General features: G+C 52.4%; 22 protein-coding genes (1 of these 22 cut by a window edge). 19 read left to right on the forward strand and 3 right to left on the reverse strand.

The genetic code is table 11. The features are described from left to right. The first annotated feature begins 354 nt into the window (after positions 1–354). The 6 genes from fabD (at position 355) to ectB (ending at position 39,301) form a co-directional block, all read left to right on the forward strand. Positions 355–1,578, forward strand: a complete 1,224-nt coding sequence (gene fabD, locus GNP95_RS14995; protein WP_155611675.1) for an ACP S-malonyltransferase — start codon at positions 355–357, stop codon at positions 1,576–1,578. Between the two features lie 31 nt (positions 1,579–1,609). After that, on the forward strand, positions 1,610–17,641 hold the full coding sequence (locus GNP95_RS15000; protein ID WP_155611676.1) for a non-ribosomal peptide synthetase: 16,032 nt from the start codon (positions 1,610–1,612) through the stop codon (positions 17,639–17,641). A 73-nt stretch (positions 17,642–17,714) separates the two neighbouring features. Next, a complete protein-coding gene (locus GNP95_RS15005; protein WP_155611677.1) occupies positions 17,715–25,493 on the forward strand; it encodes a non-ribosomal peptide synthetase in 7,779 nt (2,592 codons plus the stop codon). A gap of 26 nt (positions 25,494–25,519) precedes the next feature. Beyond that, the gene (locus tag GNP95_RS15010) at positions 25,520–36,721 is read left to right on the forward strand and encodes a non-ribosomal peptide synthetase (protein WP_196427192.1); all 11,202 of its coding nucleotides are present in this window, start codon (positions 25,520–25,522) and stop codon (positions 36,719–36,721) included. Further along, positions 36,718–37,995 (forward strand): MFS transporter, encoded by a 1,278-nt coding sequence (locus tag GNP95_RS15015; protein ID WP_155611679.1) that lies wholly within the window; start codon positions 36,718–36,720, stop codon positions 37,993–37,995. Before GNP95_RS15010 ends, GNP95_RS15015 begins: the two co-directional genes overlap by 4 nt. A 46-nt stretch (positions 37,996–38,041) precedes the next feature. After that, positions 38,042–39,301, forward strand: a complete 1,260-nt coding sequence (ectB, locus tag GNP95_RS15020) for a diaminobutyrate--2-oxoglutarate transaminase (protein ID WP_155611680.1) — start codon at positions 38,042–38,044, stop codon at positions 39,299–39,301. A gap of 177 nt (positions 39,302–39,478) precedes the next feature. Here ectB and GNP95_RS15025 read toward each other — a convergent pair whose 3' ends face one another. The 3 genes from GNP95_RS15025 to GNP95_RS15035 form a co-directional block, all read right to left on the reverse strand. Further along, complete coding sequence (locus tag GNP95_RS15025) at positions 39,479–40,345, reverse strand: sugar phosphate isomerase/epimerase family protein (RefSeq protein ID WP_155611681.1); 867 nt, start codon at positions 40,343–40,345, stop codon at positions 39,479–39,481. A gap of 54 nt (positions 40,346–40,399) precedes the next feature. Further along, complete coding sequence (locus GNP95_RS15030; RefSeq protein ID WP_155611682.1) at positions 40,400–41,089, reverse strand: sugar phosphate isomerase/epimerase family protein; 690 nt, start codon at positions 41,087–41,089, stop codon at positions 40,400–40,402. 180 nt (positions 41,090–41,269) lie between these two features. Beyond that, positions 41,270–42,328 (reverse strand): Gfo/Idh/MocA family protein, encoded by a 1,059-nt coding sequence (locus tag GNP95_RS15035; protein ID WP_155611683.1) that lies wholly within the window; start codon positions 42,326–42,328, stop codon positions 41,270–41,272. A 142-nt stretch (positions 42,329–42,470) separates the two neighbouring features. On the opposite strand from GNP95_RS15035, the gene GNP95_RS15040 reads away from it, so the two are divergent. The 13 genes from GNP95_RS15040 to GNP95_RS15100 all read left to right on the forward strand — a co-directional run. Further along, positions 42,471–43,331 (forward strand): helix-turn-helix domain-containing protein, encoded by an 861-nt coding sequence (locus GNP95_RS15040; protein WP_155611684.1) that lies wholly within the window; start codon positions 42,471–42,473, stop codon positions 43,329–43,331. Positions 43,332–44,245: 914 nt separating this feature from the next. Then, positions 44,246–44,578 carry a thioredoxin family protein gene (locus GNP95_RS15045; protein WP_230873849.1) on the forward strand — a complete coding sequence of 111 codons (333 nt, stop codon included), beginning with the start codon at positions 44,246–44,248 and terminating at the stop codon, positions 44,576–44,578. 314 nt (positions 44,579–44,892) lie between these two features. Continuing rightward, the gene (locus GNP95_RS15050) at positions 44,893–46,038 is read left to right on the forward strand and encodes a hypothetical protein (RefSeq protein WP_155611686.1); all 1,146 of its coding nucleotides are present in this window, start codon (positions 44,893–44,895) and stop codon (positions 46,036–46,038) included. A 174-nt stretch (positions 46,039–46,212) separates the two neighbouring features. Further along, entirely contained in the window at positions 46,213–48,309 is a 2,097-nt protein-coding gene (locus tag GNP95_RS15055) for a BglG family transcription antiterminator (protein WP_196427193.1), read from the forward strand. Then, positions 48,306–48,599: a PTS sugar transporter subunit IIB gene (locus GNP95_RS15060; protein ID WP_196427194.1), complete on the forward strand. Its 294-nt coding sequence runs from the start codon at positions 48,306–48,308 to the stop codon at positions 48,597–48,599. The genes GNP95_RS15055 and GNP95_RS15060 overlap by 4 nt, the downstream gene beginning before the upstream one ends. Positions 48,600–48,671: 72 nt before the next feature. Beyond that, positions 48,672–49,937 carry a PTS ascorbate transporter subunit IIC gene (locus GNP95_RS15065; RefSeq protein WP_155611689.1) on the forward strand — a complete coding sequence of 422 codons (1,266 nt, stop codon included), beginning with the start codon at positions 48,672–48,674 and terminating at the stop codon, positions 49,935–49,937. A gap of 173 nt (positions 49,938–50,110) precedes the next feature. Continuing rightward, positions 50,111–51,184 carry an ABC transporter substrate-binding protein gene (locus GNP95_RS15070; RefSeq protein ID WP_155611690.1) on the forward strand — a complete coding sequence of 358 codons (1,074 nt, stop codon included), beginning with the start codon at positions 50,111–50,113 and terminating at the stop codon, positions 51,182–51,184. Positions 51,185–51,219: 35 nt separating this feature from the next. Next, positions 51,220–52,875 carry an ABC transporter permease gene (locus GNP95_RS15075; RefSeq protein ID WP_155611691.1) on the forward strand — a complete coding sequence of 552 codons (1,656 nt, stop codon included), beginning with the start codon at positions 51,220–51,222 and terminating at the stop codon, positions 52,873–52,875. A 105-nt stretch (positions 52,876–52,980) separates the two neighbouring features. Beyond that, positions 52,981–54,042 (forward strand): ABC transporter ATP-binding protein, encoded by a 1,062-nt coding sequence (locus GNP95_RS15080; RefSeq protein ID WP_155611692.1) that lies wholly within the window; start codon positions 52,981–52,983, stop codon positions 54,040–54,042. Between the two features lie 54 nt (positions 54,043–54,096). Beyond that, positions 54,097–55,125 carry an ABC transporter substrate-binding protein gene (locus tag GNP95_RS15085; protein ID WP_155611693.1) on the forward strand — a complete coding sequence of 343 codons (1,029 nt, stop codon included), beginning with the start codon at positions 54,097–54,099 and terminating at the stop codon, positions 55,123–55,125. A 410-nt stretch (positions 55,126–55,535) separates the two neighbouring features. After that, positions 55,536–56,441: a polysaccharide biosynthesis protein gene (locus GNP95_RS15090; RefSeq protein WP_155611694.1), complete on the forward strand. Its 906-nt coding sequence runs from the start codon at positions 55,536–55,538 to the stop codon at positions 56,439–56,441. Positions 56,442–56,938: 497 nt separating this feature from the next. After that, complete coding sequence (locus tag GNP95_RS15095; RefSeq protein ID WP_155611695.1) at positions 56,939–57,619, forward strand: hypothetical protein; 681 nt, start codon at positions 56,939–56,941, stop codon at positions 57,617–57,619. After that, positions 57,561–57,671, forward strand: the 5' end (the start) of a protein-coding gene (locus tag GNP95_RS15100) for a class I SAM-dependent methyltransferase (protein WP_155611696.1). Its footprint extends 645 nt past the window's final position; the window shows 111 of its 756 coding nt (coding positions 1–111); the start codon lies at positions 57,561–57,563; its stop codon lies off the right edge, out of view. The genes GNP95_RS15095 and GNP95_RS15100 overlap by 59 nt, the downstream gene beginning before the upstream one ends.

Below are 57,671 nucleotides of genomic sequence, written 5' to 3' on the forward strand. Positions count from 1 at the left end.
GCCTGTCCAGCGGCCTTTTTGCTGTTTCTGAAAAAATACATAATACAACATGTTTAACATGAAACTTACACAACTCTTACATTATTTGGATTGACTTTGAAAAAGAACATAGGTAATGTTATTTTATGGGAAGCAAACTTGATTATCTATTTATGTAATTTCCAAGATTAAATGACATTAAAAGCCTCATCTTTAGAGCTCTTTTTTTCTAAACCCACTTTGAAACATCCACGACTCAACATTAATCGCTATAACATCCTACTCGAAATGCAAGTAACTCTCTACTCACAATTCAACTTTACTCACAAAATTTGGAAAAATGTCAAAAAAACAATACTGAATTGAGGTCTGCTTATGACAAAAACGGCCTTTTTGTTTCCGGGGCAAGGTTCCCAATATGTCGGAATGGGAAAAAAATTGCGGGATCAATTCGCCAGGGCAAGACATCTGTTCGAGGAAGCAAATGATACATTGGGCTTCGATCTTGCCAAGCTGTGTTTCGAAGGAAGTTCTTCTGAACTCATGCAGACGATGAACACGCAGCCGGCTATTATGGCCGTAAGCGTCGCTGCCTTTGAAATCGGCAAGGAAGAACTGGGCTGGGAGCCCTATTTGCTGGCCGGACATAGTCTGGGAGAATATTCAGCCTTAGTGTGCAGCGGCCTCTTGTCGTTTTCGGACGGGCTCCGCATCGTCAGGAAGCGGGGAATGCTGATGCAGGCGGCAGTTGCCTCCAGCCTTGGAGCAATGGCAGCCGTGATTCATGTGCCCAGGGAACCATTGGAAATGTGGTGCCGTCAGGCTTCTACGGCCACGAAACAGGTAGTTGTTGCCTGCTGCAATTCACGGAGCCAGCATGTAATTGCTGGGCACCAGGAGGCAGTCCATACCGTCGTTGAAAGGCTGGAAGCCGTGCCAGGAGCGGTCGTGAAGTATTTGAATGTCAGCGCTCCGTTCCATAGCCCGCTAATGCAATCCGCAGCCGATCAGCTCATCGTTGAACTGAAGCAGTATGAAACCCAGGATGGGCAATGGCCCATTATTTCCAACGTTACTGCCCGGCCTTACCAGCGGCATGAGCTGAATGAGCTTCTTTACCGCCAGATGACACATCCGGTTCGCTGGCTGGAGACAATGGAGTATATGTACCGCAATGGAGTCGACCGGACGGTGGAAATCGGGCCGCGGCAGGTTCTGACTCAGCTTATGAACGACACCTATCCCACCATAGAAACCTACCATTTTGACAATCCACTAGAATTAGAGCACTTACGCTCCGCATTTAACGCAGAGTATAACCGCGCAGCATCTATCGCCAATATTCGGGAAGCTTTTACAGCAGCTGTAATTGCCCGAAGCCGCAATGAGAATAATGGCCAGCATATGTCAGGCGTTATTTTGCCAATCCAGCAAATAAGACAACTCATAGAACAGATTGAACGCGACCGCGGCTTGAATATGGATCAGGCGGTGCACGAGATCAGGGAGCAGCTGCAATTCATCCTAACCACCAAGCAGCTATCACCGGATGAGCAGTCGAGAATCATTAGAAAAATACCGTCTGGGGCCGTAAATTAATCGCTAATACTTTTTTTCTGGGGGGAAGAATGTGTTTACGAAGCAATTTACAACACTTATCGATGTAATTCAGGAGCGGGGCAAATCTGAAAGCAGTGGCATTACCTTTATTGAGGGAGATGAGCAGGAGGTTCGATTGACCTATAGGGAGCTGTATGAGGAAGCTTGCGGCTTTTTAGGTTATCTCCAAGCGCAGGGCGTAGGACAGGGACAGGAAGTTGTGTTTCAAATTGAGGACAACCGGCATTTCGTCATTGCTTTCTGGGCCTGTATTCTTGGGGGGATGATCCCGGTACCCGTCAGTACGGGGAACAATGACGAGCACAAAATTAAGGTGTTCCGAATCTGGGAGGTGCTGCACCGCCCTTACCTCATAACGGAATCAAAAATATTGCTAGATTTAGAGAAATATACAGCAAAAAGCGGGCAAGCCCATTTGTATGACTTGATTCGCAGCAACGTTACACTCGTTGACAATAGCGAGGTATTTATGCGGCAGCATCATCCGCAAATACATAGTGCCAAGGCTGAGGATATTGCGTTTATTCAGTTCTCCTCCGGCTCCACGGGCGATCCGAAAGGAGTCATGCTGACGCACAAAAACCTGGTTTATAACACTAGCGGCATTATCAACGGTTCGAAACTCACCGCAGAGGACTCCTATTTGCAATGGATGCCTTTGACGCACGATATGGGGCTGATCTGCAATCATATGGCTCCGCTGGTGGCTGGGCTGGAGCAGTATATTATGCCTACGTCCTTATTTATTCGCCAGCCTGTCTTGTGGATCAAAAAGGCTAGCGAGCATCGCGTCAGTGTCATTTCGTCGCCGAACTTTGGCTATAAATATTTCCTGCAGTTTTTCAAAACGGAGAAGGCCAGCGGCTGGGATTTATCGCGAATTCGCATTATTTATAACGGGGCAGAGCCGATTTCGACCGACTTATGCCACGCCTTCTTGGATACACTCGCGCCGTATGGATTGAAGCGAACTGCAATGTGCACGGTTTATGGGCTGGCTGAAGCCTCTGTGGGGGTGGCTATTCCTCAGGTAGAAGACGAATTTGTCACCCTTTACGTGGATCGCGAGCAGCTAAGAATCGGCAGTAAGATCGTTGAAGTGGACAAGGACTTTGCTGGAGGGGTGTCCTTCGTCGTGGTTGGCTATCCCCTTGATTACTGCCAGTTCCGGATTTGCGATGAGGCAGATCAGGAACTAGGCGATGGTATCGTTGGCCATATACATATTCATGGGCACAACGTGACCCAGGGGTATTACAACAACCCTGAGGCGACGCGGAATATATTGACGGATGATGGCTGGGTGCGGACAGGAGACCTAGGGTTTCTGAGAAATGGCCAATTGGTCATCACAGGGCGGGCGAAGGACATTATTTTCGTGAACGGGCAGAATGTATATCCCCATGACGTGGAGCGGATCGCTGAGGAAGTAGAGGGGGTAGAGCTCGGCAGGGTGGCTGCATGCGGGGTCTACAATGCGGAGCTGAAGAAAGAAGAGATCGTTCTATTTGTCGTATCCAAGAAAAAAGTAGAGAAGTTCTACCCGATTATGCTGGAGCTAAAGCGGTTGTTGAATCAGCGGGGCGGTTGGGAAATCGCCGACATCGTCCCTATTAAGCGGATGCCCAAAACAACCAGCGGCAAGGTGCAGCGTTACAAGCTGGCCCAGCAATATAGAGACGGCGAATACGCCGAGGTAAGGCAGGAATTAAGGGAAGCAGCCCGCACTATTGAAGCGGCAAAACTGGAGATGGCAGAAAAGACGGAAAAGCTGGAGAAAAAAAAGGGAACGGAAAACCCGGGGAATCCGGAGAATCTGAACAAGCAGGATGAGCCGCGGCCGGCGTCTCAAGCTGCGCCTGATAATATGCCGTTTACGCAAAGCGAGATCGAGCGACAAATTCAGCAGATTTGCCGGGAAGTGATGGAGAAGGACGGAATCAGCATTCGGGACAGTTATTTCGATATGGGAGCCAGCTCTCTTCATTTAGTGCAAATTGCCGACCGGATCGAGAAGCAGTTTTCAATTCAGCTGGAGGTTGCCGACTTATTCGCATATCCCTCGATTGTTGAACTCGCCAGGTTTATTAAAGCGGAAGTGAATGTGCAGCGCATTAGAGATGAGGAAGAAGGCGAAGCGGCGCAACGCGGGGAAGACATTGCCGTTAGCGGGAAAGACATTGCCATTATCGGAATGTCTGTGCATCTGCCGGGGGCTGCGACCCTTGAGGACTATTGGAGCAATTTGGCTGCGGGTCGAGATCATATCGGAGAGTACCAGGCGAATAGACAGGAGGATGCTAAGGATTATTTGTCGGTGATCGGCTGGAATAAGAGCGAATCTGATTTTCGGGTCGGCGGCTATTTGGAGGAGATTGACAAGTTTGACTATGCCTTCTTTAAGCTGACTCCGAATGAGGCCAAGCTCATGGATCCAAACCAGCGGCTATTTACACAGCAGGCGTGGCATACGCTGGAGGATGCGGGGTACGCGGGGAATAAGCTGCGCGGCCGCAGAGTAGGGGTGTATGCCGGGTTTTCCAAGGTAGGCTATGATTATGAGCGTTTGATTTCCAAGCATGAACCGGAGCGAATTTCGAATTATGTCGTTGGGAATTTGCCGTCAGTTCTAGCGAGCCGGATCGCATACTTTCTTGATTTGAAAGGGCCGGCAGTCACGGTCGATACAGCCTGCTCCTCCTCCTTGGTCGCCGTACATATGGCATGCCAAGCCATACGAAGCGGCGAATGCGAAATGGCACTCGCCGGTGGTATTAGAACATCGCTGCTGCCGTTGTCACTTGGGCTCGATATGGAATCCGCGGATGGATATACCCGCGCCTTTGACGCGGCTTCCGATGGAACAGGAGTCAGCGAAGGTGTAGCTTCGGTGCTGTTAAAGCCGCTGAACCAGGCGATTCAGGACGGAGATCATGTCTACGCAGTTATCAAGGGCAGTGCGGTGAATCAGGATGGCACGACGGTAGGCATTACCGCTCCAAACCCGGTCTCGCAGACGGAGGTCATTCAAGCTGCCTGGAAGGATGCCGGACTCGATCCTAATACGCTCGCTTTTATTGAAGCGCATGGAACAGGGACGAAGCTTGGCGATCCTGTCGAATTTTCCGCTTTGGAGAAAGCGTTCGCCAGCTATACGGATAAGAAGCAATATTGTGCGCTCGGATCGGTAAAGGCGAACATCGGACATACCTTTGAGGCGTCCGGTATTGCCAGCCTGATTAAATCGGCCTTGATGCTGAAGCATCGGCAAAACCCGCCACTGGTTCACTTTCGTCAGCCGAACAACAACATTAAATTGGAGCAATCCCCTTTTTATATCAATACGGAGCTTGCAGCTTTTGATGATACCCAGCGGCCGCTGCGCTGCGGCGTTAGCTCTTTCGGCTTCAGTGGTACGAATTGTCACGTTGTCATGGAAGAGTATGTGGATCCGCTGCCGCAGACAACGGCTCGCGATAATGAGCAATCTTACATTTTTGCGGTGTCAGCCAAGAATGAAGCCTCGCTTCAGGAGCTGGTTGACAGGTATGTTAACCACTTAGCCATGGCACCGCATCAGAACATCGCGGATATTTGCTATACGGCCGCAGTAGGGCGGGCTCATTTGGAGCATCGCATTGCCTTTGTATGCGCAACGCGGGAAGAACTGTCCCGCAAGCTGGAGAATATCGCCGCAGACGGCATGCAGAGCGGAATATTCAGGGGCGTATACCGTATCGTTCCGGAGGCGGGCCAGCAGCGCGTACTGGGTGAGATCACGGAGGACGAACTGAGTGCGATCAGCGAGGAAGCGGCTGAGAAGGTGCAGGCTGCTGCTGCCGGACTCGCAGACCAGGAAGGCTTGGAGCGCATTTGTGAGCTGTATGTTCAGGGTGCCCATGTGAATTGGGACGAGCTGTACCAGCAGCAATCCGTCCGCAGAGTACCTTTGCCGCTATATCCTTTTGAACGGAAACGCTGCTGGATAGAAATTGAACGTATCCATAATCAAGAACTGGAGGGGAATTCGATGTCTAATCCAGGCGAAATGCTGGTGAGGGCTGTTGAAGCCTCTGATCTGTCGGCCGAGGTACAGCATACGGTTACGCAAATGGTAAGCGAGGCTTCGGGTTTGGACGCAGCTGAAATTGACGAGCATGCCCACTTCCTAGAGATGGGGCTGGATTCAATCATGCTTGTGCGAATCCGTAAGGAGATCGAAGAAATTTATGGCCTTGATATTGTGATAGAGCGCTTTTTTGACTCGATTACGAATGTGCATAGCTTGACTCAATATATTCTTGCAAATGCCGATGTCCGCCAGCCGGCAGCTGTAATGGGAGCAGCTGAGGCCAAGAGCCGTGAGGAGGCGCCGCAGCAGCATTCAGCGCTGCAAGGGACCGAGGAGCAGCACCAGCAAGCAGCGGCAACGGCAGCTGTAGATATGGAGAAGATGGGATCTCCTGAGGTGGGGGAATTCATATCTCCGCTTGCCGGCAGCTCGGCGATGGAACGGATTATGGCCCGCCAGATCGAGCTGATGAGCCTTCAGCAGCAAAGCGTATCCGATATTCTTGGCCGGCAGCTTGATTTGCTAAGCGGCCGAGCCGCGCAGAACAGCCTGATTCAGCAAGGTTTGCAGGAACCATACCCGGAGCAGGGATTCAGAAACGGGCCGACTTATGGAAGCCATGCGGCTGGAATATCTACCGCGTATGGGACGCAGGATGCTGGCGAGAGTGTTCATGCTACAGCAGGCGTTCAAGCAGCGGCAAGCGTACAAGCTGCCGTGCAGCCCGCTCCAGGAATGCAAACCTCCCAGGCGGCCCAAGCGGTTAAAGTGAATAAGACTTCCCAGGACGAGCCGAAGCCGTTCATTCCATATCAGCCGATGATCATCGGCGAAGACGGTAATTTTACCGCGCAGCAGCAGGCATATTTAGACCGTTTTTTTACCGAGTACATGAGCCGTACCCAGGGCTCCAAAGCTTATACCCAGCAGACTCGTTATGTACATGCCAATAATCGCAACGTTTCGGGGTTCCGCTCATACTGGAAGGAAGCGATTTATCCGATTGTAGCAGAGCGATCCTCCGGGTCGAAGATGTGGGATGTGGACGGCAATGAATATATCGACTTGACGATGGGATTCGGTGTTAATCTATTGGGCCATAACCCCGATTTCATCGTAGAGGAAATGAAAGCCCAGTCGTCCTCATCGCTGCCGCCTTTAGGCCCGATGTCCGATCTGGCCGGCGAAGTGGCAGAACGCATTAGCCGGATCACGGGGGTTGAACGGGTAGCCTTCTATAATTCGGGTACGGAAGCCGTTATGGTAGCCTTGCGTACGGCGAGGGCAGCTACGGGGCGTTCGAAGGTCGTGATTTTCTCCGGTTCATATCACGGCACTTTTGATGGAGTATTAGGAGTAGCTAACCCAGAGTCTGATGAGGCATCCGCGCTTCCCATGGCGCCTGGCATTCAAGAGAATTACGTTCGCGACGCCTTAATGCTGAATTACAATAAGCCAGAATCCTTGGAGATTATCCGCAAGCATGCCCATGAACTAGCCGCGGTAATCGTAGAGCCAGTGCAGAGCCGCAGGCCGGATTTGCAGCCGCGCAAGTTTTTGCAGCAGCTCAGGGGAATTACCTCTCAATCAGGCACCGCGCTTATTTTTGACGAAGTAATCACTGGTTTTCGTATCGGTCTAGGCGGAGCTCAGGCTTGGTTTGGCGTACAGGCGGATCTGGTCGTTTACGGCAAGGTGGTGGGAGGCGGCCTGCCGATCGGCATCGTTGCAGGCAAAGAGCAGTTTATGGATCCGATTGACGGCGGGAAGTGGAATTTCGGCGATGCGTCCTATCCGACGAAGGCTGCACACAAGACGTTTGTTGGCGGCACCTTCTGCACGCATCCGCTGACGATGCGGGTAGCTCTGAAGACGATTGATTATCTGGAATCACAAGGTCCAGCACTATACGAGGAGCTGAATCGCAATACGGATTATTTGATACGGGAGCTGAACTCCTTTTTCAAAGAAAGAAGCATTCCAATCTATATGGTCAATTACGGCTCGCTGTTCCGTTTCGTATCCTTTGGCGACATCGAATTGTTCTTCTATCATTTGAACCACAAAGGGCTGTATGTCTGGGAAGGCCGCAATTGTTTCCTGTCTACAGCACATACCCTGGAGGACATAGACACGATCATTCGTATTGTCAAAGAGAGCGTCGGCGATTTGCAGCGCGGCGGGTTCCTGCCGGGCACGCCGCAGCCACCGGACGATAACGGCGGGAAGAGGACGGCAAGCTTGTCCAACGAGCAGAAGCAGCTGTGGATTTCCTCCGTCTCTGGCGGACCGGCTTCTGCATCATTAAACGAATCCGTTCTGCTCAAAATGGAAGGGGCGCTGGACGTACAGGCATTGCGGCAAGCGGTAAGCCTATTGATGCGGCGGCATGAGGCTTTACGGACAGTTATTGATCCCAGCGGCGAGTTTCAAACGATTTTGCCGGAGCTTCCCGCTCCGGTCGCCGTGGAGGATCTTCGCTCTCACACGCAGGGTGAGAGCGAGGCTAAGCTGGATGCCTGGCTGGCCATGGATGCTTCCAGAGCATTTGATCTGCGTGAAGAGCAGCCATTGTTTCGTATAACGGTGCTCCATATGGCCGATGATGCGTATATTCTGGCGCTTGCCTTCCATCATATCGTCGTGGACGGCTGGTCGATCGCAGTATTTGTAGGGGAGCTGGAGGAAGTGTACTCGGCGATTTGCGGGAAGCGCACCCCCGAGCTGCCGCAGCCGGTTCCGTTTCGTCAATATTTGCAATGGCAGGAGCGGCTGCAGCATGAGCCCGAGGCTGATGAGGCCGCGGCATTCTGGTCGGAGCGCTTCTCCGAGCCTATCGCGGCCCTGCAGCTGCCTTCGCCGGATGGGCATATGGCGAGAAAGACGTTCGGCGGGGGCAGGCAGACATTGAAACTGGATCGTGCGCTCACGAAGGAATTGCGAGCCTTAAGCATAAGGAGCAAGAACAGCCTGTTCATTACAATGCTCGCTGCCTATGGCCTGTTCCTGCATCGGCTTGCCGGACAGCGGCAAATTGTCGTTGGCATTCCTACGGCCGGGCAGTCCCATATGGGCGAGACCCATCTCATCGGAAATTGCGTGAACATGCTTCCGGTATATACAGAAATTCATGGCAGCGCCTCGGTGGAGGATTATCTTTCTGCTGTGAAAACGGCGATGCAGCAATTGGACCGGTACCAGAGCTATTCCCTGGCGAGCCTGGCCGAGCAGATGCCCGGAGCGGTTGTGCCGACTATGAACATTCTGTTCAATATGGATCGGCCTGTCCGGAAGTTGAATTTCAGCGGGTTGGATACGGAGCTTATTCCGTACCCTGTTCGGCATCTGCATTATGATTTATTCCTGAACATCACGGAGGTCCATCAGGAGCTGTGGCTTGATTTTGATTACAGCACGGATTTGATCGACCCGGAGGTTATACAGCTCTGGGCGGAAGGATATCGCCAATTATTGCTCTCCATCGTTCAGGACTCCTCGGTGAAGGTATCCCGGCTTTCGCTCCTTACAGATGAGCAGGCTCGTTTCTTGGCAAAGCTCGAAAATAGCCACGGAGGGAAATGTATTCTGGATAGTTACGGGGAGCCAGCCCCCCTTGGCGTAACAGGTGAACTGCACATACTGGACTTCGAGACGGGCGGCATGACCCCTACGGGACAGCTGGCGATGTTCGTGCCGTTCGGGGAATTGAAAATTTGCGGGGAGGCAGCTCGCATTGCCGAAAATCGGGGATACCGCATTAATCTAGTGCAGCTGGAGGAAGCGCTGCTGGAGCTGCCGAGCCTAAGGCATGCCCAAGCCGTTGTCCGGATGGTTGCCGGGCATCATGCCCCGGAGCTCGCAGCTTATATTGCTGCGCCAGCCAAGACGATCGATGAGCCGCTGGTCCGAGCTGAGATGGCAGAACGCCTGCCGGATTATGCGCTGCCAACTCATGTTATTGTACTGGAGTCGTTTACGCTGCTGGAGGACGGATCGATCGACGAGAGCTCCCTCCCGGCACCGGACATGACGCGGCAGGGGCAGGAGCCTTTAAATGAAACGGAGGCTGGGCTTGTTCGTCTCTGGCGCGAACTGCTGGGAGCAGCGAATATCGGCGTGCATGACCACTTCACCTCTCTAGGAGGCAACTCGCTGAAAGCGACGGTGATGCTGTCGCGAATCTACAAGGAATTCGGCATTCAAATTCCAATCGGGCAGTGGTTTCAATACCCGACGATCCGCAAGCTAGCCGGACTTATTGATGGCGGGGCGGCAGAATCATTCCAGCCGATTCCGGTGCAAGAGCCGCGGGATACTTACGAAATCTCGGCGGCGCAGAAGCGCATTTATATTCTGGAGCAGTTGGACTCAGGTACGCTGGTCCACAATATCCCTGGACAAATTACGCTTCGGGGCATGCTTGATGCCGAGCGGCTGGTCGCAGCTCTTAGACATATCGTCAGCAGACATCAGGTGTTCAGAACGACATTTGAAATCGATGGGCATGAAATCGTGCAGCGCATAGGCGAAGCCGCCGTGTTGAACGTACCGTACATCGGGCTGTCTCGTCCGGAGGAAGCGGAACAGAGGTTCCAGCACTTTGTGCAGCCGTTCGATCTGACCCAAGCGCCGCTATTCCGGGCTGAGCTTGTGAAGCTGTCTGCAGCTGAGCACATTCTGTTTATCGATATGCATCATCTGATTTCCGACGGATATTCCATGGCTGTGTTTATGAGGGAGCTTGTGGAGTTGTACGAGGGGCATGTGCTGCCCGAGTTGAAAATACAGTATACCGACTTTTCCGTCTGGCAGAATCAGACGGTGAATGATCTCACAATAAGTGAGCAGGAAACATACTGGCTGCACCAATTTGAAGGAGATTTGCCTGTTCTGAATTTACCGGCCGATTATCCGAGACCCGGCCAGCTAAGCATGGAAGGACAGCGGCTGACTGCCCGCCTGGACAAGCAGTTGACAAAGCGGCTCCGCCGGTTGGCAAGCGAGACCGATGCGACCTTATTCATGGTTATGCTGTCCGCCTATAAAATTTTGCTTCATAAATATACCGGGCAGGACGATCTGGTGGTCGGTACGCCGGTATCGGGACGCAGTCATCCCGATATTGAGCCGCTGATTGGCGTGTTTATCAATACGGTCGCTATTCGCAGCTATCCTGCCAAGGATAAGGCGTACCGTGAGTATTTGGAGGAAGTACGGCGCAGCAGCATCGCAGCATTCGACCATCAGGATTACCCGTTCGAGATGCTTGTCGACCGGCTGAATATTCAGCGGGATCTCAGCCGCAATCCGTTGTTCGATACGATGTTTATTTTGCAGAACATGGATATGGAGACGGCATCCGGAGCTGGCGTTACTTTCAGCCCGGAGGAGCGTAATCCCGGAGTGTCGCCGTATGATTTGACTTTGAGCGCAGAAGACTGGAGCGAGGAATCCATTGCGGTCAATCTCGATTACAGCACGAAGCTGTTTAAACGGGACAAAGCCGAGCGGATGCTGGACCACTATATAAATATTTTGAATATCATCGCAGAGAACACAGATGTCCGTTTGTCCCAGATTGATCTGTTAGCTGCAGAGGAACGGCAGCGGCTGATCGTTGAATTCAATGCAACAGATTTGCGCTATGACAAGCAACTGACGATTGACGAGCTGTTCCAGCGTCAGGCCGAGCGTACCCCGGAGGACATTGCCGCGATATGGGATAACAGATCCTACACCTATAAAGAACTCGACGTGAAATCCGGCCGGCTCGCAGCCGCTCTCCGCAAGAAGGGGGTATTGCCAGGGACGATTGCCGGCGTGATGGTCACTCGTTCGATTGATATGATCATCGCTTTGTTAGGGGTATTGAAGGCGGGAGCGGCCTACCTGCCGATTGATCCCGATTATCCGGCGAAGCGCATTGAATATATGCTGACAGACAGCGGCGCGCAAATTTTGCTGACCGAGGCGAATTTGGCGAACCACGTCAACTCTGATGCGGCGACAATTTTCATCCATGATGAGAATCTCTACCTGGAGGAGAATGACGAGCGGGAACTTCGCAGCCATACAGCCGCTCATAATGCCTATGTCATTTACACATCCGGCTCTACCGGCAATCCCAAGGGCGTCATGATTACGCATCAAGCCGTCCACAATTTCATTGAAGCGATGGCTCAAGCCATAGATTTTACCCCTGGAAAAAGCATACTGGGTCTAACGACGATTTCCTTTGATATTTTTGTTCTGGAAACATGGGTGCCTTTAACGAAAGGGCTAACGATTGTCATTGCGAACGAAAACGAGCAGCTTGACCCTAAAGCTCTGCACGAGCTTATTACGGCCCACAACGTACAAATGCTGCAAATTACTCCGTCCCGTTTGAAAATGCTGATGTCCGGCGATCCGGAAATGACCTTTTTGGAAAAAGTGACCGACATCATGCTCGGCGGGGAGCCCTTGCCGATTCATCTATTGCATCAGCTGCAAGGTTTTGCCCATTTACGGATCTACAATATGTACGGCCCGACGGAGACGACGGTCTGGTCCTGTGTAAGCGATCTGACGCGCCGCCACAACGTGGACATCGGCCGGCCCATTGCCAACACACAGGTTTATATCGTGGATGCGGATGACATGCTTGTCCCGATCGGAGTGCCTGGGGAGTTGTGCATTGCGGGGGACGGCTTGGCCGCGGGCTATTGGCAGCGGGAGGATTTGACGGAACAGAAATTCATCGGCAATCCGCATGTTCCAGGCCACAAAATGTACCGCACGGGCGATTTGGCGAAATGGAGAGAGGACGGCTGTCTTGAATATATCGGCAGAACCGATTTCCAGGTCAAAATTCGCGGATACCGGATTGAACTCGAGGAAATCGAGAAGACGATGATTTCACAATTGCCGGTGGCGGAAGCCGTTGTCGTAGCCAAGGAGGATGAAGGCGGAAACTATTATTTATGCGCTTATTTCGTGCCGCAGGATAGCGGGCCAGAGCTTGGAGCTATTCGGGAGAAGTTGCTTAACACGCTGCCCGAATATATGGTGCCGTCCTATTTTATTGCACTGGAGCAAATGCCCCTAACGCCCAATGGCAAAATTGATAAGAAAGCCCTGCCTAATCCGGAAACCAGCCATTCTGCAATGGCTTCCTATGTACCGCCGAGCAGCGAGGCAGAAGAACGACTGGTTCATATATGGGAAGAGGAACTCGGCCTGGAGCAAATCGGCGTCTATGACAACTTTTTTGAACGGGGAGGCCATTCCTTAAAGGCGACGATTTTAATTTCGAGGATAAATAAAGAATTCGGCGTGGACATCCCTGTACGGGGCATTTTTCAATACCCTACGATTCAGGGCTTAGCGGGGCTTATTCAGGAATCGGCTCATAAGTCATTCTATGAGATTCCTGTCATAGAGCCGGAGAACTGTTATGCCGTATCGGCAGCACAGAGACGCTTGTTTATTCTGGATCAGATGAACGGGCCGAATACGTCGTATAACATGACAGCTGCCTTTGAAATTGAAGGGGAACTGGACATGGAGAAACTGGAGGCTGCTTTCCAAGCTATGATACTGCGGCACGAGGCTTTCCGTACTTCCTTTGAAATCGCAGCGGGGGAGCCGGTACAGGTCATCCATCCGGAAGCCGAGTTCAAGCTTGAACAGTACGGGAAGGTAAGTGATGCCGAATTGGAGCTGCTGGCCGCGCAATTTGTCCTCCCCTTTGATTTAAGCAGGGCTCCTTTATTCCGGGCAGGCCTCGCTCAAAGGGATGAGAGCAGTCATGTACTGATGATCGACATGCATCACATTATTTCCGACGGCACGTCTGTCGGCGTATTTATGGAAGAATTTAATGCGTTATACAGCGGAGCAGAACTTCCGAAGCTGCGCATTCAGTATAAGGATTATGCCGCCTGGCATAACGGTCAGCTGGCGAAGGGGGCGTACGACAGCCATCAGCAATATTGGCTCGAACAGTTTGCGGGAGAGCTGCCGGTGCTGGACCTGCCAACCGATTTTCCGCGGCCGCAGCAGCACAGCTATGAGGGAGCCAAGCTGGAGCATGCCATCGGCCGGGAACTGACGGCCCAATTACAGCAATTGGCCATGGAGACAGGAACGACACTGTACATGATACTGCTGGCGGGCTACAGTATTCTGCTGTCGAAATATGCGGGACAGGAGGATGTCATTGTTGGCTCTGCAATAGCAGGCCGGGATCATGCTGATGTACAGCAGGTGATGGGAATCTTCGTCAATACGCTGGCTATGCGGAGCAAGCCGGAGGGGCAGAAGAGCTTCCGGTCCTACCTGGAGGAAGTGAAGGACATCTGCCTGAACGCGTATGAGCACCAGCAGTATCCATTTGAGAGCCTGGTGGAGGCGTTGGCGATTCCGCGGGATTTAAGCCGCAGCCCGCTGTTTGACGTCATGCTGACGATGCAGAATGCAAGCGAGGATGATTTTCAAATGGAGGGCTTGACGGTCAGGCCGTATCTGCTCGAGCATCATTCGACCAAATTTGATATTTCGCTGCTTGCGGCAGCGACAGACGATGAAATCATTCTGGAGTTCGTTTACTGCACAGCGCTGTTTACGGATGACACGATGCAGCGTTTTGCCCGGCACCTTGTTCATATTCTGCAAACGGGCGTGGAGCAGCCGGAGCTGGAACTGGCGAAGCTATCTCTTCTAACCGCTGATGAGAAGCTGGAGCAGTTGATTAGCCGAGGAAGTGCAAATGCCGAGGAGCAGCCTGAATTCCGCACCATTGTTGAATGGTTCGAAGCTCAGGCGGAGCGCACGCCGGATCAAACCGCTCTCGTCTTCGGTAGTGAAAGATGGAGCTACTCCGACCTGAATGCCAGAGCTAACCGGTTGGCGAGAATGATGCTGGAGAGCGGCTTTGCGGCTAGCGGCGGCATTGCTGGAATTGTCATGGAGAATCGGCCGGAGACCATTGCAGCCCTGATGGCCGTGCTAAAGGCGGGAGGAGCTTATCTGCCGATCGATCCCGAATTCCCGGCTGGCCGGGTGGATTATATGTTAACCAACAGCGGCGCTCAGTATTTGCTAACTTATGCCGGCCACTTGCATGGAACGGAGAGCGTGACCGAGGTGTTTTTACTGGATCATCTTAAAACGTACGAAGGACAGGGGCATAACTTAAATATCCAAGTAAGCGGGCACGACCTGGCTTATGTCATTTATACCTCTGGCACGACCGGAAGGCCCAAAGGCGTAATGCTTGAACATCGTAATCTTGCGAACTATGTGCACTGGTTTACGACATCTCAGCGGATTGAGGGAAGCGACAGGACGATGCTGCTCTCCTCGGCCAGCTTTGACCTGTGCTATACCGCGCTATATCCAGCGCTGGTCAGCGGCTGCGAGCTGCATTTGCTCGACCGCCATGATTATGCCGATCCTGAATATGTGCTGGACTATATTGCGGCGAACGGCATCACCTTCATCAAGGCAACGCCGTCCTTATTCCATATCATGGTCAGCCATGAACGTTTCAAGACGAGAGCGCTGCTCAGTTCATTGAAGCTGATCGTGCTTGGCGGAGAAAAAATGAAGGTGCAGGACATCGAGCGATACTATGAGCGGTATCCGGATGTCAGGTTCGTGAATCATTATGGTCCTACGGAAGCGACCATCGGTTGTATCGCCCACCCTATGAAGCTTGCTGACTTCCAGGCATTCTGCAAGCAGCCGGTCATCGGGAGGCCGATCTTTAACGCCGAGGCTTATATTATCGATGCGTATGGCAATTTGCTGCCAGACGGGGTTCCGGGAGAGCTTGCTATTGCGGGCAGCGGCCTGGGGCGCGGCTATTTGAATGACCCGGAGCTGACAGCGCAGAAGTTCGTTCCTCATCCGCTAGATGATGAACAGAGGCTGTATAAGACAGGAGACCGGGCCAGAAGATTGCCAGACGGTGATATTGAGTTCATCGGCAGAATGGATCATCAGCTCAAGATCAGAGGCTATCGGGTGGAGCTGGCTGAGATTGAAGCACAGCTCATGGAGCATTCCGAGGTGCAGGAAGTGGCGCTTACCGTGAAGGAGAGCGTTGAGGATACGAAATATTTATGCGCCTATATTGTGACGCAGCAAGGGTTGACCGCATCCGATATGCGAGGTCATTTGGCTCATCGGCTGCCTTCTTATATGCTCCCTGCAGTCTATGTATTCCTTGATCAAATGCCTTTGAATGAGAACGGCAAGCTGGACTATAAAGCGCTGCCTGAGCCGCTTATCGATATTGAGCCGGCAGAAGCGTATTCGGCTCCGGCGAATGAGACCGAGGCAGCAATGGTACGGGTGTGGGAGGAAATTCTGGGTGTCAAAGGCATTGGGACGGATCATCATTTCTTTGAATGCGGCGGAGATTCGATTAAGGCGCTTCAGGTATCATCCCGGCTCATGACGCAGGGCCTGAAGATGGAAATGAGGGATCTGTTCAAATATCCGACGATTCGCGAGCTGAGCAGGTATGTACAAACTTCCGCCCGCAAAATCAGCCAAGAGCCGGTTATAGGGGAAGTGGGGCTTACTCCGATTCAGAGCCGTCTGTTCGAACAGAAATGGGAGCACGTCCACCATTACAACCACTCAGTCATGCTGTACAGGCGGGAAGGGTTTGAGGCGGAGCTGGTTGCAGAGGCCTTCGATCGCATGGCAGAGCATCATGATGCGCTCCGCATGAGCTTCAGCTTGGGAGATCGCGGAGTCGTCCAGTTCAATCAAGGCATTGAAGGGCAAGCCTTCCATCGATTAAATGTCTTCGATGTGACGGCAAGCAGCGATCCTCGTGCGGAGATCGAGCGGCAATCGGCCAAGCTGCAGGCAGAGCTGGATATTGAGACGGGGCCGCTGATTCAACTGGCCGTCTATCATACCGCACTGGGCGATTATTTGCTGATCATTATTCACCATCTGGTCGTTGACGGTGTATCCTGGCGTTTTATTCTGGAGGATTTCGCAACCGTATATGGACAATTGCTGAATCAGTCAGCGGTTATGCTCCCAGAGAAGACTCACTCCTTCCAGGAGTGGTCACAGGGTCTGTCGCAATATGCCTTCAGCAAAGGACTGTTGAAGGAAGCGAAATATTGGGAAATCGTCGAACAGGCTTCAACGGTTGAACTGCCTGTCGATCATAAGATCAACTTCAATCAGGCTGGGGATCATGCCACGGTGAAGCTGGCGCTAGATGCCGAGCTAACCCGAAGCCTGTTAACGGATGTCCACCATGCTTACAGCACGGAAATCAATGATATTCTGCTAGCGGCCTTAAGCTGTACGCTCCAAGAATGGGCAGGCGCTGCCTCTGTGCTGATTCAGCTGGAGGGACATGGCCGGGAAGCCATTGTGAAAGGGCTGGATATATCCAGAACCGTGGGGTGGTTTACATCGATTTTCCCATTCGTGCTTGGCGCGGAAGGAACGAGTGATCTGGACGAGGTCATTAAACAAACCAAGGATGCTTTACGGCGGGTTCCAGGCAAAGGGCTCGGCTACGAAATACTTAAATATTTAACGGCGAGCAATCCGGACATGGAGCTCCCGCTGCATTTTCAGCTTAAGCCGGAAATTGTGTTCAACTATTTAGGGCAATTTGGCGCTGCCGGGGCTCAGACCGAGCTGTTTGAGCTAAGCGATATCTCTGCAGGGCCCGAAGTGGGGGCGAATATCGTGAGAGATCATAAGCTTGAACTGAATGGAATGGTGGTCGGAGATCAATTCACTATGGATATTCACTACAACAAATACCAGTACCGTCCGGAAACGATACAAGGGCTGGCCAATCGTTATCAAGAGCACCTGGCCCAGATCATCCGGCATTGCTGCACCAAGCAAGTCAAGGAAATCACGCCTACGGACTACCAATACAACAAGCTGTCGCAAAAACAATTGGATGCGATATCCCAGCGGCTGAAGAAGAAGCTATAGTACGGCCGACAGTGGAAGCGACCGAATCGGCAGCAAGGTTCGGTCGCCAAAGTAGAGGGGGAGTGAATCAAATTTGAGCAGCCATGAAATTGAAAAAATATACCCGCTGACGCCAACACAGGAGGGAATTTTATTCCATTCGCTGGTTGATCCTGATTCTGAAGCGTATTTTGAACATGTGTCCTTCACGATCAGAGGGAAGCTGTGTTCCCGAACGATGGAACAGAGCTTTGCAAAATTGGTCGAACGTTACGACGTTTTAAGAACGGTATTTATCTATACAGAGACTGAACAGCCGCTGCAAATCGTGCTCAGCCAACGCGAGCCGCGCATGGATTATAAGGATTTATCTGCTTATTCCACCGCTGAACAGAAGCGTTGGATCGAAGAGTATAAAGCCCGGGATCAGCAGCAGAAATTCGACCTGGAGGCAGGGCCATTGATTCGGATGGCCATCTTCAGAATCGATGAACGCACCCATCAAATCATTTGGAGATTTCATCATATTATTATGGACGGCTGGTGCCTTGGCATCCTTGCCCAGGATTTATTCCATATTTATGAGGCTCTCGCTGCCAATGCTCCAATTCAACTGTCCCCGCCGTATCCTTATAGTGATTATATCCAGTGGCTGGGCGAGCAGGATCAGGACGAGGCTCTACAGTACTGGAGAGACTATTTGGATGGTTATGAACTGCAGGCCGCGATCCCTTCCTCCAGGGCGGCTGGAGAGAAGGGGGGCTTCGACCACCGCAAATACCCATTTAAATGGGATGCCGAGACGACACGCAGATTGCACAAGCTTGCAGTCGACAATCAGGTTACGCTCAGTACGGTGTTCCATGCGTTATGGGGAATTTTGCTGCAGCAATACAACCATAGCGAGGATGTCGTATTCGGTTCCGTCGTATCGGGAAGGCCCCCGGAGCTGCCCGGGATCGAGAGCATGGTTGGCCTGTTCATTAATACGGTTCCTTTGCGGGTCAAAAGCGATGAACATACCTCCTTCCAGGAGCTGCTGCGCAAGGTGCATGATTCGATCCTGGAGGCCAATCGGTATAACTATGTTTCGCTTGCAGATATTCAGTCGGGAACGGTGCTGAAGCAGCATCTTATCAACCATATCATTGTATTCGAGAATTATCCGCTGGAGACGGCAGCCGACGGCGACGGGGAACAGCATCTTGCTATTACCGACAGTGAAATGCTGGAGCATACGAATTATGATCTGGACGTTACGGTGTTTCCCGAGGACGAGCTGGAAGTACTGCTTACCTATAACGGAACCGTGTACGACGAGGAGTTTCTGCGAAGACTGGAAGGTCATTTGAAGCAAATTACGGCGGCGGTATTAGGTAATGAGCAAATCCTTGTCCGGGATATCGAAATGATTACGGCAGGGGAGAAGCAAAAGCTATTATTCGAGTTTAACCGGACAGATAAGGATTATCGGTTCGACAAGCCTGCGCATCAGCTGTTTGAAGAACGGGCGCGCCTTCACCCCTCTAAAATTGCGCTTCTCTATCAAGGGGAGCAAATCACCTACGGGCAGTTAAACTGTAATGCGAACCGGCTCGCCCGGGTATTTCAGGAACGAGGGCTGGGACATGGTGATTTTGCGGCGGTCATGCTGGATCGCTCGCCGCTCATGGTTGAAAGCATACTGGCTATATGGAAATTGGGAGCAGCTTACATACCGGTAGATGCCCATTATCCCGAGGACAGAAAGGCAGGGATCATCGCCGACTCGGACGCCCGAATCGTCGTCACGTTATCGGAGTACGTGGAAGACGGGCTGCGTGCCGATTACTCGGGCCGATTTGTGGAGATGGACAAACTTGTCGTTCCGGCGGAGGAAGCGGACAGCCATGATCTTAATCTCCCGGTGGCGATTACCGACCTGGCTTATACGCTGTTTACCTCGGGATCGACGGGCAAGCCGAAGGGAGTCATGATCGAGCATCTGGGGATGCTGAACCATATTTGGGCGGAAGCGGACGATCTTCGCTTGTCCGAGCACATCGTATTTGCCCAAACGGCGAATCATTGCTTCGATATTTCGGTATGGCAGTTCTTCGGCGCTCTGGTGCTTGGGGGAACGACGGCGATATACCCAGATGAGCTGATTCTTGCGCCCGGGCAGTTCATCAATCAGGTGATTCGCGATCAAGTGACACTACTCGAGGTTGTGCCTTCATATTTGGCGGTTTTACTGGATTTGGTGGAGGAGCATTCGCTTCGCTTTGAACACTTGCAGCATTTGCTGATTACCGGGGAAGCAGCCACTCCGGCATTGGTTGCACGCTGGTTTGCGCTATGTCCCGGGATCAAGATGGTGAATGCATACGGACCGGCAGAAGCCTCCGACGACATTTGTCAATATGTGATGGAGCATACACCGGAGAACAGGGAATATATTCCGGTGGGCAAGCCGCTGTCCAACATCCGGATCTATATCGTGAACCGGCAAATGCATTTATGTCCCGTAGGGATCATCGGTGAAATCTGCGTGGCCGGCATTGCGGTCGGGAGAGGATATCTCAACGATCCGCTGCGGACCGGGGAGGCATTTACGGAGGATCCGTTTGCGCCGCAGCCGGGCGTCAGATTGTATAAAACGGGCGATTTGGGCAGATGGCTTCCAGACGGCAACATCGAATTTGTCGGCCGTAAGGATCATCAGGTCAAAATAAGAGGATTCCGCATTGAGCTCGGGGAAATCGAGCATCGGCTGGCCGAGCATGAACAGGTTCGGGAGGCTGCGGTGCTCGTGAAGGGAAGCGGAGAAGCGGAGAAATATTTATGCGCTTATTTCACCGCGAACATCGATCTCGGCATATCTGAAATAAAGGAGTATTTAAGCAGTTGTGTGCCGGAATATATGATTCCCTCCGTTTTTATGCAGCTTGAGGAAATGCCGCATAATGCCAACGGGAAGATTAACCGCAGCCAGCTTCCGGACCCCGTCCATCATCGTCTGGATGCCCCGTTTGTACCTGCCCGCAACGCTGTGGAAGAGGCGCTGGTGTCGATTTGGGCGGAGGTTCTGGACGTAAGGCGGGTAAGCGTTGAGGATGATTTCTTCGCCTTGGGCGGCCATTCACTGAAAGCAACGGTCATCGTCTCCAGAATCCATGGGGAGCTTGGCGCGGATGTGAAGGTGAAGGATATTTTCCAATATCCAACCGTAGCGCAGCTGGCCGAGCATATTCAGGAGCTCGGCGACAGACCGGGCGCCGCGTCAGCCATCACGCCAGCCCCGGTTCAAGACTACTACCCGGTGAGTCCGGCGCAAAGAAGGATGTATGTGCTGCATACGCTGGAAGAATCGGGCTCGACGGCGTACAACATGCCGTTTGCTTATCGTATTCAAGGACGTCTGGACACCGCTCAATTCCAGCAGGTGGTAACCCGGCTGACCGAACGTCACGAGTGTTTTAGAACGTCCTTCCACGTGGTGGATGGGGAGCTTGTGCAGGTCGTGCATCCCGAGGCGGAATGCAGGCTGGAAATAGTGGAGCTAAGGGGAGCTGACACGGGGGAAGTTAATCAGCGGATCTCATCGTTTATCCAGCCCTTCGATTTAGAAGCGGCACCGCTAATGCGGATGGAGCTGCTTCAGCTTGCTCAGGAGGAGCATGTCCTGCTTATTGATATGCATCATATTATTTCAGACGGCTTGTCTGGCGGCATCATGCTGCGTGAGCTGGAGCAGTTGTATCGCGGTGACACGCTGCCGCCGCTAGAGATTCAGTATAAGGATTATGCGATCTGGCTGAACGAACGGCTGGCCGGCGAAGAAATGAAGGAGCATGAAGCTTACTGGCTGGAGCATTATCGCGGCGAGCTGCCTGTGCTGAACATGCCTCTGGATTATAGAAGACCGCCAATGCAGACCTTTAACGGCTGTACACTGCAATTTGCGCTTCCGCATGAGCTGTCCGGGGCGCTGCGGGCGCTGGCCCATGACACGGGCTCCACATTATATGCGGTGCTGCTGGCCGCCTATAATATTCTGCTGTCGAAATATTCGGGACAGGAGGACATTGTCGTCGGCTCGCCAGTAGCCGGACGGACGCATCAGGATGTGCAGCAAATGCTGGGCATGTTCATCAATACGGTCGCGCTTCGCAGCTACCCGGAGCGGCATAAGACATTCCGCCAGTTTGTTCAAGAGGTGAAGGATCATACCTTATCGGCAATTGACCATCAGGATTTACCGTTCGAACGATTAGTGGAGCTTCTGGATGTGGAGCGGGATACGAGCCGCAACCCTCTCTTTGACACGATGTTCAACTTGACGGATCGGGAGCGGCAGGAAATTCATATCGGCGAAATGCTGCTCACTCCTTACGCGCTGCAGAGCGATATTTCCAAATTCGATCTTATGCTGGACGTATACACGGATGCTTCTGAGATTCATTTCGACTTGCAATACAATACGGATTTATTTACGGTCTTTACCGCAGAGCAGCTTGGTCAGCATTATATGGAGCTCCTGCATAATATCACCGCTGATCCGGATGTGCCTCTAATGAAGCTGGGTATGCTTGCGGCGGAGGAACGTAAGCAGATTCTGGCGATGGGTCAAGGCAAGGCCGCCGATTATGATTTTGCCCGTACCGTGCCATTGCGATTTGAACAGTTCGCCTTGGAGCAGCCGGAGGAGCCGGCAGTGCGTTGCACCGGAGAGGTGTTAACCTATGCGGAGCTGAATGCCCGGGCGAACCGGCTGGGGCGTTACTTGCAAAGACGATTAGGCGAGATTCCGGCAGACACGGTAGCGGCGGTGATGCTGGAGCGATCGCCCGATTTCATTCAAAGTGTGCTTGCCATTTGGAAGGCCGGCGGGGCTTACGTTCCGATCGACATAGAATACGGCGTTGAGCGCAAAGCGGGCATATTGGAGGATTCCGCCGCGCGGGTGCTCATTACCCGATCCGAATATTTGCAGGACGGTCTGGAGGATAGATATACAGGCGTAATTGTGTGCCTTGACCGAATCGCGGCGGATGTCATGGAAGAAAGCCCGGAGAATATCGGCATTGTGCCGGCAGCCGACAGCTTGGCTTATATTTTGTTTACCTCCGGATCAACGGGCAAGCCCAAAGGCGTGATGATCGAGCACAAAGGCCTGCTGAATCACATTCTAGCGGAGGCCGATGAACTGGGCTTGGATCAACGTCTCGTATTTGCTCAGAACGCTAATATCTGTTTTGATATCTCGGTTTGGCAATGTTTTGGCGCGCTGGCCCTGGGAGGGACAACGGCGATTTATTCGCAGGAGCTTGTACTGGAGGTGGAGCGGTTCCTTGAGGCGGTCATCGAGGACGGGGTAACGCTCCTGGAGGTTGTTCCATCGTACTTGGCTGTGATGCTGGATGTTCTGGTACAGACTAGGGCACAGCTGCCTTCGCTCCGTCAATTGTTAATTACGGGCGAAACGATTAAGCCGGATTTGGCCCGGAGATGGCTGGAGCTGTACCCGGGAATTCAAATCGTCAACGCCTATGGTCCCGCGGAGGCTGCTGATGATATTAGCCAATACGTAACCGGGCAGCTGCCGGAAGGGATGGAGATGGTCCCGATCGGCAAACCGCTGGCGAATTTTAACCTCTATGTAGTGGACGAACAGCTGGAATTATGTCCAGTTGGTGTGTATGGAGAGATTTGCGTGTCCGGCATCGGGGTAGGCCGGGGATATATTCATGATCCGGAACGAACGGGCCAGGCTTTCATGCAGGATCCCTTCATGCAGAAGCCAGACGCCAGCTTGCGACTATACCGAACCGGGGATTTAGGGCGCTGGCTTCCTGACGGAAACCTGGAATTCCTCGGGCGCAAGGACTTTCAGGTGAAAATCAGAGGCTTCCGCATTGAGCTGGAGGAGATCGAGGTTCGTATTTTGCAGGCTCCGCATATCAAGCAGGCGGTTGTGATGGCTAGAGAGGATGAGAACGGAAGTAAATACTTATGCGCCTATCTGGTGCTGGACGTACTTGCGCCGAATCAGCAAGAGGCCTGCCTCCGCGAGCTTAAGGATCGTCTGGAAAAGGCGCTGCCGAACTATATGATCCCCGCTTATTTCGTCACGCTGGAGCAGATGCCGCTGCTGGTCAGCGGCAAAATTGACCGGGCGGCACTGCCGGCTCCGGATCGAAGCGCAGCGATGGCGGGAGATTATGCCGCGCCGCGCAATGATCTGGAACAAGTGCTGGCAGCGATTTGGGAAGAGGTGCTTGGCGTCCAGCAGATCGGGATTGACCATAATTTCTTTGAGCTTGGCGGAGATTCCATCCGGGCCATCCAAATTTCCTCCAAACTAAGCAGCTGCGGCTACACGCTGAAGATGAAGGATTTGTTCCAGAACCCCGAGATCCGCAAGCTGTCCAAGTACGTCCAGAAGGATCAGCGTGAAATTGACCAGGGCCCTGTAGAGGGAGAGGTTGAGCTTACGCCGATTCAGAAGTGGTTCTTCGAATGCGGATTCTCACCGGCCAATCATTGGAACCAGGCGGTCGTCCTGTATAAACGGGACGGGTTCCAGATTGACCTGTTGTCCCAAGTCCTCACTGAGCTGACCCGTCATCATGACGCGTTAAGGATGGTATTCAAGCGGGAGGATGGAGCATGGATGCAGTATAACGAGGGGCTGGATGGGCAGGCAGAACGCGCCTGGTTTGATCTAGCTACGATGACCGTACCTGATGGGGATGAGGGCAGGCTGGAGATATCCCGCCAGATCGACCTGCTGCACGGGAGTATCGACCTGGAACGGGGGCCATTAGTTAAGGCCGGCCTATTCAAGACGAGCACCGGTGATCATCTGGCGATCATTATTCACCATCTGGTGATTGACGGCATTTCCTGGCGCATTTTATTTGAAGATTTAACACTGGCCTACGAGCAGGCTGCAAGCGGCAAGCCGATCCAGCTTCCCGCCAAAACGGATTCCTTCCAGACATGGGCGAAACAACTGAAGGAGCATGCTGCAAGCAAAGCCATGCGGAAGGAGCTAGACTACTGGCAGCAAATCGAATCTGCGGAGGTCAGAGCATTACCTAAATCGGGCCGCCGGGTAGGGCCGTTGAAGGTGCTCGATAATATGACGCATTCCTTCCAGTTGACCAAGCCTGAGACGGAGCAATTGCTCGGCAAGGTACACGGAGCGTACAACACGGAAATTAACGATATACTTCTCACCGCTTTGGGCCGGGCTGTCCGGCAGTGGACAGGCGAGGAGAAGGTGCTGATTTGCCTGGAAGGACACGGCCGCGAAGAAATTCTAAAAAATGTGAACGTCAGCCGAACCGTCGGCTGGTTTACATCGGTATATCCGGTGGTGCTGGACGTACCCGGTACGGCGGAGCTGTCCTATCAGATCAAGTCGGTCAAGGAGAGCATCCGGCGCATTCCGAATAAAGGAATTGGCTACGGGCTGCTCAAATATCTTGCTGCTGAACAAGGGAATGACAGTATCCGATTCCGGCTGGAGCCCGAAATCAAGTTCAACTATTTAGGACAATTTGATAATGACGTGAACACGGGCGTGTTCCAGGTTTCCGATCTTCCTTACGGTCAAACCGTCAGTCCGGAGGCCGAGAGGGAAATTGCCCTGAATATCGGCGGGCTTGTGGAGGACGGGCAGCTGACGATGTCTATCGAGTATAACCTGCAGGAATATGCGGAGGCAGACATTCGGGTCTTCGGAAATCATTTCAAATCGCAGCTGACCGAGATTATTAAGCACTGCGCGGACAAAGAGACGCAGGAGCTGACGCCTTCCGATGTGGCTGGGGACGATCTATCGATCGAAGAGCTGGAAGCTATTATGAATTTTTACAATAGTTAACAAATAGATTTAGAGGAGGGATGGTCATGAACGAAAAGCTGTCAATCGCCGGGGTATGCAACCTGACGCCGATGCAAGAGGGAATGCTCTTTCATTCCTATTTGAATCCGGAGTCCACGGCTTATTTCGAACAGTTTGCCTGTACCGTCACAGGGCAGCTGGACGTCGGGCTGCTGGAGAGAAGTTTTAACGCTCTGATCGACAAGTACGATGTGCTAAGGCTGAACTTCCTTCACGAAAATATGAAAAATCCGAAGCAGATTATTTTCAAGAAGCGCAGCATGTCCGTTCATTACGAAGATATATCCCAAATGGACAAGGCAGAGCAGGAGCTATATATACAACGCTTCATCGAGGCCGATCAGAAGAAGGGCTTCGACCTGGCGAAGGATATGCTGCTGCGGGCGGCTGTGCTGCAAACGGATCAGCAAATAGATCAGCAAGCGGGGCGTCGTTATAAGCTGATTTGGAGCTATCATCATATCATTATGGATGGCTGGTGCTTGAAAACGATCGTACAGGAACTGTTCGATGTATATAAAGCGCTGAGCCAGGGCGCAGCTCTGGAGCTGGATGAGGCGCCTCCCTTCGCTAGCTACATCCAGTGGCTGGATCGCCAGGATCGCGAGGAGGCCCGCCGTTATTGGGCCGATTATGTGCAAGGCTATGATTCGGCGATTAAACTGCCTTCTTTCGGGATTCGACGCCAGGACGGCAAGGGGCATCACGACCAAGGCATGATGCGCCAGAAGGCGAACGAGCAAATCGATCGCAGCTATCAAATCAGCGAGGAGACGGCTCAGCGGCTGGAGCAGGTGGCCAAAGCCCATCAAGTGACGCTAAATACGGTGCTCCAGTCCGCTTGGGCGCTGCTGTTAGGCCGTTACAACGGAACCGAGGATGTAGTCTTCGGTTCCGTCACCTCCGGCCGGCCGGCGGAAGTGGACGGGGTTGAGCAGATGATCGGGCTGTTCATCAACACCGTTCCCATCAGGATTACCTTCCATGGCGACCAAACCTTCTCTTCTCTCATTCAACAAGTGCAACTTACCTCCTTAGAAACGCAAAACTACGATTTTTATCCACTTGCAGAAATTCAGTCCCTATCAACCAAGAAACAGCACCTAATCGATCATATTTACGCCTTTCAGAACTATCCGGTGAGTGCGGATCCGCTGGACGAAGCAGAGGCGAAAGAGCCATTCGCTATTAGCGAGCTGGAGGATTTTGAACAGACGCATTATGATTTCAATCTTATTTTGATGCCGAATGAAGGCCTTGAGGTCAAATTCAAATATAATGCGGCCCGCTATGAACAGGCGGCGATGGATCGCTTGTTCCAGCATTATGAGCAAGTGCTGAATACGGTCAGCCAAAATGCGAATGTGCTTCTGCGGGATATTTCAGTAATTACGGCCGAGGAACGAGAGTTAATCTTACACAGGTTTAACGACACGGCAGGCGAGTATCCGCGGGACCAAACCATCGTGCAATTGTTCGAGCGTCAGGCCGAGCGAGTTCCCGGAAATCTTGCCATCGTTCATCACGGTGAAAATCTGACATATAAAGCATTGAACGATAAAGCCAATCAACTTGCAGCCAGGCTCATCAGCAGAGGAGTCGGCCCCGATCAGATCGTCGGCCTGGTCGGGGAGCGTTCCGCGGACACGGTGATCGGCATGCTGGGGATTTTGAAGGCAGGGGGCGCTTATTTGCCCATCGATCCGGAATACCCTGCCGACCGCATTGAATATATGCTTCTCGACAGCCAGGCGAAATGGGTTGTTACTCCGCGATGCTACGCGGAACGCCTGGCGAGTGAAGCTGAGGTGATCATTCTTGATGAGAACGAGCCGGAAAGGGAGCCTGCCTCCAATCTGGACCAGCAGCTTGATGAGCCGCCGCTCCAGGTGAGGCAGAACCCTGTGAAGCCTGCAAATTTAGCCTACGTCATGTACACGTCAGGTTCAACGGGGCGGCCCAAAGGGGTTATGATCGAGCACCAGAATGTAGTTCGTCTTGTCCAGAATACGAACTACATTCCGTTTCGGCCGGGGGATCGCATCCTGCAAACGGGGGCTCCTGTGTTTGATGCCTGCACGTTTGAAATATGGGGCGCGCTGCTAAACGGGCTGGAGCTGTATATTATCGATAAAACATCGATCCTGGATCCAGAGAAGCTGGGCCAAGCGCTTCGCGAATACAGCATTACGACGATGTGGCTCACCTCCCCGCTGTTTAATCAGCTGGCCCAGCAGCAGCCGGAGTTGTTCCAGCCGCTTCGCTATCTGATTGTCGGCGGAGATGCCCTCTCGCCCAAGCATATTCAACAGGTGGCGGAGCAGTGCAAGGGCACGACGCTGATCAATGGGTATGGACCGACCGAGAATACGACCTTCTCCTGCTGCTATACGATTACTTCACAGGAGGAGAAGAGCATTCCGATTGGCGGGCCGATTGCTCATTCTACGGCTTATGTCGTCGATTTATACGGGCACTTATGCCCCGTCGGTGTGCCGGGCGAGCTATGGGTCGGGGGCGACGGTGTGGCTCGGGGCTACATCAATAACGAGGCGCTGACCTCGGAGAAATTCATGGCCAGTCCGTTTACGGAAGGTGAGCGTGTTTACCGCACGGGAGATGCAGCAAGCTGGCTCCCGGACGGTACGATCGAGTTCATCGGCCGGCTGGATCATCAGGTGAAAATCAGGGGATTCCGCATTGAAATCGGGGAGATTGAAAGCCGGATCCAGCTGCACAAGGCCGTGAAGGAAGCGATCGTCACGGTATGGGACAAAGGCGAAGGCAGCAAGGCCCTATGTGCTTATCTCGTCTGCGAGGGTGAACTGGGTGCAGCGGAAATCAGGCAATATTTGGCGGGCTATCTTCCTGATTACATGATTCCTTCCCATTGGGTATTCATGGATCAGCTGCCGCTGACCCCGAACGGCAAGGTTCACCGCCAAGCTCTGCCCGTGCCGGAGGAGAGCGCAGCATATGAAGGTATCTATGTTGCCCCGCGCAATGAGGCGGAGCAGAAGCTCGCCGACATATGGAGCGATGTGCTAGGCGTGCCTGCTGTCGGCGTGAATGATCATTTCTTTGAGCTGGGCGGCCACTCCTTGACGGCCCTGAAGCTGGTTTCGGAAGTGAAGAAGCAATTTCAGGTTCAGCTGCCGCTGGCGGATGTGTTCCAGACCCCTGTACTTGCAGACATGGCGGCCCGCATTGGCGGGAATCAGGAAGCGGGTTCTGATCCCGCACTAGCTATCGAGCCTGCCCCGGCGGCTGAATACTATCCCGCGTCCTCGGCGCAAAAACGGCTGTTTATTCTAAATGGAATGACAGGCATGGATACCGCATACAACATGCCGTTTGTGATGCAAATCGAGGGCAGGCTTGATGTGAAGCGGCTGGAAGAGGCGTTTCAAGCGTTGATTGCGCGTCATGAGCCCTTGCGGACTTCCTTTACCCTCCTTCAGGGCGAGCCTGTTCAGCGAATTCATGACCGCGTTGATTTTACGATGGAGCAGCTGGACGTTCATCCTGATCAGAATATGGAGGATATCGTCGATCAACTGGTCACGCCGTTCGATCTTGGCCAGGCTCCATTGCTGCGGGCCGCTCTCGCCAAACGCCAGGAGGAGCGATATGTGCTCGTCATTGATATCCATCATATTGTCGCTGACGGCTCTTCCATCAGCGTCATCGTGAAGGAATTCAGCGAGCTGTACAACGGTCAAGGCTTGGAGCGTTTAGGTGTTCAGCGCATTCAATATAAAGATTTTGCCGTCTGGCAAAATAAGCAGCTCGGCTCCGGGGGCTTGCAGCGGCATGAGCGCTACTGGCTGGAACAGTTCGCCGAGGAGCCTCCGGTACTGAATATGCTGACCGATTACCCGCGTCCGCAAATTCAAAGCTACGAGGGAGCGGTTGCCTCCGTGGAAATCGACCAGGAACTGTCGTCCCGGCTGAAGCAGCTTGCTAATGAAACGGGAGCTACCTTGTATATGGTTTTGCTTGCCGCTTACAGTGTGCTGCTGTCTAAGTATTCGGCTCAGGAGGATATCGTGATCGGCTCTCCGACGGCGGGCAGAACCCATGCAGACGTGCTTCATACGGTCGGTATGTTCGTCAATACGCTGGCATTGCGCCTGAAGCCGGGAGCGCAGAAGACATTCGGGGATTTCCTGAATGAGGTGAAGCTAACGGCCTTGCAGGCTTTCGAGCATCAGGACTACCAATACGAAGATCTCATCGAGCAGCTCGGCTTACGGCGGGATATGAGCCGCAATCCGCTGTTCGATACGGTGTTCACCTTGCAGAACATCGATATTCAAGAGGCTGATTTAACTGGACTGGCCGTGCAATCCTGCTCTTGGGATGGCCGAATGTCCAAGTTCGATTTGACCTTGACGGTGGTCGAGCGGGAGCAAGGCATGTTCATCGACGCAGAGTATGCTGTCAAATTGTTTAAGGCTGCTACGATTGAACGGCTGCTGAAGCATTTTGTCCAGGTGCTGCGAGTCATTGCCGCGGGTAAAGAGATGAAGCTCGCAGATATCGAATTGCTGTCGCCAGAGGAGCGGCAGCAAATGATGGTTGATTTCAATGGTTCCCGCGCCGGCTACCCGCGCAACCGGACGGTATATGAACTGTTTGCGGAACAGGCCGGGCGGACGCCGGAGCATATCGCCCTTGTATTTAAGGAGGAGCGGTTAACTTATCGGCAATTGGACGAGATGGCGGGCAGGTTTGCTCAAATGCTGCGGGAGCTTGGCGTCAAGCGTGGCGAAGTTACGGCCATTATGGCTGAGCATTCGATCGAAATGATCGTTGCCGTGCTCGCCGTGCTCAAGGCAGGAGGAGCTTATCTGCCGATCGACCATGAATATCCGGCCGACCGCATCGCTTATATTTTGGAGGATAGCAATGCTGGCCTGCTCTTGACTAAGAGCCGGCTGCTGCAAGCGAAAGATATGCTTGCTCCAGATATGAAGGTTCATATGGCCGGAAGGCATATTCAAGCGATTGATCTGGAGGATGCGCTTGTTACGTCCAGGGAAGCGGGGCCGCAGCCTTCGTCAACATCGTCAGCGCCAATACCAACGACGTCCTCATCGCCATCTACATCAACGCCACCGCTGGCATCTGCGGAGGCCTCGCCAACCGACCTGGCCTATGTCATTTACACCTCCGGTTCGACGGGCAAGCCAAAGGGCGTGATGATCGAGCATCGTTCCTTGCTGAATATGACCGGCTGGTACCAGACGTACTACCAACTGACAGACGCGGACAAATGTACGAAATATGCCGGATTCGGCTTCGATGCTTCGGTGTGGGAGATTTTCCCGGCCCTCTTGTCAGGCAGCGAGCTGCACATCATTCCGGAGGAAATTCGATACGATGTACGGTTATTAGCGGAATATTACAACAACAGCCGTATTTCCATCAGCTTCTTGCCGACGGCGGTCTGCGAGCAGTTCATCCAGCTCGACAACGACTCGCTGCGCATGCTGATTACGGGGGGAGATAAACTCAGAGTATATCGTCCGACGCCTTATGAGCTGGTCAATAACTATGGGCCGACGGAGAACACCATCGTGACGTCGGCATTCAAGGTCAAGGGAGAGTACGACAATATTCCGATCGGCAAGCCGATCGACAATGTGCGGGTCTATATCCTGGATGCCAATGACAAGCTGCTCCCGGTTGGGGTGCCTGGCGAACTCTGCGTTGCCGGGGACAGCTTGGCCCGGGGTTATATGAACCGGCCTGACTTGACGGCGGAGAAGTTTACGAGCGACCCGTTCTATCCCGGCGAAAGAATGTACCGGACCGGAGATTTGGCCAGATGGCTGCCGGAAGGCGACCTCGAGTATTTAGGCCGGATGGATGAACAGGTTAAAATCCGCGGTTACCGCATCGAGCTGGGCGAGGTAGAGAATGTTCTGCTGAAGCAGGCGGGGATCAAGGAGGCTGTTGTCCTGGCGATAGAGAACCTGCGGCAAGAACCGGAGTTATGCGCCTATATTGCCGCTTCCCGGGAATGGCCGGTACGGGAGCTGAGAGAGCACCTGGCCCGGGAATTGCCGGAATACATGCTTCCAGTCCATTATGTGTTCCTGGATGAACTGCCATTAACCGCGAACGGCAAAGTGAACCGCCGTGCGCTGCCGCAGCCCGACTTCCATTCCGCGGCAACGGATAACCATGTTCCGCCGCGCAGTAAAACGGAGCAGAGACTGGCTGAGATTTGGTCTGATGTGCTCGGGGTGGAGCAGGTCGGGGCGCATAGCCATTTCTTCGAGCTTGGCGGGCATTCATTGAAGGCGGCGGCGCTGACCTCCGGCATTAAGGAAGCTTTTCAAGTTGACCTGCCGCTAAGCGGCGTCTTTCGCCATCCTATTCTGGAGCAGATGGCTGCGGGGATTGATGCGCTGGAGCGGCAGGGATACACGGAAATTGAACGCATCCCCGATCAGGAGGATTACCCGGTATCCTCAGCGCAAAAGCGTCTGCTGATTTTGAACGAGCTGGAGGGTGCCGGAACGACGTACAATATGCCTTTTGTCCTGCAGTTGTCTGGAAGTCTGGATCGCTCCAGGCTGGAGCAGGCATTCGATGCCTTGATTCGCAGGCATGAAGCCTTCCGAACTTCGTTCCAGCTTAGGGGAGGCGGACTGGTGCAAATTGTGCATCCAGAGGTCGTATTTCAGATCCGGGAAATGGTCATTATGGATGAGCCTGCGCGAATCAAGGAGGCCATCCGGCAATTTGTTCAGCCTTTCGATCTGCAGCAGGCACCGTTAATTCGCGTGGGGCTGGCAAGCCTTCATGCGGACAAGCATATTCTGATGATCGACATGCATCATATCATCTCAGACGGAGAGTCTGTGCGCCTGCTGGTTGAGGAGCTAAGCCAGCTGTACAGCGGCCAAGAGCAGAGCAGTACTGCAACGCGGGTGGAATATAAGGATTATGCGGTCTGGCAAAATAAAATGCTTCAATCGGAAGCCTATCGACAGCAGGAGCAATACTGGCTGGAGCGCTTCGCGGGAGAATTGCCGGTGCTCACGCTACCTACCGATTATGCGCGTCCGCAAATGCAGAGCTTCGAGGGGGATAGCTTGACGGTTAGGCTGGATAGCGATTTAAGCTCTCGCATACTTGAAGCGGCTGCGCGGACAGGAACTACCTTGTATATGTTCCTGCTTGCCGCATACAACATTCTCTTATCCAAATATGCGAACCAGGAGGATATTATCGTCGGTACGCCGACCGCAGGCAGGGCGCGGAAGGAACTGGAGGGCATCATAGGGATGTTTGTTAACACCCTTGCCATCCGTACTCAGCCTGAAGGGCATAAGCACTTCGGGGATTTCCTGGAGGAAGTGAAGGAGCATTCACTGCAGGCGTTCGAGAATCAACTGATCCAGTACGAGGATCTGCTGGAGAAGCTGGAGGTCGCGCGGGACGTAAGCCGCAATCCGCTATTTGACACGATGTTTGCCGTGGATAATGTCGGGGTCGAGGAGATTCAGCTGGATGGCCTGCGTATGGAGCCATACCCGTTCGACAACGGCACGTCCAAATTCGATTTGATGGTTACGGCGGCAGAAGATGGAGCGGAGATCCGTTTGGATATCGAATATGCCGTCAAGCTATTCCGCAAAGATACGATTGAGCGCTTGATTGCGCACTATGTTCAAATCTTGCGGGCCGTTACGGCAGATATGGATATTAAATTGTACGACATCGGTCTGCTGCTGGAGGAGGAGCGGCGGCAAATTATCGCAGACTTCAATGATACGGCAGCTTACTATCCGCACCAAACGATCCATGAGCTGTTCGAAGAGCAGGCGGAACAGCAGGCAGACCGCATCGCAGTTGTCTATGGCGATACGGAGCTGACTTACCGCGAGCTTAACGCCAAGGCGAACCAGCTCGCCGCAATATTGCGGGACAAGGGAGTTGCCCCTGATCGGATTGTGGCGATTATCGGGGATCGCACGCTGGAAATGATCATCGGCATGCTGGCGATTCTGAAGGCAGGGGGCGCTTATCTTCCGATTGATCCGGATTATCCGATGGACCGGGTCGAATATTTCCTTAAGAATAGCGAGGCCAAAGTGCTGCTTGCCCGCAGTTGTTACGCAGACAGAGCGATAGATGGCGTAGAAGCTGTCGTATTGGATCACAAGCAGCTGGACAATCTTGATGCGCCTAATCTCCCCCATGAGACGAACCCCGGTCATCTCGCTTATGTGATGTATACTTCGGGATCTACGGGACTGCCTAAAGGGGTTATGGTCGAGCATCTCGGCGTCGCCCGGCTGGTCAGGAATACGAATTATGTGCGCTTCACGCGAGAGGATCGCGTGCTGCAGACAGCGGCTCCGGTATTCGACGTCAGTGTATTTGATATTTGGGGAGCATTGCTGAATGGCGCGCGCCTGTACCTGGTCGATAAATTTACACTGCTGGATCCGATCCGGGTCGAATCCGTGCTTCAGCAGCATCGCATCACGATGTTATGGCTGACATCGCCGCTATTTACCCAGTTCGCCCAGCAGAAGCCGGATATGTTCCGTACGGTTAGCTACTTGATCGTCGGCGGAGATATTCTCTCCCCGAAGCATATCCAGCTTGTGAGGGAGCATTGCGGGCAGTTGACCGTGGTAAATGGGTACGGTCCTACGGAGAACACCTCGTTCTCCTGCTGCTTCATCATCGAAGAAGCGTATGAGAAAAGCGTGCCGATTGGGCCGCCGATCAGCAATTCAACGGCATATATCGTCGATAAATACGGAAACCTGAATCCGGTCGGCGTGCCTGGCGAGCTCTGGGTCGGAGGGGACGGTGTTGCCCGCGGATACATGAACAATGAAGAGCTGACCAGGCAGAAGTTCATTCCCAATCCTTTTGTTCCAGGGGATCGGGTATATCGGACGGGGGATGCGGCAAGATGGCTTCCTGACGGCTCCATCGAGTTCATTGGCAGAATGGACAATCAGGTTAAGATCAGAGGGTTTCGAGTCGAAATTGGCGAGATCGAAAGTGTTCTGCTTAACCACCCGGCGGTCAAGGAAGTCGTCATTCTCGTTAAGGAATATGAAGAAACGAACAAGTTCCTCTGTGCTTACGTAGTAGCCGACGGAGAGTTGACCGTTCCAGCCGTTAAGGAATATATGGCCCAGCAGCTGCCCGACTATATGATTCCTTCCGCATTCGTATTCATGGAGGTGCTGCCGCTGAACGTCAACGGCAAGGTCGATCGCAAAGCGCTCCCTGAACCGGAATACCACGGAGGCGATGTGGAGTACACCGCTCCAAGAAATGAGCACGAGGAGCTGGCCGTTCAGGTCTGGTCGGAAATTCTGGGCATAGAGCGGATCAGCGTCCATGATAATTTCTTTGCCATTGGGGGCCATTCGTTAAAGGCGATGCAGATGGTATCGAAGCTGGCCGAGCGTGGTTGGACCATCAGCATCAACCAGGTTTTTGCCCATCAGACTCCTGCCGAGTTGTCGGCTTATGCGCAGCGTCTGGCTCCTGACGAGAAGCAGCGGATTACGGATGTCCGGCAGGCGGAGCAGTGGCTCAGCGGCCGTCTCCAGCGATCCTGCGAGTGGAAGACCTACTTCGTTGAGGACGAGGAATATTCCATCGTTCATATAGTTGGTCTGGATGATGCGCTGAAGCAGGAAGCGGAGACGTTGATCGCCGAGCATTTGGATGAGCGTCTGCACCCGCATTATTTGCTCGATGCCAGGGAACTGAATGAGGATACAAGGCATCCAAGCATGAGCCGGGAGGAGCTGAATGCACGGCTGCAATTGCAGCAGACAGAAGCTGCGGCCTGGGTCGATGGCATGCTTGAGCAGATTTGGCACATGCAGGAGCTCTATGCGCAGGGAGTTACGGGCGGACAGGTCGTGAAGGAATACGGAATTTCACCTTCACAAATGTATCATTTCAAGCATAAAGACGTGTCGGGAACGATGGTGAAATGGAATCAGGCGCTTCAGCCGGATCTGCTGCGCCAGGCGCTTCAGCAAATTGTATCCGCTGAAGAGGTGATGCGCAGTGTGCTGGTTCAAAGTGATGGAGATGAGGAAGGATACTGGCAGCTGCATGAGCGCCCGCAACAGCTTGAATTGCCCATGATCGATATTTCCCCATTCGAGCAAGGTACGCAGACGGATATTTTGAAGTCGCTCATGAACAGGTTCTTTATTAAGCCATACTCGGACAAGGATCCACTCATGTACCGTGTGCTGCTGGTTAAGCAGAGTGTGAAGGAATATTTGCTGCTGCTTCCGTTCTCCCACACCATTTTCGATTATATGAGCAATGAAGTCCTCCGCAGCCAAGTGATCGAAGGCTATGAGCTTCTCCGCCAAGGGAAGGCAGTCAAGCCGAAACAGGGCGCGACATTTACGGACTTCATAGCGCAAATTAGCCGAGGCCCGGAAGGAATATCGGCCAAGGAGCTTTATGAGCTCTATGACCTTCGCAATTTCGGGACGGTGGCAAGGCAGATCGCCGCGGCCATGCAAACGCGAAGCGGGGACGGCCGGGCGCAGATAACGGTCATCAACCACAGCATCAATCTGAAGCAGCTAGCGGAAGGGCATAAGGATGCAGAGAGCAGGTGGAAGCTGGCGATGGGCATCTTTGTTGAATTCTTTAGCGCATATCTGGGCGTGGAGCAGATTCCGATGTGGATGACCCACTTCGGAAGACAGTACGGGGAGGCCGCATATTTTGACATCGTCGGCGAATGTATTGATTACATTCCCCTGCTGCTGGACCTTAAGCAGGATATGGATATGCAGAGCAAGCTGGTCAGCAAGAAGCTGCAAACCGCCTCGGACTACAACATTCATTTTGCGAATCTGCTATATAACGAATCGATAGATCCGGATTTTGCGGAAGCGAGAAATGCTTTGCTCGCCGCCTTTGAGGAGACGCCTGTCAATTTCAATTATCTGGGTGAGCTGAGTGGAGAAGCAGATTTAGAATACTTGGATGCAGAAGGCGTGAATTGCGACGATCCAAACCGGATTCTCTATATGACCTGGCATCAGGGCAACCATATTCATATTACGCTGGCGCTTCCAGTGGAAGAGAGCTGCGAATCCATCCGGAGCATGCTGGATAAGGCGGCCCGGGAACAGGTTAAAGGGTATGCCTCTGCACAACTGAAAGGTGTAAATCTATGAGAGACACAAGAAATATTGCGATCTTCAGTTTAAGCCGCTTAATTACGGAGTTGGGAACGTCCATTTTCCGCTTTGCGCTCAGTCTGTATATTCTCGATCTCACCGGTTCAGCCAGCATGTTCGCCCTTGTATTGAGTTTTACTTATATTCCGGGCATCTTCGTCAATATTTTCGCCGGGGTGTTCGTGGATCGCAGCAATAAAAAACGGATTATGGTTACGACCGACTTCCTTAGCGGCACATCGATTTTACTGTTAATGCTGCTGTTTCAATTTTACCACGACAGCATCCTGCTCTTTATTGTGTATGCGATGATAATGAGCACGCTCCAGGCGTTCTTTACACTGACGATCAATTCGTCTGTGCCCAACATCGTTGCTCCCGAACGGGTAGCTACGGTGAATTCCAGCAACCAGAGCATAGGGGCCCTGATCAGTATTTTGGGGCCCGTGCTCGGGGCTGTCGCCTATAGTAAGTTCGGCCTGGAGAAAATTTTCTTGATCGAAGGGGTTGCGTTCATCCTTTCCGGATTTCTCAACATGGCGCTGAAGTTCTCATCCCGCAAGGAGCATATGGGGGAGATCAAGCCTTATGTGGAAAGCTTGAAGGAGGTGTATCAATACATCAGGCAGCGTGCTGCGATCAAGTACTTGTTATCGATATTCGTCGTGGTTAACTTTGTCATCGCGCCGGCGGTTTCGTTAATCCTGCCCTTTATTGTCTATCAAGCGCTGGATATGACGCCCCAACAGCTGTCGTTCATTGAAGCCGCATTAGCGGTAGGCGTGATTATCGGAGCCATCATTGTTTCGGTGCCCAAGATTAATCGTTTTATTACCAATAAAATTTTCATTCTGATTCAGCTGCAAGGCTTCGTCATCGCCATGTGGATGTTTCCGAAATGGCCGATCTTCGATATGAGCGCAAAGATTACGCTGATGGCCGGCTATATGATTGTCTTGGCGCTGACGGGTGCGCTGAATACGATGGGCAATATTCCTATGCTCTCCTATGTGCAAATTTATATTCCCGAGCGGATCAGAGCCAGTATTCTTGGGGTGGTCAATACGGTGACTACTATTGCCGTGCCTGTTGGCATGTGGGTATACGGTGCTGCTCTGGAAGGTATGGATTGGTCTTATATCGCTGTAATTTCTGGTGCAGGTCTATTCGTTGTTGGTTTTATAGCCTATCGCAACCGCGAGCTAAGAGAGTTCTTCACCCAGGATGCCGAGCCGGAGCCGGTGAGAGCGGTGGAAGTGCATGAAGCCTGACATGGATGATGAGAAAACGATAATCGATGAGGAGGATGAATGAAAGATGAAGACGTTCGAATTGCTGGAATCCAATGTTAGGTCGTATTGCAGAAGTTTCCCGGTTGTATTCGATAAAGCGAAGGGCGACCAGTTATATGCCGACACCGGAGAAGCCTACATCGACTTCTTTGCTGGCGCCGGGGCGCTCAACTACGGGCATAACAATGAGTTTATGAAGTCGAAAATCATGGAATATGTGTCCCAGGACCGGATTATGCATGGGCTTGATATGTATACGAAGGCGAAGGAAGACTTCATCGTTTCGTTCTCCGAGCATATTCTGAAGCCTCAGTCTCTGGACTATAAGCTGCAATTTTGCGGACCGACGGGAACGAATGCGGTGGAGGCCGCATTGAAGCTGGCCCGGAAGGTCAAGGGCAGAACGGGCGTCTTTGCTTTTATGGGCGGATTTCATGGAATGTCCTTGGGGAGCCTGTCGATTACGAGCAGCAATTCGATGCGCGAAAGCGCGGGAATGCCGCTGAATAACGTGACTTTCATTCCTTATGGGCAATCGTTTGAGGGGCTGGATACGATCCGTTACATGGAGCATATTCTGTCCGATACGCATTCCGGGGTCGGCAAGCCGGCTGCGATGATATTGGAGACCGTGCAAGCGGAGGGCGGAATTCATGTAGCCGAGATCGAGTGGCTGCATAGCCTGCGTCAGCTGTGCGATGAGCACGATATTCTGCTGATCATCGATGATATCCAGGTAGGCTGCGGCAGAACGGGGCCGTTCTTCTCATTCGAACGCGCGGGGATTGTGCCGGACATCGTCATTTTATCCAAATCGATCAGCGGATACGGCCTGCCGATGTCCTTGCTCTTGATCAGACCTGAACTTGACATCTGGAGTCCAGGGGAGCATAACGGAACGTTCCGGGGGAATCAGCTTGCCTTCGTTACCGCCAAGGCGGCATTGGAATTCAGGACGGCGGAGAGGCTGGGCGAGCAGGTACGGGAAAAGGAAGCATTTATCAAGCATTATTTGCAAAATGAGATCGCGCCTTTAGATGCGGATCTGAAGTTCCGGGGCATCGGCATGATTTGGGGCATCGATGTCTCTCATCTAGGGGAAGAAGCCGCGAGAGAAATTACGGCAAATTGCTTTAAGAACGGCCTGATTCTAGAGCGGGCCGGCCGGAATGATACGGTGATCAAGATCATGCCTCCGCTGACAATCAGCATAGAGAACCTGAAGCGGGGCTGCGAAATTATTGCCGAGAGCTTCAGCCGGGTTTGCCATACTTTTAGTCATTAATCATTTATGCTCTGAAGTAAAAAACACCGGCCAAGTCCATTGGAGGAATTTCCTGTCTAGCTACGAATAAAAGCCACTATAACAGCAGCGGATACATGTCTGTAATCAGTTTAGATGCGGTTACAGATATGTTGTCCCGCTGCTGTTTACGTGGCGTGGATGTGGAAGTTAATTACATTAAGTATGAATCTCGTTCCAGATGCGTGTTACGTTGTCGAAGGCGATTCTGGTACCTTGCCGGCAATCCTCCATGCCTTCATATTCGATAGACATATAGCCATCGTATCCGGAAGCTTTGATCAGGCGCAGAATCTCGTATAGGTCGAGGTCGCCGTGTCCGGCAATGGCGCCGCGCAGGTAATCGCCGCTGGCGCTGGTGAACCAGCCTTCGCCCGGATTGCGGTAGGATGGACGGATGTAGAAGTCCTTGATATGAATCATGGAGGCGTAGGGCAGGTTGTTTTTTACGGCGGCAACCGGATTTTCGTCCACGCAGACGAAGTTGCCGACATCCAGCGTTGTCTTGAAGTTCGGGCGGTCCACGGCATGGATGAGCGCCTGCACCCGATCGCTGGCCTGGACATAGTAGCCGTGATTCTCCACGCTCGTTGTGATATCGTACTGCTTGGCATAGTCGGCAATGCGCTGGCAGGCCGCGGCTATTCTGTCCAAGTCTTCCTGAAAGCGGGCGATGGAGGTATCCGGTCGGGATGCCACGTCATGACGCATCAGCTTCGCGCCCAGCCGATGGACCCGGTCCACCTCGCTCATGACGCGGGCGATTTCCGCTTCGTACTGCTCCTCGGTCTCCGTGAGGAAGTTGGCTCCAATCGCATAGTTCGATATACCGATGCCCACAGCCGCGGCTTTCTCCCTGATTTGCTCCTCCAATTCCGGATTGGCCGCAAAATCAAAGCCGAGTCCCGGCACGATTTCGATATGGCTGGCACCGATGCCGGCGACCCATTCGATCACCTCCCCAATGGTCATGCTGCCGTCGCGCATCGCTTGATACAAGCTGTAAGAGCTAATTCCCAATTTCATAAGGATGACTCCTTTTCGCTAGGTTAGGTAGTTAAGATTTCTTGAGTATGCTCATTAGTCCCGATAAGCGCGGATGAATTCTACGGCCTTGCGGATGTCTTCCGCAGGATTGTCGCCGACTTCACGCTCGATCGTCAAAACTTTAACGTGAGTATGCACGAGGTAGTCCTTGAGCAGCTTCACGCCTTCCACAGGATCATCGCCCGTCACCATGACCATGTTCGCCGGGTCAAAATTGACGGAGACGCCGTTGGTGCTGAGCGTATCCAGGAAGCTTTTTAAATGCGCTGCCGGCTCCGGTCCGGTCTCAATGGCGAAATAAGCGTTCATGCTCTTCGCGTATATGCCCAGCTCCTCACATGCCTCCTGCATCGCGTGGTAAATCCGCCCGTTTCTGTCATCCGGAACGATGCCGATATGCGTCGTTACGACGGAGGTTCCCAGCTCCACGGCCAGGTCGAGGATCCGCTTCGACTTCTCGATTTTCGCGGGATTGGCCTCTGCATCCTGGAAGCCGTGTCCGGCCAAATCGCCGCACAGGGCGGAGATTTCGAGCCCCAGTCCATCGATGTAGCTGCGCAGCTCCTTGCGTTTGGCCGGTGTCAGCGCGGCAGGATCCATCTCGCCGGATACGGCGTAAATTTGCACGCCCTCCGCGCCGACCTCCTTTGCTTTCTTCAGCCCTTCCATTACGCCCACGCCAAAGCTGTCCACAATGACGCCAATTTTATTGGTCAATTTCATCTTTGGTTGCCTCCTTTATATTGCTTGTAAGTCGACTTTTTAGCACCGAGAAGGTTGTGAGAACCCGAAGAAGGAGGAGCGGAGTGTAGGAGAAGCCTACATGAGCACCGGACTTCGAGGGTGAACGCAAGATTCGATGTCGGACTGCCTCTTCGGGCTGCTTCGTGATAAAATGTCGACCTAGAAATGGATTTCGCGGCCTTCTGCGGCGGACTGATAAATCGCGTTCAAAATTTTCATCATTTCCACGCCGTCCTCGACCGGGCTGTTCGTTTCGGTCAATCCAAGGCAGCTGTCCACAAAATGATTGATTTCACGGTCGAAGGCGGCCTGGAAATCAAAACCCGGCGCGCTGATTTGCGGATCGATGTTAATGATTGTGTCATGGCGCTCCGTTACGATCGATAATACGGGTTCGATCTCCGCGCCGCCCTTGTCGCCGTAAATGTTGATCAGCGCCGAGTTCTCCTTCGCATGGAGGGCAAAGCTGACATCGACCATGAGGGATGCACCGTTCTCAAAGCGAATCAGGGCGTTGGCCATATCCTCGACCGTGTTATGCGCCGCATCGTAATCAGCAGCTTGGTAGAAATCGTAGTTCTGAATGTTCGAGCGGTTGCCGAGCTTGTGGTAGGTGTTGCCGCTCACGGATTTGACCTTTGGCTTGCCCATGAGGTACCAGCACAGGTCAATGGCATGCACGCCGATGTCGATGAGCGGTCCGCCTCCGGAGCGTGCGCGGTCTGCGAACCATCCACCCGGATTGCCGAGGCGCCGGAGGAGGCTCGCTTTGGCATAGTAGATCTCGCCAAGATCGCCGGCGTCGATAAATTTCTTCAGCACAGCGATGTTCGAAGCGTGGCGGCGGACGTAGCCGACTTGGAGCAGCTTGCCGCTCTCGCTGGCGGCCTGCTCGATTTGCAGCGCCTCGTCGACGGTTTTGCAGAGCGGCTTCTCGCAGAGCACATGCTTGCCCGCCTGCAGCGCGGCGATGCTGATTTCAGCATGGGAATTGTTCCAGGTGCAGATGCTGACCGCATCCACCTCCGGACTGGCCAGCAGCTCCCGATAATCGGTATACACGTTAGGGATGTGGTATTTATTGGCGGTATCGCGTGCTCTGTCCTCATTCAAATCACAGACGGCGACTAGCTGCGCTTTCGGATTGGCTTGATAAGCCTGCAGATGGGATTCAGAGATTGATCCAGTGCCGATAAGGCCGATTTTTAGCTCACTCATGTGTATGCTTACATCCTTTCTGTTATCTGTGCAGACTGATATGAATTGGACAGGACGCTTCAACACAGATATGTTATATTTATTCATATTTGTTTAGGCACAACTAATTTAACATAGTTGTTTTAAAGGGAGAATGCATAGGATGACAAAATACATGGACTATATGATCAGTTCGCATCCAATCCGCGTCTTCAACCCGATGGTCGATTCCAGCCGGCAGAAGGTCAAGTCCCTGCGCCTGGTCAATGCCGGGCATTTGCCGGGAAGAACGCTGCAGCGAAGCCGGGCGAAGTTCAACAACTGGGCTTTTGTGATGATTACCGGCGGCAGCGGTTATTACCAGGTGGAGGGCGGGGAAATGCAGCAGGTTGAAGCGGGGAGCTGGTTTTGTCTTTTTCCTGATGCCGTGTTCAACTATGGCCCTCATGCAGACGGTTACTGGGATGAATATTACTATACCGTCGATGGCGGACGGATCGCGGAGTGGCTGGAGCAGTGGCTGCCCAATCCATGTCAGGTGAAAAAAGCCGCCTTCGATGACTCCCTCATCCACCGGATGGAGATGATGTTCATGCTGATCGACAGCGGGGCGCCGACCAATCTGGACCGGGCCGCGCTGATGCTGGAATCCTTTCTCTATGACCTGGCTTCGCAACCGGACCGCCGGGAGGCAGGCAACCGGGAGAGGTTCGTGCTGAAGGTCATCGAAGATCTGTCGCAGTCGCTGCACACCCCTTTGGAGCCTGCACAAATGGCTGCGCGGCACCACATTTCCGTATCCACGCTCCGGCGCATCGTTCATGATTACACCGGCTATCCGCTGAATGAGTTTCTTCACCGGCTGAGGGTCGCGGAGGCGAGGAATATTTTGCTGAATACGGAGCTTACGGTGAAGGAAGTCGGCGACGCTTTAGGGTATAAGGATACGTTTTATTTTTCCCGGGTATTCAAAAGAATTACCGGCCTCTCGCCAAGAAGCTACCGCAACCGGGGCGGTCAGTAGCTCAGGGTGGCATTTGGGGAAAGGGGGCTGGGTATTTATATTGTTAGTGTGCGGTGTTATGCAGGCGGGTGTTTTAGAGCGAGGGTATCTTCAGGCGGCAATTGCTTGTGTTGTCTGGTATATGAGCTGTGATGTAATTTGGTAGTTGATGAAACCCCTGATTTATATTGTTCCTAGGTAGTTCAGGAGAAGGTAAAGTGGGGGAGAGGTGGTTAGGGTGGGTTAGGGGATGTTCGTTAGGTAACTAGATGTATTTCATACAGTTAGATCAACGTATTTAGCCGTGTTAGGGGGACTAACTGTAAAACCTACATTTAGTTTAAAGCTATTTCGACGTTTGAGCTCCATTCAGGCAAACTAACTGCATGTTTTCCATTTAGCGCATGGTTTTTTGGTAAAATAGCTTAACTAGATGTATAAAATACATTCGGCTTTAAATGACCCATGAATAGTTACTAAGGGTTATTGGTTATTTGGTTACTTGGGCTATTGGATAGGTTACTGTGCTGGTGGCGGCTCGTTATGTTCTGTATGCTGAGTTTCTTTGGAGGATTGCTGCAAAAATGCAGGAAATATCTCTATGTATGGGCGTTTTAAAGCGCATTGCTGCAAAAGTACAGTAATAATTCAGCAACTCGCTGAGAATAGTCGTATTTTCGAAAAAAAAATGCACAATTGCAGCAATCCGTGCTCTAGGAGAGATGGTTGCGCTAAATGATGTACTTTTGCAGCATTCTAGCGGTAGAGAAGGACAGGGAAAGGCTGAAAAGGGCTGAGATTTCGGGTGATCCCCCTCAATATATCCAATGAACGAACAAGGCATGAAATATGCTATAGTAATTAAGTTGTTCGCTAGAACGGGCAGCTTTGGAACAGTGATAACTGTATTTTATGAATAAAATGAGTTGGCAAAGATGGGAGTGGGCGTCGGTATGACGATCCGAGAAGCTGTAGAACAAGAATTCGTGGACGCTTCGATTGCCAGAATCGGCAAGGAAGCTTTATATCTATATACGCCTTTGTGCGGAACGTGCAAGCTGGGCGAGACGATGCTGGACATCGTTCTGCAATCGGGCGGCAACATGATGCCGGTATCGAAGCTGAATATTAATTTCGCGCCCCGGCTGCGGAATGACTGGCAAATTACGAGTGTGCCGTGTCTGGTTCTGCTGGAGCATGGCAAGCCGGTGGCGAAGGAGTACGCCCTGCGTTCGGTCGTGGATCTGCATCAGTGGCTGCAAATTTAGCGTTGGCTATGAGGCAGAGGAAGGCTAGGTCCGCAAAATCCTTAAATCCTTAAAGCCCGCAAGCTCCCCAAAGTTCGCGTGGCTCCTAGCCCCCAAAGTCCACTGACCCCCAAGACCCCCAAGACCCCCAAGACTCAAGCTCCAAGGCATTCCCCATCTAACCCTCAGCAACAGCCGCTCGTCTCATGGACTATTTTGACCAATACATGGATGAACTTCCCTATTCGGGCATAGGCTAAACACACGGCGGAACTCCTCCGCATAGGGTGTAGCATCACTTTAATCTCGAAGGTTAGGGAAGGGAGTATAACGAAATGGCAGGAAGAGAACGTCACTATTTTGCGCGGGGCAACACGGCGGAAGGCTTGGTCAGTCTGGTGGATTCTATCTATAATCCATTGGATGCGGTATATGTGCTGGAGGGCGATTCGCAGGAGATCGGCACGATTCTGGCCCGGCTGGCGAACGGATGGGGCCGCAGAGGCTGGAATCTGCATTTGATCCACCAGCCGCTGCAAAGCGATTTGCTGGAAGGGATCATTATCGAGGATGCCCGGATCGGACTGATCGCTGACCAAGCGTGGTTGCAGGAGGGAAGTCCGGAAGGCATTGAGGTGCGCCGCTTTGATTTCGGCAGCGACCCTGGCGGGGAACGATTGGCGGACCATCAGGAGCATATTGCTGCGCTGGAGCACAATATCGCGGAAGGCTATACGAAGGCTTACGAGACCTTTCAGCGAACGCTGCGAATCCACGACGACTGGGAGAAAATCTACATTGATGCCCTGGACCGTGATTTCATGAATCAGCTAGCCGTCGATTGGGCGGATCAGTATCTCGTTCCGGCAGAAGCTGCAGGTTCTGGGCAGGCCTCAGGGGATGCGGGAGATGCAGGGGGTGTAGATAGCGGTCAAAAGACCGGCGCGGTGACCCGGCGCTTTCTGGGTGCAGCGACCTGGCGCGGGGCGGTTGATTTTGTTCTCAATTTGACGGAGGATGTGCCGACGCGAATCTTCGTGAAGGGCCGTCCGGGATCAGGGAAATCGACCTTGTTCAAAAAGATTGCAGCTACCGCAACGGAGCGCGGGATCGATACCGAGGTGTACCACTGCGGCTTCGATCCGAACAGCCTCGATATGCTTGTATTCCGCACGCTGGGCGTAGCGATCTTCGACAGCACGGCGCCGCATGAGCATTTCCCGCTGCGCGACGGGGACAGCATTCTTGATATTTATGAGCTGGCTATCGCTCCGCACACGGATGAGAAGCATGCCGAGGAAATCGCCGAGGTGAGGTCCCGCTATACTACTTCGATGCAAATCGCCATTTCTTATTTGGCCGAGGTGAAGCAGAATCAGGACCGCTTAAGCGCGATTTACCGCAGTGCTGCGGACGAGGAGGCAATTTCCCGGCAAGAGCGGCTGCTGGCGGAGGAAATTGAAGCGCGGGTGGCGAAATAAGCATACGAGAGCCGAACGGCTGGGGATACATGTGGGGAATACATGTGAAGATAGACGGGCGCCTGCAGGGGTGTGCGTCTTTTTTTCCATGAATGCTCTATATCTAGCTTTTTAAATGTGTAATAATCTAGTTATGATAACGCATACAAAACTATGAACGATTCGGGTGACATTATGATATCTAGCAGACAACAGCGAATGGTCAAGCAGTTGATGGAGAGCGACCAATATATCCCTTTGCAGCAGCTGGCTGATGAATACGGGATCTCCCTGCGGACGGTGCGGGGCGATTTGCTGCAGCTGGAGGACTGGCTTCGCGCGCGGGGCGTGCGCCTGGATCGCGACCGCACAGCCGGCGTCCGTCTGCGGCTGGAGACCGGCCAGTCGGAGCAGCTTGCCGTACAAATGGGCCAGCGTCCAGCTTACATGGATGCCGAGCAGCGCATCAGCCTGCTGCAGAAGCAGCTGCTTCAGGAGACGCAGCTATCCGTGAAGGCAGTTATGGAGGAACTGGGCATCAGCAAAAATACGCTGCTGCAGGATCTGACCGAAATCAAGCAGCGGCTTCTGAGCTGGGAGCTGGCTCTTGTACGGGATCGCGGTCAGCTGCATATCGAGGGATCGGAGAAGCGCAGGCGCAGGGCGTATCTGAACCTGCTTCGCTCCGAGATCACGGACGATAAGCTGCTGAGGTATATCCTCGATCAGCGGGGCGATTCGTATTCGCCGATGACGCCGTGGAAGGACTGGTTCGAGACAGAGGATGCGGCGATGCTGTTTGACACAATCCAGCGGCTTGAGGAGAAGATGGGCGTGCAGTTCACGGATGCGGGCTATTCTACGCTGATTCTGCATCTGCTGATGGCGATGGAGCGGCTGAAGGGCACGCATGCGATCGAGATGGATCAGGAGTCGCTGTCCGAGCTGCAGGGCCATGAGGTGTATGAGCTCGTTGCAGCTGAGGTCGTGCCGCAGATTGAGCAGCATTTTGGCGTGAAGCTGCCCGCTTCAGAGATCGGCTATATTACGCAGCATATTCTCGGCGCACAGAAGCAAAGCCTGCCAGCCGAGGAGCTGATCATCGCCGATCTCGCCAAGCAGATTATTTTGCGCACCGAGCAGGAGCTCGGCCGTCCGCTGCAAATGATCGACCAGATTGTGCAGGGCCTGGTCATCCATTTGAAGCCGGCCATTTACCGGGCGAAGTTCGGGTTGCAGTCCAAAAACCCGCTGATGGAGCAGCTCGAGGCGCAGTACGGTTCGCTGCTCAATTTGCTGGAGCGGGTCGTCAACGAGGTGATGGAGCCGTGGTCGGTCGTGTTCGACCGGGACGAGGTCGGCTACATCATGTTCCATATTGGCAGCGGGTTGATTCCGCCAAAGGCCCCGGTGCGCAAGCGCGTGGCGATCGTATGCGGCTCGGGGCTTGGGACATCGGCGATGCTGAAGCGGCGGGTGGCGGCGATTTTTCCGCAGGTCGATATCGTGGGTACTTACTCGTACAAGGAATCGGCAGAGATTACGTTGCAGACGGCGGATGCGGTCCTCAGCACGATGGAGATCAGCCATGCCCTGCAGGTGCCGTGGATCAAGGTGTCGCCGCTGCTGGATCAGCAGGATCAGAAGCAGATCACGAGCTTCCTCGGCGTGACGCCATCGGGCGAGTCGGCCGCGGCGGCGGCGGTGCAGGCGGTGAATGATATTTTTCAGGTAGTGGAGCGGAACGCGCATATCCACGACCGAAACCGGCTGCTGGAGGAGCTGCTGCATCTGTTCCAGGGCGGGAGCCGGCCGGGTGGTGAGGAGCAGGAGAATGACTACAGCTTAACCGCGCTGCTGCCGCCGGAATCGATCATGCTCGGAGCTGGGGCAATGCCGTGGGAGGACGCGGTGCGCGAAGGGAATCGGCTGCTTATGGATCGCGGCGTCTCGGACGCCAGATATGCGGATAAGCTGATCGAAATCATTCAATCCAACAAGCATCCGTTCATTATCCGCGCGGGCGTGGCTTTTCCCCATGTGTATATGCCGGAGTGCGTGAAGCGCACGGGCTTCAGTGTGATGACCTTTCGCGAGGAGCTGGCGTTCGGGCCGTCCGGGCAGCCGGTCTGGCTGATGATTACGCTGGCGGCGATGGATAAGGAGCGGCATGTCGCCGCGCTGGGAACGCTGCTGGACGCGCTGAATGATGAAGCGTTCATGGCGGAATTGCGGCAGGCGCAGGATGCCCGGGCGATATGGCAAGGATTGCGGGAGAAGGAGGGCTTATGAAGAAAATCATTGTAGCTTGCAACAGCGGGCTCGGCACCAGCCTGATGATCCGGCTGAATGTGGAGGCGCTCCTGAAGGAGTGGGGGCTCAAGGCTTGGGTCGAGCATACGGATATTTCGTCGGTCGATACCTTCGATGCCGATCTGATTATCGGCTCCAATTATGTGATGGATTCGCTGCAGCTCGCCAAGGACGTCGAGGTGATCGGGCTGGACGATATTACGGACCGCCAGTACTTGAAATCGAGGCTGCTGGACAGCGAGACGTTTAAGCAGTGGCTGGCCGTGTAGGCATTTATATTTTATAGAGATAGTTATAGTTATAGACAAAGACAAATATTATGACAAAAGCGGGGGATGCCCATGAACGCAACGCAAATGATCAGCAAGGGGCTGCTCGGGGAACCTGCCCTGCTGCTCGGGTTAATCGCGTTTGTCGGATTGCTGCTGCAGAAGCAGCCGTTCCAAAGGCTGATCCACGGCACGATCAAGACGATGCTCGGGTACACGTTACTGCAGATCGGGGCGAACGCCGCCGGGTCTTCCCTTTCCAATTTATCGGCAGTCATCCAGAAGGGCTTCCAAATTATCGGCATCATTCCTCATAATGAGACGATCACCGCGCTGGCGCAAATCAATTATGGCGAGGAAATTGCGCTCATCATGCTGGTCGGCATGATCGTCCACCTGATGATCGCCCGTTTTACGCGGATCAAATATATTTTTCTGACCGGGCACCATATGCTGTTCATGGCTTCGCTGCTGGCGGGGGTGCTGGTATCGATGTCGATGCCGCTGTGGCAGGTGATGGTCGGCGGGGGGATCGTGCTGGCCTTCAGCATGTCGTTTGCTCCGCTGATTACGCAGCCGTATGTGCGGCGGGTCACGGGGAACGATGATTTTGCGATGGGGCATTTCAACAGCGTCGGCTATGTGCTGAGCGGGTTCGTCGCTTCCTGGTTCAAAAAAGGGCCGGAGCCGCCGGAGTCGAAGGGGCTGCAGAAGCTGCGCTCTTTTTTCCAGGATCATATGGTCGTCATTACGGTGTTTACGTTCGTGCTGTTCCTCTTCTCGGGATTATTCATCTCGCCTGGCGGGATTGAGGAAATGTTCTCGGGACGGCATATTCTGGTCGTGTCCTTGATCCAGGCGACCTGGTTCGCGGGAGGCTGCTACGTGATTCTGGCAGGGGTTCGCATGCTGCTGTCTGAAATCGTGCCTGCCTTCAAAGGGATTGCCGACCGGGTCGTGCCGGGCGCGATTCCTGCGCTGGATTGTCCGGTGCTGTTCAAGTTCTCGCCATTTGCGGCGATGATCGGATTCCTGCTCAGCTTCACCGGAGGGCTGGCGGCGATGGTCGTGCTGCTGCAGGTGCAGTATACCGTCATTATTCCCGGGGTGATCCCGCATTTCTTCTCGGGCGGGGCAGCGGGCGTCATCGCCTATAAAATCGGCGGGCGCAAGGGGCTGATCGTATCGTCGTTAATCCACGGGTTTGCGATTACGATGCTGCCGACTGTGCTGATTCCGTTGTTGTCGAATCTTGGCTATTTGCGCGCGACTTTTGCCGACAGCGATTTCTCGGTCATCGGGGTGCTCGTGCATGAGCTGTTCAGCTGGTTCAAGTGACGGCAGATCAAGGGCGGTCATCAGGAAGCCTGATTCCATCCTCTCAGGAGGGTTGGAGTCAGGCTTTTTTGGTGTCTATTTTTTTGCCGGAAGAAGTGGCAGAGACTTGGACTCACAGTGTTGTAAGCGCAACCAATATAATAGAGCCATAAAGGACAAAGGGGGATTCACAAATGGGTATGAAAAAATGGATGAGCTCGATCACCGCGCTGACGATGGCTGCTATGCTCTTCACGGGCTGCGGATCTGCAGGCGGCAACAATGCCGCACCTGCGAATAACGGAGGCGGGGACGCCGCTCCGGCGAAGCCGCAAGGCAAGCTGACCGTATATGTCGGATTCCAGGAAGACCACGCGGTGGCTGCGATCAAGAAGTTCACAGAAGATACAGGCATTGAGGCCAGCATGATCCGGATGTCCGGAGGCGAAATTCTCGCAAAGGTCCGGGCGGAGCAGGGCAACCCGCAAGCTGACGTGTGGTACGGCGGGCCAGCGGACACGTTCGTACAAGCGACAGCAGAAGGACTGCTGCAGCCGTATATATCGCCGATCGCCGAGAAGGTCGACGCGAAGTATAAAGATCCGGACGGCAACTGGACGGGCATCTATGTAGGGGCGCTTGGTTTTGCTTCCAATAAGGAGTTTTTGGCGAAAAAAGGCCTGGAAGCTCCAAAGACATGGGAAGACCTGCTTAATCCGGCGTTTAAAGGCGAAATCGTCATGGCGGACCCTGCTTCCTCCGGTACGGCTTATACGGCGATGTATACCGTGCTGAAGGTGATGGGCAGCGAAGAGAAGGGCTTCGAGTATCTCAGCAAGCTGCATCCGCAAATCCAGCAGTATACGACCAGCGGCTCCGCTCCAGGACGGATGGTTGGTATGGGTGAGGCTGGCGTAGGCGTTCTGTTCGCGCATGACGTCATCAAGTATCAGGAGGAAGGCTTCGACAGTCTGGAGCTGACGATTCCTGAAGACGGAACAGGCTACGAGACAGGCGCGATCGGCATTATCAAAAATACGAAAAACGAAGAGCTTGCACAGAAGTTCGTGGACTGGGCATTGTCTCCGGCAGGCCAAGAGGTCGGCAAAACTGTAGGCAGCTACCAGAACCTGACGAATCCAGATGCGGTAGGCCCAGAGAAGGCTGTGAAGCTGTCCGATATCAACACGATCGACTATGACGTCGTGGAAGCGGGTAAAGAGCGTCAACGCTTAATCGACAAATGGAGTGTCGAGGTTAAGAAATAACTATCAGTTTGATATTCAGAGAGGAGAGAGCTTGAATGAGCGCCATGTTCAAGAGATTCAAGCGCGAGCCGCTCCTGCCGATTCTCATCGTGTTGGTCATGCTCTGCTTACTCGTATTTATCGTCTATCCCTTATTCCAAATTGCAAAATCCAGCTTCGTCGGGTCCACCGGCGAAGTTGGCTTAGAGGGGTATCAGAGAGTGCTGTCCGGGGGCGGGTTGTTCCACGCCCTGGTCAACTCCCTGGTGCTGGCCGTCCTGACGGCGACGTTGTCCACGGCAATTGCGTATGTTTTTGCCTATACGTTTGCTTATGTAAAGGTACCGTTCAAAAAGCTTTTTAACGGCATTGCCATTCTGCCGGTCATTTCACCGCCGTTTGTCATTGCCCTATCCGCCATGCTGCTTCTCGGGAAGCAGGGGCTGATCACCAAGAATTTGCTCGGACTTGAAAATGCGAATATTTACGGGCTGCATGGCCTGGTTCTCGTTCAGACGCTATCTTTTTTCCCGATTGCCTTCCTGACGCTGTCCGGGCTGCTGCGTTCCATTAGCCCTTCTCTGGAAGAGGCCAGCCAGAACATGGGGGCCAGCCGGCTGAAGACGTTCCTTAGCGTCACGCTGCCGCTGTCCGTGCCGGGCATCGCCAACGCGTTCCTGCTCGTATTCGTTCAATCGCTGGCTGACTTCGGGAACCCGATGACGATCGGGGGGAACTACTCCACCGTTGCTAGAGAGATCTACTTGCAGGCGGTCGGAAGCTATAACTTGCAGGCCGGTGCTGCTTTGGCCATGGTACTGCTGACGGTCACGATTATCGTCTATATTTTGCAAAACTTCTGGGTTGGCAAGAAAAGCTATGTTACTGTAACGGGCAAGCCTACCGGACAGCGGAGAATGATTGAGTCCGGGGCTATTAAACATGGATTATTCACATTTTGTATGATCATGTCGCTTACTGTTATCGCGTTCTATGCCCTCGTACCGATCGGTTCGTTCATCAAGCTGTGGGGCATTAACAACAGCCTGACGCTGGATCATTACAAATATGTATTCTCTATAGGACAGAAGGCGGTTAAGGATACGCTGATGCTCGCCATTGTCGCGACACCGATCGCGGGATTGCTGGGGATGATCATCGCTTTCCTGATCGTCCGCAAACGTTTCTTTGGTAAAAAAGCTTTGGAAATCATCAGCATGCTGTCGATTGCGGTGCCAGGTACGGTCATCGGGATCGGGTATATTCTCGCTTTCAACAAAGCGCCATTAGCGCTGACCGGCACAGGGATCATTATCGTCGCCGCGTTCGTTGTACGCTCCATGCCGGTGGGTATTCGCTCCGGGGTGGCGGCTCTGCAGCAGATCGATCCGAGCATCGAGGAGGCCGCGACGAATCTGGGGGCGAGTGGCTCTAAAGTGTTCACGAGTGTCGTGCTGCCGCTGATCAAATCCGCCTTCTTCAGTGGTCTCGTAAACAGCTTCGTCAAGAGTATGACCGCGATGAGCGCCGTTATTTTCCTCATCTCGGCCAAATACAACCTCATTACCGCGTCGATTCTGGCGCAGGTCGAGGCGGGCCGGATCGGCGTCGCCAGCGCCTATTGTACGATCCTGATCCTGATCATGGTCGTGGCGCTCATCTTGTTAAACTTGCTTGTGAAATGGATGGGCGGCAAAGAGCGGTCTGCTTGATGAGTGGAGGGTTAGGGGGAGGGGTGAACACTCGGCCCCTTATCCTTACTTCGCGGCTATGCTCGCCATTGCCGGTTGGGTTCATCCTTAAGGAGGTATGTTAATATGGCTAAATCAGTCACACTTAAAAATATATCCAAAGCCTTCACGAACGATAAAGGCGAGAAATCCTACGCGGTCACCGGGGTCAACCTGGAGATCGGGCAGGGAGAGTTCGTCACTCTCCTCGGACCATCAGGCTGCGGCAAAACAACAACGCTCCGCATGATCGCCGGATTCGAAGACATCACCGAGGGGCACATCTACTTCGGGGACGAAGCGGTGGATCAGATTCCGCCGAACAAAAGAGACTGCACAATGGTGTTCCAATCCTACGCGTTGTTCCCGCATCTGAACGTATTCGACAACATTGCATACGGTCTTAAGATCAAGAAAATGGCCAAGCCGGAAATTAGCTCGAAAGTTGAATCCGTCTTGGATATAATGAATCTACAGGATTATCGGGATCGGATGCCGAACCAGCTGTCGGGTGGTCAGCAGCAGCGCGTTGCGTTGGCTCGGGCGCTCGTCATGGAGCCGGGCGTGCTGCTGTTCGACGAGCCGCTGTCCAACCTCGACGCGAAGCTGCGCCTTGTGATGCGGGATGAAATCCGCCGCATTCAGCAGCAGATCGGCATCACCGCCGTATATGTAACGCATGACCAGAGCGAAGCGATGAGCATGAGCGATAAGGTCATCGTCATGAATAAAGGAATGATTGAGCAGGTCGGTACACCAATGGAGATTTACCAGCGTCCGAAGACGAGGTTCGTTGCCGATTTCATCGGAACGGCTAACTTTTTGGAAGGCACGGTTAAAGGAACGGAAGACGGCAGGCTGCTTGTGGAGACCTCTTCGGGAGTGCTGCGGATTCGCCGCGATGGATACAAAACGGGTGACAAGGTGACTGTGGTGATTCGTCCCGAAGCCGTATCTTTGGCTAAAGGAACCCAGCACCAGGGTGTCGTGAAGAAAAGCGTATTCATGGGGCAAACGCAGGAATACGAAGTGTTGTTCGATGGCCAGCTGTTGCAGATTACCGAGCACAACCCGATCCAGGAGAAGGTCTACTCGGTCGGCACCTCTGTATCGCTGCAGTTTGCGGAGGATGCCCTTCATGTAATTTAACTTCAGCCTGCATCCAGAATCGTTGACATCATGCCACAGAAAGAAGGGGATTGCATGAAAAAAATAGCCATAGGCGGTTTGCTGCTCTCCCTGCTGATGTCATTATTTCTATCCGCCTGCGGCAAGGAGAGTTCGGGAACGCTGACCGTGTATGCCGGACTGTATGAAGACCATGCGATTAAGGCGATGGAGACCTTTCAGAAGCAAACCGGGATCAAGGTGAATTACGTGCGCATGTCGAACGGAGAGATTTTGTCGAGAATTCGGGCAGAGCGCAACTCACCTAAGGCCAGCATCTGGTTTGGCGGTCCGGCAGATACGTTCATCCAGGCCAAGACGGAAGGTCTGCTGGAGCCGTATGTTTCTAAAAATGTCGAAGCCATCCCTCAGGAATATCGCGATTCGGAAGGGTATTGGACCGGCATTTACGTAGGCTCGATTGCCTTCGTCTCTAACAAAACCTGGCTGCAGGAGGTGGGGCTGCAGGCTCCGCAGTCGTGGCAGGATCTGCTGAAGCCGGAATACCGGGGCATGATCTCCATGGCGGATCCCCGTTCCTCGGGGACAGCCTACACCACGTTGGCTACGCTGGTGCAGTTGTTCGGCGAAGGCGAGGCTTTTGACTACTTGCGCCAGCTGCATCAGCAAAATGTCATCTACACCACCTCCGGCAGCGTTCCCGGACGTACCGTAGGTATGGGAGAAGTCGGGACCGCCGTCATGTTCTCCCATGATGCGCTGAAGTTCTACAAAGAAGGCTTCCAAAACCTCATCATCGGCTTCCCAACCGAAGGCACCGGCTACGAGATCGGCGCCGTCGGCATCATCAAGGGCGGCCCGCATCAGGAGGAAGCCCGCCAATTCGTCGACTGGGCACTGACCAAGCAAGCTCAGGAGCTCGGCAAGCAGGTCGGCAACTACCAGCAGCTCACCAACCGCGACGCCATCGCGCCCGAGGAAGCGATCCCGCTGGAGAAGCTGAACGTCATCCCCTACGACCTCGACTGGGCCGGCCAAAACCGCGAGCGGTTGATTAATAAGTGGACGACCGAGGTGCTGGGAGTGGGTAAGGGGAAGGATTGAGGGAAGTTTTTGGGTGAGTGAGGATATGGTGAGGAGAATGCAAAGAGCTTAACTACAATGTTGTAGTTAGGCTCTTTTTGTCGTTTCCTTGATTTTACAAATGGGCTATAATCTTGGGTAATGATGGAGGGTGTTGGGGGGAGATATACAAGCGATGGGAAGAAGGATGAAATTTTATAGTATTCCGAAGAGCTTCAACAGCATATAACAAAATATTCATGCTACGGTTTCAAACGGAGCCTTGGAATGAAGGTTGTTTGGATATGATCTATAGGGCATTTAATTAATAATTCTTTTGGAATCTCAAGGTTCCGCCGTATAACACCAAATTCATGCAATGGGCCATGTCTTGGTATAAGGGCTTGATCTTCAACACATATATTGAACGTCGTAAATCGACGAAACATTATGTGAAACCTAGAAAAGGGGGAGTTAACATTAAAAAGTCATATAACCTATATTTAGTATTATCCTTATCGTTTATTGTAATTATTTTAATTTCCTTTTTAGTGGGAATAAAATCTGAGATTATTTTTGGGTATTCAGTAGCAACTCTAATTTTTTCAGTAATTGATTTAATAATTGTAATACAAGAAGGTAGAGATAAAGTTTCTTCATTGAAGAGTGAAGATATTAATAATACATTAGATGAGTATGCGGGAACAGTTAATTCAGTTCTCGAAGGTGTAATAGATAACATCCAGGATGGAAAGAGGGAACTGGTCAATACTAGGAAAAAGTTTTATGAGAAATTATTAGCACAGCAACCAGTATTTAATTTGAAGAAGAAAAATGTAAAGAAGGCAATGAAGCCAGTCGAAAACATAAATGAGCTAAGTAGGGACCTGAATTTTCCCGATGGCTTTTTTGATAAAATTACAAAAGATTTAAAAACATTTAACCCATTAAAGAAAGAAATACGAGCTAGTAAATTAGCATGGCTTTTCTCAATGATTGGATTGATTTTAGTGCTGGTTTCTCCATTTATACCTGAAGAAGCTTTTGTTTTTATTTTTGGTAAGAACTTTAGCTCTGCAGGAACATATCTTGTTTTATTAAGTTTATCAATTATTTTTTTAACAAGTTATTTTAGGAATAAATATGAGGAGCAGGTTATAGAACTTCAAAAGCTACAATATTCTTCTATCTTGGGTCAGTTTGAAAAAATAAAATTCCAAATGGAGTTCAGTATGAAAGACTTAAATGAGGCATTGAATGCGTCAGGTCAGGAATTTGAAGAAGTTATAGAATTGATAGCTTCAAGTGTTGAAAAAGTTAGGGAAACGAAAGAAGAAAAGAAATTAGGCCTCAAATAACATAGTATTCAAGCAGTGGCCTGATAATTTTGATTTCGAAATTTAAGAGAGGTTACGCATATACAAGGAGAAAAAGGAAGGAAACATATTTTAGAAACAACAAAGAGACGGTTAGTAAGTAAGTGATTTTAGTGATTTCAGAGAAGGCAATTCTTCTCGATAGGGAATAGATCCTTAAGGCAGTGAGGGATCGTAAACGTTATTCAAAATTTCTGAAAGAAGAATCAATATGCATGTTTTTAACGAAGGTACAAAAAGTGGGGAACTTTGATGGTTATAATTTGGGGAATTTAAAAATCATGGAGGAGAACAACTGTGATTAAGATGTAAACTTTAGTTTAAAAACGTGAACTTGTGTGTATTTTAGCAGACATATCCGACTTTGCCGGACACCTTGAATACAGGAACGTATCCAGAAGGAAATACACAAAGAAAATAAATATGAGGGTAACTAATCGAAAAAAGATTTAGATTAGAAATGAAAATATATCTTTAAAATGGGGGATTTTATGTTTTTAAGATATTTTGGGCATTTTGGTACATTTGCTTCCCTTATTGGTTTAGTGATTACTATAAAGCCAGAAGGCAAACTTACTAGTCCAGGCATGGTAGTGCTGATTTGTATATGTGTCTTATCATTAGTATTAGCTATATATGAGGAGATAAAGCTCTACAGAAGCAAAAAAGGGAAAGTATATAGTAGTAAGGAAAATGTTCGTAACTACATGTATAAGTGGATATCTCAAGAAGGGGTAACTTTCATATTTAGTAGAGATTTAAGCTGGGTTTCTGATGAGGAAATGAAAAACTTATTTAGGAATAAAGCAAGAAACCGAGAACTAAAATTATGTGTTGCCGAGTCGATTCCATTTGTTACAGAATTAGCGGATCTTGGAGCCGAGATATATACATATAAACAATTGGATTACACTTTAAAGACTAGATTTACCTTTGTGAAAGTTGGCAGAATTGATTGTAAGGTGGCAATAGGGAGAGAAGTAAAAGGAAGCCATTTTATCGAAGAATTTAAAGCAACAGATGAGCCAGTATTCTCTATTGCAAGTGATTTAATGGAAGTACTGTCAAGAGGTAATCGTTTAGTTAAAGGGGAAAGTAAGGATGAAAGCAAAACGAGTAATACAGAAAACAGAGGAACAGTTAGCTCAAGAATGGGATAATATAGCGCTCATTAGAGCAGAACAAATACAGAGCGAACAGGACTTAAGTTAT

The organism is Paenibacillus woosongensis (assembly GCF_009725165.1).
GTDB lineage: Bacteria > Bacillota > Bacilli > Paenibacillales > Paenibacillaceae > Fontibacillus > Fontibacillus woosongensis.

What these genes read in the sequence shown, in the direction of transcription:
- GNP95_RS15055 (WP_196427193.1), top strand. Translation starts at nt 46,213, where the DNA reads ATGATATCTAGCAGACAACAGCGAATGGTCAAGCAGTTGATGGAGAGC.
- GNP95_RS15040 (WP_155611684.1), top strand. Translation starts at nt 42,471, where the DNA reads ATGACAAAATACATGGACTATATGATCAGTTCGCATCCAATCCGCGTC.
- GNP95_RS15035 (WP_155611683.1), bottom strand. Translation starts at nt 42,328, where the DNA reads ATGAGTGAGCTAAAAATCGGCCTTATCGGCACTGGATCAATCTCTGAA.
- GNP95_RS15010 (WP_196427192.1), top strand. Translation starts at nt 25,520, where the DNA reads ATGAACGAAAAGCTGTCAATCGCCGGGGTATGCAACCTGACGCCGATG.
- GNP95_RS15065 (WP_155611689.1), top strand. Translation starts at nt 48,672, where the DNA reads ATGAACGCAACGCAAATGATCAGCAAGGGGCTGCTCGGGGAACCTGCC.
- GNP95_RS15095 (WP_155611695.1), top strand. Translation starts at nt 56,939, where the DNA reads ATGGGGGATTTTATGTTTTTAAGATATTTTGGGCATTTTGGTACATTT.
- GNP95_RS15015 (WP_155611679.1), top strand. Translation starts at nt 36,718, where the DNA reads ATGAGAGACACAAGAAATATTGCGATCTTCAGTTTAAGCCGCTTAATT.
- GNP95_RS15045 (WP_230873849.1), top strand. Translation starts at nt 44,246, where the DNA reads ATGGGAGTGGGCGTCGGTATGACGATCCGAGAAGCTGTAGAACAAGAA.
- GNP95_RS15060 (WP_196427194.1), top strand. Translation starts at nt 48,306, where the DNA reads ATGAAGAAAATCATTGTAGCTTGCAACAGCGGGCTCGGCACCAGCCTG.
- GNP95_RS15075 (WP_155611691.1), top strand. Translation starts at nt 51,220, where the DNA reads ATGAGCGCCATGTTCAAGAGATTCAAGCGCGAGCCGCTCCTGCCGATT.
- ectB (WP_155611680.1), top strand. Translation starts at nt 38,042, where the DNA reads ATGAAGACGTTCGAATTGCTGGAATCCAATGTTAGGTCGTATTGCAGA.
- GNP95_RS15080 (WP_155611692.1), top strand. Translation starts at nt 52,981, where the DNA reads ATGGCTAAATCAGTCACACTTAAAAATATATCCAAAGCCTTCACGAAC.
- fabD (WP_155611675.1), top strand. Translation starts at nt 355, where the DNA reads ATGACAAAAACGGCCTTTTTGTTTCCGGGGCAAGGTTCCCAATATGTC.
- GNP95_RS15025 (WP_155611681.1), bottom strand. Translation starts at nt 40,345, where the DNA reads ATGAAATTGGGAATTAGCTCTTACAGCTTGTATCAAGCGATGCGCGAC.
- GNP95_RS15050 (WP_155611686.1), top strand. Translation starts at nt 44,893, where the DNA reads ATGGCAGGAAGAGAACGTCACTATTTTGCGCGGGGCAACACGGCGGAA.
- GNP95_RS15085 (WP_155611693.1), top strand. Translation starts at nt 54,097, where the DNA reads ATGAAAAAAATAGCCATAGGCGGTTTGCTGCTCTCCCTGCTGATGTCA.
- GNP95_RS15030 (WP_155611682.1), bottom strand. Translation starts at nt 41,089, where the DNA reads ATGAAATTGACCAATAAAATTGGCGTCATTGTGGACAGCTTTGGCGTG.
- GNP95_RS15070 (WP_155611690.1), top strand. Translation starts at nt 50,111, where the DNA reads ATGGGTATGAAAAAATGGATGAGCTCGATCACCGCGCTGACGATGGCT.